At 47.7% G+C, this 41,507-nt stretch carries 28 protein-coding genes; 14 read left to right on the forward strand and 14 right to left on the reverse strand.

The features are described 5' to 3' along the window. Positions 1-195: 195 nt before the first annotated feature. Entirely contained in the window at positions 196-1,437 is a 1,242-nt protein-coding gene (locus QZ323_RS06400; protein WP_294633780.1) for a suppressor of fused domain protein, read from the reverse strand. A 226-nt stretch (positions 1,438-1,663) separates the two neighbouring features. Then, positions 1,664-2,863 (reverse strand): C1 family peptidase, encoded by a 1,200-nt coding sequence (locus tag QZ323_RS06405; protein ID WP_294633815.1) that lies wholly within the window; start codon positions 2,861-2,863, stop codon positions 1,664-1,666. Between the two features lie 723 nt (positions 2,864-3,586). Between QZ323_RS06405 and QZ323_RS06410 the strand changes: the two genes are divergently transcribed. The 8 genes from QZ323_RS06410 (at position 3,587) to QZ323_RS06445 (ending at position 12,388) form a co-directional block, all read left to right on the forward strand. Further along, entirely contained in the window at positions 3,587-3,979 is a 393-nt protein-coding gene (locus QZ323_RS06410) for a hypothetical protein (protein ID WP_294633781.1), read from the forward strand. Between the two features lie 49 nt (positions 3,980-4,028). Beyond that, positions 4,029-4,877 (forward strand): patatin family protein, encoded by an 849-nt coding sequence (locus QZ323_RS06415; protein WP_294633783.1) that lies wholly within the window; start codon positions 4,029-4,031, stop codon positions 4,875-4,877. A gap of 386 nt (positions 4,878-5,263) precedes the next feature. Continuing rightward, positions 5,264-7,561 carry a TonB-dependent receptor gene (locus tag QZ323_RS06420; protein WP_294633816.1) on the forward strand — a complete coding sequence of 766 codons (2,298 nt, stop codon included), beginning with the start codon at positions 5,264-5,266 and terminating at the stop codon, positions 7,559-7,561. A gap of 49 nt (positions 7,562-7,610) precedes the next feature. Further along, positions 7,611-9,479, forward strand: coding sequence for a DUF4980 domain-containing protein (locus QZ323_RS06425; RefSeq protein ID WP_294633785.1), 1,869 nt, complete (start codon positions 7,611-7,613; stop codon positions 9,477-9,479). Positions 9,480-9,491: 12 nt separating this feature from the next. Next, positions 9,492-10,664, forward strand: a complete 1,173-nt coding sequence (locus QZ323_RS06430; RefSeq protein ID WP_294633787.1) for an MFS transporter — start codon at positions 9,492-9,494, stop codon at positions 10,662-10,664. A gap of 55 nt (positions 10,665-10,719) precedes the next feature. Then, positions 10,720-11,607 carry a carbohydrate kinase gene (locus QZ323_RS06435; protein ID WP_294633789.1) on the forward strand — a complete coding sequence of 296 codons (888 nt, stop codon included), beginning with the start codon at positions 10,720-10,722 and terminating at the stop codon, positions 11,605-11,607. 212 nt (positions 11,608-11,819) lie between these two features. Then, entirely contained in the window at positions 11,820-12,233 is a 414-nt protein-coding gene (locus QZ323_RS06440) for a hypothetical protein (protein ID WP_294633791.1), read from the forward strand. Beyond that, positions 12,215-12,388: a hypothetical protein gene (locus QZ323_RS06445; protein ID WP_294633793.1), complete on the forward strand. Its 174-nt coding sequence runs from the start codon at positions 12,215-12,217 to the stop codon at positions 12,386-12,388. The genes QZ323_RS06440 and QZ323_RS06445 overlap by 19 nt, the downstream gene beginning before the upstream one ends. Positions 12,389-12,599: 211 nt before the next feature. On the opposite strand, the gene QZ323_RS06450 is transcribed toward QZ323_RS06445, so the two are convergent. Further along, positions 12,600-13,043: a tellurite resistance TerB family protein gene (locus QZ323_RS06450; RefSeq protein ID WP_294633794.1), complete on the reverse strand. Its 444-nt coding sequence runs from the start codon at positions 13,041-13,043 to the stop codon at positions 12,600-12,602. Positions 13,044-13,295: 252 nt separating this feature from the next. Between QZ323_RS06450 and QZ323_RS06455 the strand changes: the two genes are divergently transcribed. After that, positions 13,296-16,121, forward strand: coding sequence for a substrate-binding domain-containing protein (locus tag QZ323_RS06455; protein ID WP_294633795.1), 2,826 nt, complete (start codon positions 13,296-13,298; stop codon positions 16,119-16,121). A gap of 132 nt (positions 16,122-16,253) precedes the next feature. On the opposite strand, the gene QZ323_RS06460 is transcribed toward QZ323_RS06455, so the two are convergent. The 3 genes from QZ323_RS06460 to QZ323_RS06470 form a co-directional block, all read right to left on the reverse strand. Then, positions 16,254-16,442, reverse strand: a complete 189-nt coding sequence (locus tag QZ323_RS06460) for a hypothetical protein (RefSeq protein ID WP_294633797.1) — start codon at positions 16,440-16,442, stop codon at positions 16,254-16,256. Positions 16,443-16,540: 98 nt separating this feature from the next. After that, positions 16,541-20,098, reverse strand: a complete 3,558-nt coding sequence (gene nifJ / locus QZ323_RS06465; protein WP_294633799.1) for a pyruvate:ferredoxin (flavodoxin) oxidoreductase — start codon at positions 20,096-20,098, stop codon at positions 16,541-16,543. A 33-nt stretch (positions 20,099-20,131) separates the two neighbouring features. Beyond that, positions 20,132-21,310 carry an AAA family ATPase gene (locus QZ323_RS06470; RefSeq protein ID WP_294633800.1) on the reverse strand — a complete coding sequence of 393 codons (1,179 nt, stop codon included), beginning with the start codon at positions 21,308-21,310 and terminating at the stop codon, positions 20,132-20,134. A gap of 363 nt (positions 21,311-21,673) precedes the next feature. Here QZ323_RS06470 and QZ323_RS06475 point away from each other — a divergent pair, with 363 nt between their 5' ends. After that, positions 21,674-22,882, forward strand: a complete 1,209-nt coding sequence (locus QZ323_RS06475) for a hypothetical protein (protein WP_294633801.1) — start codon at positions 21,674-21,676, stop codon at positions 22,880-22,882. 5 nt (positions 22,883-22,887) lie between these two features. On the opposite strand, the gene QZ323_RS06480 is transcribed toward QZ323_RS06475, so the two are convergent. Then, complete coding sequence (locus tag QZ323_RS06480) at positions 22,888-24,363, reverse strand: family 10 glycosylhydrolase (protein ID WP_294633802.1); 1,476 nt, start codon at positions 24,361-24,363, stop codon at positions 22,888-22,890. A 163-nt stretch (positions 24,364-24,526) separates the two neighbouring features. Between QZ323_RS06480 and QZ323_RS06485 the strand changes: the two genes are divergently transcribed. Genes QZ323_RS06485 through QZ323_RS06495 form a run of 3 tightly spaced genes read left to right on the forward strand, consistent with a single transcriptional unit; the run spans position 24,527 to position 26,684 of the window. Beyond that, on the forward strand, positions 24,527-25,957 hold the full coding sequence (locus QZ323_RS06485; RefSeq protein WP_294633803.1) for a carbon starvation CstA family protein: 1,431 nt from the start codon (positions 24,527-24,529) through the stop codon (positions 25,955-25,957). After that, positions 25,957-26,196 (forward strand): hypothetical protein, encoded by a 240-nt coding sequence (locus QZ323_RS06490; RefSeq protein ID WP_294633804.1) that lies wholly within the window; start codon positions 25,957-25,959, stop codon positions 26,194-26,196. The genes QZ323_RS06485 and QZ323_RS06490 overlap by 1 nt, the downstream gene beginning before the upstream one ends. Positions 26,197-26,198: 2 nt before the next feature. Then, positions 26,199-26,684: an outer membrane beta-barrel protein gene (locus QZ323_RS06495; protein ID WP_294633805.1), complete on the forward strand. Its 486-nt coding sequence runs from the start codon at positions 26,199-26,201 to the stop codon at positions 26,682-26,684. A 175-nt stretch (positions 26,685-26,859) separates the two neighbouring features. On the opposite strand, the gene uvrA is transcribed toward QZ323_RS06495, so the two are convergent. Beyond that, entirely contained in the window at positions 26,860-29,646 is a 2,787-nt protein-coding gene (gene uvrA / locus QZ323_RS06500; protein ID WP_294633806.1) for an excinuclease ABC subunit UvrA, read from the reverse strand. Positions 29,647-30,017: 371 nt separating this feature from the next. Between uvrA and QZ323_RS06505 the strand changes: the two genes are divergently transcribed. Further along, positions 30,018-31,523, forward strand: coding sequence for a family 10 glycosylhydrolase (locus QZ323_RS06505; RefSeq protein WP_294633807.1), 1,506 nt, complete (start codon positions 30,018-30,020; stop codon positions 31,521-31,523). On the opposite strand, the gene QZ323_RS06510 is transcribed toward QZ323_RS06505, so the two are convergent. From QZ323_RS06510 to QZ323_RS06535, 6 genes are all read right to left on the reverse strand, one after another. Beyond that, complete coding sequence (locus tag QZ323_RS06510; protein ID WP_294633808.1) at positions 31,520-32,068, reverse strand: chromate transporter; 549 nt, start codon at positions 32,066-32,068, stop codon at positions 31,520-31,522. The genes QZ323_RS06505 and QZ323_RS06510 overlap by 4 nt on opposite strands. 67 nt (positions 32,069-32,135) lie before the next feature. Next, a complete protein-coding gene (locus QZ323_RS06515; protein WP_294633809.1) occupies positions 32,136-32,690 on the reverse strand; it encodes a chromate transporter in 555 nt (184 codons plus the stop codon). Positions 32,691-32,707: 17 nt separating this feature from the next. After that, positions 32,708-36,715 (reverse strand): response regulator, encoded by a 4,008-nt coding sequence (locus QZ323_RS06520; protein ID WP_294633810.1) that lies wholly within the window; start codon positions 36,713-36,715, stop codon positions 32,708-32,710. A 286-nt stretch (positions 36,716-37,001) separates the two neighbouring features. Beyond that, positions 37,002-40,742 carry a phosphoribosylformylglycinamidine synthase gene (gene purL / locus QZ323_RS06525; RefSeq protein WP_294633811.1) on the reverse strand — a complete coding sequence of 1,247 codons (3,741 nt, stop codon included), beginning with the start codon at positions 40,740-40,742 and terminating at the stop codon, positions 37,002-37,004. Positions 40,743-40,934: 192 nt separating this feature from the next. Next, complete coding sequence (locus QZ323_RS06530; protein ID WP_294633812.1) at positions 40,935-41,222, reverse strand: hypothetical protein; 288 nt, start codon at positions 41,220-41,222, stop codon at positions 40,935-40,937. Between the two features lie 76 nt (positions 41,223-41,298). Next, the coding region (locus QZ323_RS06535; protein ID WP_294633813.1) for a hypothetical protein at positions 41,299-41,507 on the reverse strand (209 nt) is incomplete at its 5' end.

Consider the following 41,507-nt stretch of genomic DNA (forward strand, 5'->3'; position numbering starts at 1 on the left):
CAAACTCATCTTATTAATGTTTAGTATTAGTATTTCTCAAAGTGTCAGTGCCGGAAATAAGAGTAGAAGGTTATGACTTCCAGCTACAGAAATTTTTCCGGTTAACTAATTATCAGTGTGCAAAATTAGTCAAACTGTTTGGTTTGGCAAGAAATGAGGGGAAAAAATGCACATTACGCCGCGCTTTGAGCAATTTTATGCATTCTTCCTGTAGTTGAAGCGGTTCATTACGTATTCTATCCAATGTTCACGGTCCATTTCGAAATGCTCCAACATGGCATCGGCCGGTGAATCTTCGCATTCTTCATCGTTTGCACAGCGAAGTTTATATTCCATCTCTTCGCTTGTGAGGGGGAATACTTGGAAGAAGTCCACGGACTTGCCCGTGGACAGGGGGAGGGATATTCTGTCGTAAATGTCGGGTTGCGGGCAGAGCAGCAAGGCTGAGTTGTAGGGAACGTTGTCTGCGAAAGGTTCGCTGTCGGGGTGGGACAACGAATGTCCCCACGCCACCCAACTATCAGTCCTGATGGGCATGCGGGCGAAATCTTTCAGCAGTCGGATAGGCCAATAATTTCGTTCATCGCTTAGGCTGTCTTCTGCCAACTCCCAGTCGGCGGGAAGATATATCAGTAGTTCGGCGCGTTCTGCCAACAGGTATTCATATCTATATTGGTCGGGCACGTTCATGCGGTGGGCACCGACGCCCATAGTACACAAGGTATAGTAGTTGCGGTTCTCGGCAGGAGGGATGATGGCAATGTCTATATGGATGTCAGGCGAGACAATTTCGTGAAAGACTTCAGCATACTCTCCGAACGTATCTTCAATGAAGTCCGATACTTCGGCTGTTTCGGTCTCTGAATAATATTCGGGTTGCGTGCCATTCTTGTCTTTGGGCTCTAAAGCCTTTCTCCACATGGAGAGTGCCGTCTGTTTGGCTTTTCCCATATCATTGGTCCACATGTAGAAGAATCCTGATTCCGACTCGTCTTTCATCTCTATGACCAGGAAGTCGGAATAGAAACTGATGCTTTCCACTTCTTGCCAGGGCGCCGACTCGATGCGGATGTACCGTTCTCCGTTGTTTATGTCCATGATATATTGCGGTCCTTCCGAGGTCAGTACGGGAAAGCAGTCGCTGCTATGCAGATTGGAATACAGCTTGTTGATGTTCCACAAGAATTTCCCGTAGGCCAACGTGAGCACTGCCAATAAGGTCAATGCCTTCCACGGCCGTCCGGCCACCAACATCACTATGATTCCTATAAGGACGAGTATCAGAGCGACCTTGCCGATTGTGGTAGCGTTTTGCAGGATGTTACTTTTTATTGCACACCAAAGAAATTCGATTCTGCTTGGGGCGGATGTACATCGCATGTCCTGGAAATCTTCTGTCGGGTTGACCGGCAAAGTGTTAATCGTGTAGCGTTCCATATCTGGAGTATGTTATTGTTTTTATTCTTTTCTGTTTTTATCTCTTCGCAAATATACTCTTTTTTGTAGAATCCACAACGATACTCCTTGAATAAAAACATAAGAGTTAAAACCGACACTTCTACTTTAGAGAAAGTGAAGCAGTCGGCTTTAACTCCTATGGCTTTCCTGACGATGAAAACAGTGTTCAAGTCAGGTGTTTCTTTTTTCTGAGAATATCGTTCGCTTATTTGATACCCAATTTCTTGGCGATATCTTTGGGCAGTGCATCTTTATGTACAATGATATTCATTGTTTTGTAGCGCACAAATGCCTTTGAAGCATACCACAGTCCCTCGTACTTACCGGCTTTGCCCCAAGAGTTCTTCACCATATAGTACTCGTTGCCTTCCTGGTCCTTAGCGATACCGTAGATCAGCATGCCATGGTCATCGGTTGTTTCCCAGTTGTCGTATGCCTCCTGGCGTTCTTCCTGAGTACACCACTTCTGCGGTTGCGGCTTGGTGTTCAGTTTCTTCTCCTCAGGTTTCATCTTCAGCCAGTGAGCCATGTCCGAACCGCTCAGTTCCTGCACTTTTTCCACGTCGGGCAATACGGCGATACCGTCGCGCGTGAAACCCTGTTCGCTTACATCGCTACCCCAAGCGATGGTGTACCCTTTGTTGATGGCGTTGTCGAACACCTGCATCAACTCGTCGATGGGCAAGTTGTAAGAAGAAGCCCAACGCCAGTTGTCCTGTATCTCGATGATGAACGGCTGATAGAAGGGGTGATGTGTGTAGGAAGTCAGCGAGATGTAGTCATCCGCATTCAGTCCGGTAGATTCGTAGAAGGATTTCGGAGTATATTCCTTGCCTTTGTAAGTGAACTTCTCGGGACGTTCGCCCAGATAGATGTCGTGGATAGCTGTGATTGCTTTCTTCCAAAGCGGGTTCTTGTCCTTGTCTGTCTGCAGGCTGCGCAGATTTCCTTTGGCAATGGCGTCTACTACGGCATTGGAAACGGCAGTCAGTTCGGTGTGGTTGCTCAGCGTGTCGCCGTACATCACTCCCGGACGCATCTCTTCTTCGGGTACCAGTCCGAAGGTCTTCATTCCGTAGATGACATCGTAGAACGAGCCGCCTTGTGAGAAGGAGACGTCACCATGCGTGCGTACTGCTCTGTCGGCACGATCCAAATAAGTGTTGTGTACGATGAACATTTCAGAAAAATCATACTCTCCCTTTCCCATGCGGAGCAGTTCCGATTCGATGAATGCCAGTCCGGAGTAGCACCAGCACGTACCGGCACGGTTTTGGTTCTTAATGGAAGTGATAGGATTTTCTTTTACGGTAGTAAAGATGAAACCTTCTTCTTTCGGAGTGTCTTGTGCCATTGCGCTTAAACTTAGCAAGCCCAATGTGGCCATCATTATTGATTTCTTCATCATAATTTAAATGTTATTGATTTATTACTTGCACTGCAAATATAGGTAGAATATCGTAAACAAAAGCTATTTTGAGGACGTTTTATGCAGATTTGGGCATGCAGATTGCTTTTTTCTTCCTGTTAGCTTGAATGGGAATCGGTAACCTTAGGTTCAGCATACTAAAGTTAAGGTCTGGCGGCGTAAACGTGAACTTTAGATGTTCCGAGTAACGGACGATTTTACCTCGTGTTAACTCAAAATTCCAAATTGTCGGATTGTCCCGGGCTTTGTGTCCGATTCCCCTGGGGTTTGTGTTCGATTCCCCTGGGGTTTTCCGGATAAATGCGGGGCAACGTTCCGGAAAACCCCAGGGGATGCGGCAGCAAATGCGGCGGGTTTTTATTCGTACTACGGCTTCTTCCAGCGTTGCAAGCGGTCGTTCCACAGTGAGTGGTCGTCGGGGACGTGGAGGGGCGGAGAAACGAACGGGATGTTCCGGCCGTTCATGGCATTTTACGCCTTTTCCTATTTTTCTTTTTCTTCTTTCAGACACATTTTGAATATAGATGTATGTTTGACACTATTTTATTGTAGATTTCTGTCCAATTATGCAAGTGGCTACAATTCTTTTCGTATTTTTGAGGTCGGAAATTGGACATTTCCCGAAGAGAAAAGTCCATCTGCATGATTACGACTTTGGGCAAAAGAGACTAAATATTAAAATCCATTCAGATAAACAGCATGGACAATTTATCGCATTTTCACTCGTTAGAAGAACTGATACGTGCCCTTGATAGGGAACGTAAACTGCTTCATGCACTTTTTCAAGACAGGAAGAAAATGTCTTTCCGATATGAACTTGCACGCGAGTTGGCAAGCAAGAAAGATGAAAGCCTGGAGTTCTTAAGGTTTGATCTTGCTGGCATCAATATCTTTTTAACGGAGTTTTATGTTCATTTGGGAATGCGTTCATCATTTCTTATTCCTGAAGATATTGAAATGAGGTTGTGTTACAATGGTTCAAAGGAAAGATATGACAGCCAATATCAACGTTTTCATAACCTGAGAACAGACATACCACTTCTGCAATCCTTAATTGACCTCATTAATAAGTATCATCGCTGCTATGATTAGGAAGGGTGTATAAATAATTAGTATTGAGTTAAATAGTACGTTTGTGCTTATGAAGAAAATGATACATATAGACGGTTACAGCGGCCTTGTGTTGGAAGGGGGAGGCATGCGTGGTGTTTTTACGTGCGGCGTGCTCGACAACTTTATGGACCGTGGTATCCGCTTTCCCTATACCATCGGGGTCAGTGCCGGGGCGTGCAACGGACTTTCGTACATGTCCGGTCAGCGAGGGCGTGCCAAGTTCAGTAACATCGACCTGTTGGAGAAGTACCATTACATCGGGCTGAAATACTTGCTGAAGAAACGTAATATCATGGACTTTGATTTGCTGTTCCGGGATTTTCCCGAACGTATCCTTCCTTACGACTATGAAACCTATTTCCACTGTTCCGAACGCTACGTGATGGTGACTACCAACTGCTTGACGGGTGAAGCGAACTATTTTGAGGAGAAGCGAAGCAAGGAGCGGGTGATTGACATCGTGCGGGCTTCGAGCAGTCTGCCGTTTGTTTGTCCCATTGCGTATGTAGACAAGATTCCGATGCTGGATGGCGGTATCGTGGATAGTATTCCGTTGCTGCATGCCCGTCGGGACGGGTTTACAAATAATGTAGTCGTACTGACACGTAATCGTGGATACCGGAAAAAGGTTCAGGGTACTAAGGTTCCTTCTTTCATCTACAGGAAGTATCCCGCCCTGCGTGCCGCCATCAATCGTCGCAGCGTGCTCTATAACGAGCAACTGGAGCTGGTGGAACGGTTGGAAGAGGCGGGAGAAATCACGGTCATCCGTCCGCAACGTCCGGTAGAGGTGAACCGTATCGAGCAGGATGTCAGGAAACTGACAGAGTTATACGAAGAAGGATATCGGTGTGCGGAGCAATTCGCGTTTGAATAATTCTCTGCACTGTATAAGTTCCGCTACATTTGTTGTGAGAAGCAGCTTCCACGCTTCCGCGGTCTTTAGCTTGGTGATGATGGCTTTAGCGGACAAATGCTCTACCTTGCGTTTGGCGATATGGTAATCCTTGTTACATTTATGTTCATCGCTTCGACACAGTTTCTTCCTGATAAGTATTAATACATGGGAACTATCCCATTTTCAGTGCTTGGCAATTCTGTTACATCTTCTATCACTTTTGTTACATGGTATCAAAATTACCACTTCTTGTAACATTTGTTTCAGTATTTTGTAGGTCGATTCCTTTCCTTTGCCAGTACAAACGAAAACAAAAGAATTCAAAAATTTAAATGTAACGTACCATGAAAGGAAAAGTATTTGTCATGCTTGCCATTGGTTTCATGTTGGCGGCAGAGACCTCCGCACAAGGGGCAAAGAATGATTCACTGCGTGTATCTCAATCTTCTAAAAAAGAAGAAGGTAACCGCAATGTCATGCTCAATGCGGCCAGTGCCAACGGACCTCGCGAAATCTCCATCGGGCTGCCGGGTGGCGATGTGAATGTGCTTGAAAACGGGCTTCCCGTAGTGTATAACTCCAATCCTCATAATGTGAATACGCATTGGCGTGGAGATAGCAGCCTGGGGCATGTGGGGTTGTTGAAAATATCCGAGACTGCCATTACTACCGGAAATATAGGTTATGCCATCAATTCGTTTACGCAGTTAGGTGAAGATGGCGGGGCTTTCAAGGGAACATTGAACTATAATACCAACCACTTTGGCAAGCAGCAGTTTGATCTGAACCTGAACGGAGACTTGGGAAACGGTTGGTATTATAGTGGAAGCGTTTACCAGAACTTTGACCCGGGAACATTCAAACTGCGTTTTGCCCAATATCAAGACCGTACACAGATTTATAAGGCGGCTCTTACCAAAAAGTATAACGAAGGCCGTGGACAGCTTTCCGTGATTTATCACTACAGCAACAGTCATTGGTTGAGCAATGCCACTACGGGGGCTCCTTTTATCTATGTAGGCGATGGCAGTGTGAAGGAAATTCCCGGATTCAGCTTGGGTACTTCCTCTTATTTGCCCAATGTAGGTACCATCCCGTATATGGATATCCGTACCGGAGAGGTGAAAGTGACCAATCTGTATGATGCCACTGCCAGTCGTGGCAATCAGTTGACTTTGCTCCACAAATACCGCTGGGATAACGGATTGGAATGGATAGTAAATATGAAGTATGACCATGCCTTGGGCTCTTACCTCTATCAGACACCGATGGACATGAAGAAGCAAGAGGCTTCTGCCGGTTATCAGTTGAAAAGAGAAAACGGAACATTGGAACCTTACAGCGGGTATGTGCAAAGTCGTATGTCTTGCTTTAATCGTGGCTATATTGACGAACTCCTTTTCACTACGGAGTTGTCCCGCCGGACTGCTACCCGTACTTGGCGTATCGGGTTGAACGAATGGTATTACGATGTGGACTATGCCTCCAACACCACCATGTATGACCATACCGTAGAGGCTTACCCGCAACTGTTGTATGGAACCCCTTCCGCTCAGGTGCATTATTATGGAGATACTCCTTATTATAACTTTAACCAGAATGCTTCGGAGTATTACAAAGGATACGAAAACAAGCTTGCCCTCTATGCTACCCATGATTGGGATATTACGAACCGATTGAATTCTTATCTCGGTGCCAGACTGGAGTACCAACGTTTGGCGGGGGAGAATCTGGCGGTATATAACAAGGAAGGAAAAGCTGTGGGACGTTTCCATGACTACCATATCGGTGCCACTGCCGCTGATGGCACCACGATTGCTCCATGCAATTTCGGTTACGATTGGCTGAATATGGCTTTCACCGCTGCGTTGACTTACAAGATAACCGACCGTTTTGGAATGACGGGCGATTTCACTTATATTACCCAACGTCCCAACCTGACCAATTTCGCTCCTGCCGAGATGCCGAATGTGGATAAGATAACCGTTCCTTTGGGACGTGCAGGCTTGTACTATAATACAGATTGGCTGAGTCTGACCTCTCTGTTCTCTTACATAGCCAAAACGAACAACAACTCTACGCTGAATCTGATTAACCCGAACGATCCGACTGGAAAGGACATCAAGGCTGCTCCGTTGAGCTATGACATCCAGACGGTAGGGTGGACGACGGATGCCGTCATCAAGCCTTTCAAGGGATTCGACTTTCATTTCCTGTTTACCTATCAGGTGCCCAAATACAAGAAATATGAGACCGGAGTCACTTTCCCCGATGGCAGTGAGGCAGGTATCAACGCTACGGGAAACATCGTGGCCGAAATACCGAAGGTACTGGTGGAACTTGATCCGAGCTACATGGTTACCAAAGACCTGAAGGTATGGGCGAGCTTCCGCTACTTCAGCAAAACGTACGCTAACATCAACGATGCCTATTATTTCAACGGCCGTTGGGAGACCTTCGGCGGGGTGAACTGGCAGGTGAACAAGCATCTTTCTTTGGGGGGTACCATCATCAACTTTTTGAACCAGACCGGTGCGAAAGGAACTATTGCCGGTGCCGAATTGGTGGAGAAAGAGAATGCGTCAGACTACAACGGTGCCTGGATGGCGGGCAGCTACATACGTCCGTTCACGGTGGAATTTTCTGCAAGCATTAAGTTCTAAGAACGAGTAAAAATCAATAACTTTGTATCATTCATTATATTTAATCATCATGAAAACATCTTTTTTGAAAATAGTACAATGTGCCTTTGCGGTAGCTTTGGGCTTCTCTTCATGCCAAACAACTCAAAGTGAAATGAAACTGGAGCAGCAGGGCGATAGCCTGACTGTGGTCCACATTACCCATCCAACCAAATACCTGTTACTTCCGATTGAGGAAAAAGCAGCCGAAAGTCAGGTGCGTCTTGATACCGGCGATGCGGCCGATACGGACATGGATGTTCGGTTGGCGCAAACTCAGGTCGATTACTTCGTGCCCTTTGAGCTCCCCGCAGGGGTAAGGACGACAACAGTGCGCATCAACCGCATTGCGAAGGAGGCCCTCTGCTGGAAGCAAATGAAACTATCCGATACTTTCGATACGACAAATACTGACAAGTTCCGCCCCGTCTATCATCATACTCCGCTTTACGGATGGATGAACGATGCCAACGGGCTGGTGTATAAGGATGGCGAGTACCATCTCTATTTTCAGTATAATCCTTACGGTTCTGTTTGGGGAAACATGCACTGGGGACATTCGGTTAGCAAGGACTTGATGCACTGGGAACACCGTGCGCCTGCCATTGCACGCGACACATTGGGGCACATCTTCTCCGGCAGTTCGGTGGTGGATGTGAATAACACTGCCGGTTACGGTGCCGGAACAATTGTGGCTTTTTATACTTCGGCAAGCGACAAGAACGGTCAAATCCAGTGCATGGCTTACAGTTGCGACAACGGGAATACCTATACTAAGTATGAGAAAAATCCGGTGCTGACGCCTTTTGATGGTCTGAAAGATTTTCGTGACCCGAAGGTGTTCTGGTATGCGCCGGAGGAGAAATGGGTGATGATTGTGTCGGCAGATAAGGAGATGCGTTTTTATGCTTCCAAAAACCTGAAGGAGTGGGAGTATCTGAGTGCTTGGGGCGAAGGATACGGTGTGCAGCCCCGTCAGTTTGAGTGTCCTGACATGGTTCAGTTGCCCGTCAATGGTGACAAGAGCCGGATGAAATGGGTGATGCTGGTCAACGTGAATCCCGGTTGCTACTTCGGAGGAAGTGCCACGCAATACTTTGTGGGCGACTTCGATGGTACCCATTTCATTTGTGACAGCCCGAAGGAGACCGTGAAATGGCTGGATTGGGGCAAAGACCATTATGCCACTGTTTGCTTCTCCAATACCGGAGACCGTGTCATCGGAGTGCCTTGGATGAGCAATTGGCAGTATGCCAACATTGTTCCCACCCGCCAGTACCGCAGTGCCAATGCCCTGCCGCGCGAATTGGGCCTTTATGAACAAGCTGGTGAACTCTATGTGTCTGCCGCTCCTGTCAAGGAGGTACAAGGCTTGCGCCGGGAGAACAAGGAGGTTCCGGCATTCACCATTGATGCCGAATATCGCATCGAATCCTTGCTGAACGACAATGAAGGGGCTTACGAACTGGAGTTGCACTTCACGAATGAGACGGCGAAGGTGATGGGCTTCAAGCTTTTCAATGAGGCGGAGGAAGAGGTGAATATCTATTTCGATTTGCCGGAAGGCAAGCTGGTGATGGACCGCACGAAGAGCGGCATCGTTGACTTTGGCCGTAACAGTACTCCCCATACCCTTGAAGCCCATGACAGACGTGTGTCCACCTCCATCAATTATAGAGATGACTTCGCCCTTGCCACTTGGGGACCTGTAGCCAAAGTTCCCACGCATACGCTGAACGTCTTTGTGGACAAATGTTCTGTCGAAATCTTTCTGGATGGTGGAAAAATTGCCATGACTAACCTTGTTTTCCCAAATGCCCCTTACAACCGCATGAGTTTCTACGGAAACGGCGGCAGCTACCGGGTGGATAAGTGTGCGATTTATAAATTGGAACTTTAATATAGGACACTCATGGAAAATACTAAAAAATCTCCCCTCGCAAAGCTCCTTCCCGTTCTGCTTTGTTTCTTCGTCATGGGCTTTGTCGATTTGGTGGGCATTGCCTCCAACTACGTGAAAGCCGACCTCGGCCTGACAGACGCTCAGGCTAACATCTTCCCCTCGCTGGTCTTCTTCTGGTTCCTCATCTTCTCCGTGCCCACGGGTATGTTGATGAACCGCATCGGCCGCCGGAAGACGGTGCTGTTGAGCCTTGTCGTCACCTTCGTGTCGCTGCTGTTGCCCGTTTTCGGTGACAGATATGGGCTGATGCTCGCCTCCTTCTCGTTGCTGGGCATCGGCAATGCGTTGATGCAGACGTCGCTCAATCCGCTACTTTCCAACATAATCAGCGGCGAGCGGCTGGCAAGTTCGCTCACCTTCGGGCAGTTCGTTAAAGCGATTGCCTCGTTTCTTGCTCCGTACATTGCCATGTGGGGAGCCACGCGATCCGTCCCTACGTTTGGCATAGGATGGCGTGTGCTGTTTCCCGTCTATATGCTGGTGGCGGTGGTGGCTATCCTTTGGCTAGGTGCCACTTCCATCCGAGAAGAGCGAGAAGAGGGACGTCCCTCCACTTTCGGCGAGTGCCTTGCCTTGCTGGGCAAGCCGTTCATCTTGCTCTGCTTCGTGGGCATCATGTGTCACGTGGGCATTGATGTGGGTACCAATACTACGGCTCCCAAGATTCTGATGGAACGGCTGGGCATGACATTGGCGGATGCCGGTTTTGCCACGAGCCTCTACTTCATCTTTCGTACGGCGGGCTGCTTTCTGGGTGCTTTCATCTTGCAGAAGATGGCATCGCGAACATTCTTTGCTATCAGCGTGTTGTGCATGTTGGCGGCTATGTCAGGACTCTTTATCAGCCACGACCGGGCAATGATTTACGTCTGTATCGCCTTGGTGGGTTTCGGCAATTCCAATATCTTCCCGATCGTCTTTTCACAGGCACTGCTGGCACTGCCGCAGAAGAAGAACGAGGTCAGCGGACTGATGATTATGGGACTCTTTGGCGGAACGGTCTTCCCGCTGGCAATGGGTGTGGCAAGCGATGCGATGGGACAGGGTGGTGCCGTGGTGGTGATGGCTGCGGGCGTGGTTTACCTGCTCTTCTATGCTACACGCATTAAAAGTGTGAAGTAGTGCAGGCTGTACTACGGGATTAATGGAACTAACAACTTATAAATCTAACAACATCATGAACAATGTAATCGTAGGAATGGGAGAGGCACTGTGGGATTGCCTTCCCGAAGGAAAGAAGATAGGCGGTGCTCCGGCCAACTTTGCCTATCATGTATCGCAATTTGGTTTCGACAGCCGAGTGGTCAGTGCCGTGGGGGCTGATGCTGACGGAGATGAGATATTGGATGTTTTTGCGCAAAAGAATTTGCGCACACAGATAGAGCGTGTGCCTTACCCCACCGGTACGGTACAGGTGACACTGGATGCCGTGGGTGTGCCTTGCTACGACATCCGCGAAGGTGTGGCGTGGGACAACATCCCGTTTACAGACGAGTTGCGTGATTTGGCGCTCCGCACGCGTGCCGTCTGCTTCGGTTCGTTAGCGCAGCGCAGTGCGGTGAGCCATGCCACCATCAACCGTTTTCTCGACATGATGCCAGATGTGGAGGGCCATCTGAAGATATTCGACATCAATCTCCGTCAGGGTTTTTATACGAAAGAGATTCTGTGCGAGTCCATGCGCCGCTGCAACATCCTCAAGATTAACGATGAAGAGCTGGTGACCGTCAGCCGCATCTTCGGCTATCCCGGCATAGACCTTCAGGACAAGTGCTGGATTCTGTTGGCGAAGTACAACCTGAAGATGCTTATCCTGACTTGCGGTACGAACGGAAGCTATGTCTTTACGCCAGGCGTGGTATCCTTCCAGAAGACGCCGAAGGTGAAGGTGGCGGATACTGTCGGTGCGGGCGATTCCTTTACGGCTACTTTCACCACTGCCATCCTTAGCGGAAAACCGGTGCCAGAGGCGCATAAACTGGCGGTGGAGGTATCAGCGTACGTCTGCACGCAGAGCGGAGCGATGCCGGAACTGCCGGAGGCGTTCAAGGAGAGGATGAAGTAAGCGGTAGTTTCTTTTTGACTGCTAACTTTCTCTTGAAAAATTGCTTTTTAGCGAAAACTTATCCGTTCGGATGTATGAAATAAGGTAGGTAAGTATTATTTCTGTCGTTCCTCCCTGAGTTGTTGAGTCGGGATGTTGGTACTGTCGGCAACTTATCGGAGGAATGATTGTAATAACAAACTAACAACTCATAATCATTTTTTTTTTAGGATATGTCAACTTTCAACGAGGCAAACATGATTGCTTGTATAGAGAGTAATCTTCCCAGTGGGCAGCATTTCAAAGCAGGTATTCATGCAGTAGTAAAGAAGGTGAAGCTACGTCGCTTCTTCTCCGGAGCCATCTACGACCCCTCCAGTAACCTTATCCAGCCTCTTCCCGATGCACCGTTGCTCTACATGACTAAGAACAAAGAGGCTGATTTTGATGCCTATATGGGATTTTCGGAAGACTATCTGGTGATAGTTCCTTGTGAAAAGAGCGGTGGTACTACGAGCATGTGGAGATTACCGATCCGGAACTTGCAGCTGACATCATGCCGGTGGCCACGGATGTGGAATCGCCCTTCAACGCCTCTGATATTCTGCCTGTTTATCAGCTTTCACAGGTGGAGGAGTGTAATATAAAGAAGAATTGGATAGGTGCGTATGTCTGCGAAATCACGTTCGGTAACGGCGATTATGTGAAAGTATTGCTTCCTCCTTTAGCGGGGCTCTTTGGCGGCATGCCCCGTCACAAGACTTATCGTGAGGCGATTGTGAAGCTACTTACAGAAAAGTAATAATGAGGTTGTACCTATTTAGGGGAATAGTTGACCTGGTGGAATGGTAAATATGTAAATGCTTTACATCATTATATCTTTCTAAATGCAACTTAAGCAGATTCTACGGATTATTTCTTGATTAATTCATAGAACCTGCTTAAGTTGTGTCTAAAAGATGGTGCTTAAGTTGTTTTGATACAACACCTTCTTTTTTTTAGAGGAAGTCCGCTTAAGCCTTATTCTTGATAATCATTACTTCAATGATAGAAATAGCGGTTTGATCGGGAATTTCAAGAACTTCTGCCAACTGGTTGATCTGTTCTTTTTCCTCTTCTTCCAGCACGCCGTCTGCCAATGCGATGTCTACTGCGCAGGCAAAAGCTGTAAGTTTCAGGTCATCGGAGAGGCTTTCTACAGAAGCGTTGACCAGTGCGCTGGGACCTTGGTTTTTCAGGATTCTGAACAGTTTGTCGAACAGTTTGTCGAAAGCCGGACCGGAGAAATTATCATATATTCTCAATCGGCGGATGTAGTTAACGATTCCTGCCCATTCTGATTCGGCGATACTTCCATCTGCACCGGCCATTGCAAGTGCGATTCCGGCAAAAGCTTCTTGTTGAGTCAGCTTAGTTTCTTCCGGTACATCTTTGAAAATCTTATCAAATATTCCCATGATAAAAAGTTTTTTTAGATAATTGATAATGTTACGGTCATTGAATAGCTCAATGGCTATGCAAAAATATATATTTGCCTTGATTTGGAAAAAGAATTTCCGAAAAAAGAAAGTAGATTTTAATAATCAGAAGCGAAGACGGCTTGATTGAAAAAGCTGTGCTCTTTTGACTTTCTCTGCATTTTGTTCGTCTATTTCTTGTATTTTTCTTTATATTTGCTTTCCTATAATCTTAAGTCAAAAAAAAGAAAGATGAAACAAGCCCATTCATGGATTTTATTTTTTTTGTGTTTGCTGTGTGCCGGATTGGCTTCCTGCATCCGCAACACTCCTCGTTACCATATAGGTATTTCTCAGTGTAGCGATGACGAATGGCGAAGGCAGATGAACAGCGAGATCATCCGCGAAGCCCGATTCTACGATGACGTACAAGTAGAGATACGTACCGCCAAAGATGATAATGTCCAGCAGGAAGCGGACATCCGTCATTTTATCAATGAAGGGGTGGATCTGCTGGTGGTAGCACCCAATGAAGCTCAGTCTATTACTCCGATAGTGGAGGAAGCCTACAACAAAGGTATTCCCGTGATATTGGTGGATCGCAAAATCTCTTCCGATCGTTATACCGCCTACATTGGAGCAGACAACCATGCCATAGGTCGCGAAGTGGCCGCTTACATCGGCAATCTCTTGCAGGGAAACGGTTCTGTGGTGGAGATTACCGGACTTGCTGGATCAACCCCAGCTATCGAGCGGCACGAAGGCTTTCTGAAAGGTATGGCTGCTTATCCTGGTATACGTCTGCTGGCAACCAGTGAAGGCGCATGGCTGCGCAGGCAGGCAAGCGAAAAGATGGAAGCATTACTCGACAGCTTTCCGCACATCGATGTCGTTTTTGCGCAGAACGATCGAATGGCGTCAGGTGCCTATGAGGCGGCACTCCGCAAGCAACGTGCCAGGCAAATGAGCTTTGTCGGCATCGATGCCTTGTCTGGCGAGCATTACGGCCTGGAAGATATATTGGCAGGCAGACTGACGGCATCTTTCATCTATCCTACGGGAGGCGATCGGGTGGTGCAGATTGCCATGGACATCTTGCAAGGGAAGACATTTCCGCGTGAGACGATACTGGGCACTTCGGTGGTAGACAGTACCAACGCACCTGTCATGAAGATGCAGACAGCACACATCAGTACCCTTGACGGAAAGATAGAACTGCTGAACGGAGAGATCAATCGCTCTCTGGTCCGCTATGCTACCCAGCAAACCATTTTGTATGGCAGTCTGGCGGCACTTCTCCTGTTGGTGGGGATGTTGGTGGCCGTATATCTCTCCTTGCGTGCCAAGAATAGGATGAACCGTGAACTTTCACTACAGAAGGAACAACTGATAGAACAGAAAGAACTGCTGATAGAGCAGAAAGATTTGCTGATAGAACAGAAGTCGCAACTGGAAACACAGAAATCGCAGTTAGAACAGCTTTCGCACGAACTGGAAGAGGCTACGCATGCCAAGCTTGTCTTCTTCACAAACATCTCCCATGATTTCCGTACGCCGCTGACCCTGATAGCCGATCCTATCGAACAGCTTCTTGCCAATCCCGTTTTCGACGGGCAGCCTCGCCAGCTTTTGTTACTGATGAAGAAGAATGTACACATTCTCCTCCGCTTAGTGAATCAGATACTTGACTTCCGAAAGGTGGAAAACGGGCGTATGGAACTCCGGTTAGAACCGTTTGATTTGCTCGACAGTTTCCGCAATTGGAATGATTCTTTTTGCATGGCATTACTGAAGAAGCACATTACTTTCAGCTTCGAGGCACCTTCTGATATGGACTTCCGGATGCAGGCGGATGCGGAAAAAATGGAATGTATCTATTTCAATCTTTTCTCCAATGCCCTGAAATATACGCCGGAAAATGGAAAGATAACTATCTGCTTGGCGGTTGTCGCGGAGAACTACGTGTTGTCGGTCTTCAATTCCGGCAGTTATATTTCATCGGCCGATGTGGAGGCTATTTTCCAGCGCTTTTATCAAGTCAGTGGCCATCAGGCTGGAACGGGTATCGGATTGGCACTGGTACATGCCTTCGTCGAGATGCATGGCGGAAGTATTACGGCTGGCAGCGATGAGAAAGGCACGACTTTTACGGTTGTCTTTCCGAAGTGTGAGACATCGTCCGTTTCCTTCGTGGCGGCAGTACGTCCGTTTGAGAAAAGCATGAAGTTGCAGGATGAAGAGCAAGAAGCGTCTTCCATGTTGGTGGATGCGGAGGTGACGGCAGATGAAGAGGAGGTGACAACAAGCGAAACGGAAGTGGCAGTAGACTGCCCTACGGTTCTTGTGATTGATGACAATGCCGACATACGCAATTATGTGAAGTCGCTTCTGGCAGGCGAATACCGCGTACTGGATGCGGCAGACGGGAGCGCGGGCATCCGTCTGGCGATGAAGAACGTGCCCGATGTGATCGTTTCGGACGTCATGATGCCCGGTATGGATGGCGTGGAGTGCTGTCGCCGCTTGAAGGGCGAATTGCAGACCTGTCATATTCCGGTGATTCTGCTGACGGCCTGTTCGTTGGACGAGCAGCGCATCCAAGGCTATGACGGGGGTGCCGATTCTTACATCTCCAAGCCGTTCAGTTCGCAGTTGCTTCTGTCTCGCGTCCGCAATCTCATTACAAACCGTCGCCAACTGAAGCAATTTTTCGGCGATAACCAGGGTATTGAAAAAGAGGTTATCAGTGATATGGATAAAGACTTTGTCTATCGTTTCAGGACGCTTGTTGAAGAGAAGATGAAGGATGCCGAACTCAATGTAGAAGACTTGGGGCGGGATATGGGAATGAGTCGTGTACAGCTCTATCGCAAGTTGAAATCACTCACTAACTACTCGCCTAATGAACTCTTGCGTCAGATCAGGTTGAAGAAAGCCGCTTCGTTACTTGCCTCTGCCGACATGACGGTTGCAGAGATTGCATACGAGGTGGGCTTCTCGTCACCTTCCTATTTCACGAAGTGCTATAAGGAACAGTTTGGCGAAAGTCCTACCGAGTTTCTAAAAAGAAGAGGATAGATGAAAACTGTGTAGGAAGAATATAGCCTTTGGGTTGAAGAATAATGAAAACAAATTGGGTGGGAAGCAGTTATTGTACTATTCCCACCCAATTTGTTTTTTGTCATACTGTCCTCCAGTTGATACAGGAACTTACTTCAGTATTTGAGGCAGATTTTCTCTTCCCCAGAAATAGTAGACGCAAATGCCGATCCAGCTGGTAAGCAACAGGACGATGGCAACCAACAGTTTCTTTACACCGTCCACCGGCCATTTCATGATTTCAAGTACGGCCTTGATGCACAATACCACACCAATAACCCAGATGATAAATCCTACCATAACTTTTGATATTAAAGGTTATTATTGAAAAAAAATAGAGACTGTCTCCAATTATAAAAGGGGGACAGTCTCTAAATCCTTTATTGCAATTCTCAGAATTACTCAGCTACTTCTGCACCCCAGTTTTCTTTGGAGAGGCGTTTGTAGCTGTTGTAACGCCATTTAGCATTCTCTTCTGCGGCTTTGAAGAGTTCTTCAGCCTCCTGCGGATATTGTTTCATTACGGAAGCATAACGAACTTCACCTTTCAGGAAGTCTTGGAATCCGCTCCAATCCGGTTCTTTGCTATCCAGCGTGAACGGGTTCTTGCCTTCAGCTTCCAAAGCCGGGTTGTAACGCCACAAGTGCCAGTAACCGCACTTAACAGCCTTTTCTTCTTCTGCCTGGCTCTTACCCATACCTGCCTTCAGACCGTGGTTGATACACGGAGCGTAAGCGATGATGAGTGACGGGCCGGGATATGCTTCTGCTTCGCGGATAGCTTTCAGCGTCTGAGCCTGGTCAGCACCCATAGCAATCTGAGCAACATATACATAACCGTAAGTAGTAGCCATCAGACCAAGGTCTTTCTTGCGTACGCGCTTACCGGCAGCAGCAAACTTAGCGATGGCGCCCACTGGAGTAGCCTTAGAAGACTGACCACCTGTGTTGGAGTAAACCTCCGTATCGAGTACGAGGATATTAACGTCCTTACCGCTGGCGATTACATGGTCGAGACCACCATAACCGATATCGTAAGAAGCACCGTCACCACCGATAATCCATTGGCTGCGCTTAACCAAGTACTGAGACAACTCTGCGATTTGCTTGCAGTGGTTGCACTTCTCCTTGCCTGCTTCAACCATCGGGATGATCTTTTCAGCCAGTTCTTTCGTCTTCTCGGCATCATACATGTTTTCAATCCATTCGCCGAACAATACCTTAGCCTCTGCCGGAGTGCAGTCTGCTGCGATGGCTTCCTGCATAACCTTCACGATGCGTGCACGCATCTTCTCGTTGGCAAGTTCCATACCCAGACCGAATTCGCAGAAGTCTTCGAACAATGAGTTTGCCCAAGCCGGACCTTGTCCCTTTTCGTTCTTCGTATAAGGGGTAGAAGGTACTGAACCTGAGTAGATAGAAGAACATCCTGTTGCGTTAGCTACCATCTCACGATCACCGAACAACTGAGAAATCAATTTCACATACGGAGTCTCACCGCAACCAGAGCAAGCACCAGAGAATTCGAACAACGGAGTAGCAAACTGAGAGTTCTTTACGTTAGCCTTCACGTCAACCAAATGTTGTTTGCTCTTTACGTTCTCTGTACAATATGTCCAGTTGGCTACTTCCGGCAACTGGCCTTCGAGGTGCTTCATGATCAGCGCCTTGCCACCCTTCTTCGGATTACCCGGACAAATATCGGCACAGTTACCGCAACCCAGACAGTCAAGAACGTCTACCTGCATACGGAAAGTCATGCCTTCGAATGCCTTACCTACAGCTTTCAGCTGAGTGAAGTTGGCACCCTTCTGCTCTTCGGCATCCAGTACGAACGGACGGATAGCAGCGTGAGGACAAACATAGGCACACTTGTTACATTGGATACAGTTTTCAGGATTCCATTCGGGAACGAATGCGGCAACACCACGCTTTTCGTATTTTGCGGTTCCCTGATGCCAAGTACCGTCTTCGATACCCTTGAATGTAGATACAGGCAGCAAGTCGCCGTCTTGTGCATTGATAGGACGAACTACTTCGTTGATGAATGCCGGGTCGTTGTTTTCAGCCTTAGCATCGTCTGCCAAGTTAGCCCAAGCCGGATCAACGGTCAGTTGCTTGTATTCGCCACCACGGTCAACGGCAGCATAGTTCTTGTTGACAACGTCTTCACCCTTCTTGCCATAAGACTTAACGATGAATTTCTTCATCTGCTCTACAGCCAAGTCAACAGGAATTACGCCTGTGATACGGAAGAATGCAGACTGCAGGATGGTGTTGGTGCGGTTGCCCAAACCGATTTCCTGTGCAATCTGAGTTGCGTTGATATAGTAAACAGTGATATTGTTCTGTGCAAAGTACTTCTTTACCTTGTTAGGCAGGTTCTTAGCCAGTTCTTCGCCTTCCCAGATCGTGTTCAGCAAGAAAGAACCGTTCTTACGCAGACCGCGGGTAACGTCGTACATGTGCAGATAAGCCTGAACATGGCAAGCTACGAAGTTCGGCGTATTTACCAAGTAAGTAGAACGGATAGGAGTATCGCCGAAACGCAGGTGAGAGCAAGTGAAACCGCCTGACTTTTTAGAGTCGTAAGAGAAGTAAGCCTGACAGTGCTTGTCTGTATTGTCACCGATGATCTTAACTGAGTTCTTGTTGGCACCTACTGTACCGTCGGCACCCAAACCGTAGAACTTAGCTTCGAACATGCCTTCGCCGCCCAATGCGATTTCTTCTTCTTGAGGCAGAGAAGTGAAGGTAACATCGTCCACGATACCGATAGTGAAGTGATTCTTCGGCATCGGCAGAGCCAAGTTCTTGAATACAGCGATGATCTGAGCAGGAGTAGTGTCCTTAGAACCCAAACCGTAGCGACCACCTACGATGACCGGAGCATTTTCCTGACCGTAGAAGCAATCTTTTACATCGAGGTATAACGGTTCGCCGTTAGCACCCGGTTCCTTCGTACGATCCAGAACAGCGATAGTCTTGGCAGTCTTGGGAACAGCAGCAAGGAAGTGCTTAGCAGAGAACGGACGATACAAGTGTACGGCAACCATACCTACCTTTTCGCCATTGGCAACGAGGTAGTCGATAGCCTCGCGGGCAGCTTCGGTTACGGAACCCATAGCAATGATGACACGTTCTGCATCTTCAGCACCATAGTAATCGAACAAACCGTATTTGCGACCGGTGATCTTGGAGATTTCGTTCATGTATTCTTCTACGATAGCAGGAACTGCTTCATAGTAGTTGTTGCAAGATTCGCGATGTTGGAAGAAGTGGTCGGGGTTTTCGGCCATACCACGGGCAACCGGATTCATGGGGTTCAACGCCCGAGCGCGGAACTCAGCCAGTGCTTCCTGGTCAACCAGCGGAGCGAGGTCTTCGTTTTCTAACATCTCGATCTTTTGGATTTCATGAGAAGTACGGAAACCGTCGAAGAAGTTAACGAACGGTACGCGGCTCTTGATGGTAGCTAGGTGGGCAACACCTGCCAGATCCATCACTTCTTGCACTGAGCCTTCTGCCAGCATGGCAAATCCCGTCTGACGAGTAGACATAACGTCTTGATGGTCGCCAAAGATACAGAGTGCGTGGCTTGCCAAAGTACGTGCAGATACGTGGAATACGCAAGGCAGGAATTCACCAGCGATCTTGTACATATTCGGGATCATCAGCAACAGACCCTGTGAAGCGGTGTAAGTAGTAGTCAGTGCACCAGCCTGCAAAGAACCGTGAACGGCACCTGCTGCACCTGCTTCCGACTGCATTTCCTGTACCAATACTGTTTCGCCGAAGATGTTCTTGCGACCTGCGGCAGCCCATTCATCTACATATTCAGCCATAGTAGAAGAAGGGGTGATGGGGTAGATGGCAGCTACTTCTGAGAACATATACGAGATATGTGCAGCAGCTTGGTTGCCATCACAAGTAATGAATTTCTTCTGTTTAGTCATAACTAACTTGAATTATAATTAAGTGAATAAATCTCAATATAAAAAGCCGAACATCCAAAGAGGTATCTGGTTACCCCGTCCTATCTCTGCTTTGTGCAGGGCGTAGGTGATGCCCGGGTTATTCTTTATCTTCGTGCCCTCCGTACAAATTTTGAAAGGCATTACGTTGTCCACCATAAACGATACGTTCTTGTCGCCTTTGTTCACTTTGTGGTCTTTCCACATTGTGTTGGCAAAGAAAGTGTCCAATACATCCTGTTCTTCCACCCTCACGGGATAGATAGAGTACATCAGATTGGAGTTATGCATCATAATTTTCGAAGGCTTCTTAGGGAACTCTTCATCCTTCGGATAGACCATGTTGATGAGACGTGCATCTGCCAAATATTTGATGTAGTTCATCACGGTGGCGCGGGATGTCTGTATCTCGTTGGCCAGCTGGCTGACGTTGGGAGCTTTCGGCCCGTCTACGGCAAGCATGTAGAGCAACTTCTTGATTTTCGGAAGATACTTCAGTTCTATCTGTTTGATGAGCAGGATATCCACCTCCACCATCATGTTCATGGTCTTGAGCAGGTTCTCCGAAAAGTTACGCTTTTCGAGAAAGAAGGGATAGAATCCATGGTGCAGATAATCTTGCAGGTAGTCCAACGGGCGTACTTTGGAGAGTATGCCTTTAGCTATCTGTTCGTGGTTGCTCAGGATCTCTTCCAGCGTATAAGCCCGGAATTTCATTCCCGTTTGTAGGTTCAGAAACTCGCGGAAAGAGAAGCCGCGCAGGTTGTAGCTCTTCACGATGTCGCGCAACTCCAGGTTTTCCTCTTTCAGGCGCATCACGGACGAACCCGTGAAGACGATCTTAAGATTGGGAAAACGGTCGTAGCACATGCGCAGTTCCCGGCTCCAGTCCGGATGCTTGAACACCTGGTCTATGAGCAATACTTTCCCTCCGCGTCGTTGAAATTCGTAGGCGAAGTCGACGATGCTGAACTTGGAAAAGTAGAAGTTGTTCATGTTGATGAAGAGGCAGGAACGATTGGTACCGAATTTCTCTTTGGCATATTGCAATAGAAATGTTGTCTTGCCAACGCCACGTGTTCCTTTTATGCCGATAAGACGATCGTTCCAGTTGATCTCGTCCATGAGGTCACGGCGTACGGGGGCATTGGTATGCTCTACAAGATAGGCGTGTGTGCGGTAGAATGCTTCCATGCAGTTAAATTCGGTTTATCAGGCGACAAATATACATCTTTTTTATAGAATTGCAAAGTAGAGATGGCAAATATTATGTAATTTTGCACTGTTGGAGTTCGATTAACGGCAATACTGTGTATATTTGCAGCATGAACCGGTGTCTATTCCTGATTGGACCTTTGGGGGCAATATGAGATTGAAGCCTTCTATCAGCTCTGTATCGAAGGTATTTCGTCTTTGTCGTATTTCCGTAGTTTGTCTGTATCATTTCCCTGTCATCTCCTTGTTTTCTTCGTGTCTATAGGTTTGGAGCAGGTACGGAGCGGGTAGGGCGGGGAGTGGCGTCCGGAGAATGTAATGATTTAGAAAATCTTTTTTGGTATGAAGATATATATATTCAATCCTGATACGGATATGGCGTTGGCGCATAACGAAGCCCACTACATGGCTCCGTCTTCCATTCGCGGCATGGAGCATGACCTTGCGTTGTTGCCCATCTGGTATGCCCGATGCGATACTGCGGTATTGGCACCGTCTGCCTACAATGCCCGCTATCTGCAAGCCATGCAACAGTTGTTCCGCCTGCCAGTGCGGTTGGTTACCGAGCCCGAGCTGGCAAGCCTGCCGGATGCGGAGCTTGAGCCTTGGGGCTGGAATCCGGCATTCCGCAAACGTATGTTGGCGGCGGGTGTAGGCGAAGAGAGGCTTTGGACACAAGAGAGGATAGCCCTCTATCGGGAGTGCTCCTCACGGGCGTATGCATTGGCTGTATCTGACGGGTTTGAAAAGAGAGTGGATTCGGTGCAGATTTGCGGGCGCCATATTCTGGTTGATGGAGCGAAGCTGAAGGGAGACCCTATTCCGAAGGAGATTGCAGACAGTCCGGATGGTTATTTGTTCAAGTCCGTATGGTCGAGCAGTGGGAAGGGATTGCGTTGGTGCCTCCACGGGTTTACGGAGGCTGACCGGGCGTGGTGTCTTCGGGAGGTGGAGGTGCATAAGTCCGTCATATTGGAGCCTATATATAAAAAGGTGGGAGATTTTGCGATGGAGTTCTTCATTGATGAGGCGGGAAAGGTGAGCTTTTGCGGTTACTCCCATTTCGTTACGGACTGGAAAGGTGCTTATCAGGGCAATCTGTTGGAGCCGGATGAAGAGGTGGAAAGATGGATTTTGCAGTATGTGCCGCAAGAAACGCTTGTCGCGGTTCGCCGCAATCTGCAATCGATGCTGGAGAAGCTGTATGGCGGAAAATATACCGGCCATTTGGGAGTAGACATGATGGTTTGTCCCGACCAGGGAGGTTATCCCTACGCCATACATCCGCATGTGGAGGTGAATCTGCGCATGACTATGGGGATGGTTGCTTGGGTGTTCTACAATCGTTTCGTTGCCTGCGGCAGTAAAGGGATTTTCAGGGTCGATGGTTTCCGCACTAACGAAGCCTTGCAGGAGCTGCACACGCAGAACTCGAAGGAGGGGCCTTTGGTGTTGGAAGCCGGAAAGATAGTTTCCGGCTATTTGCCTTTAGTGCCGGTGACGCCACAGAGCCGCTCGCTGGCTTACGTGAAGATAGAGAAAGTCGGATAATAACGCTACCGGCATGCTTCGCTCTCATTGCCGCAACGGTCTACGGCAGTGACGGCAAAATATTTCTTTTCCGTCCAGAAGCGGACGGGGGCGTACGTATATTCCGTTCCTTGCACACGCTGGGCAAGTATATTCTCCGGATTGGAAGTGTCCACGGGAGAGGTGTCCGAGCCATAGATGATGTAGGTCGGTGCGTTGCGTTGGTCGTTGTCCGTGGCGGGGTGCCAGCTCAGACGGGTGTAGCCGTCCACCTGACGGGTGACGGTAAGTTCGGTCGGAGCAGTAGGCGGCACGTTGTCTATCCACGGCATGGGCGGTTGCAGAGCAGGAGCGGTATAGAATTTCTCTTCCAAAGTCTCATACAGTCCTTGGGTGTTGTCCATCAGATACTTCACGCGATAGTGCGCTTGTCCTGCCAGTTTATGGGTACGGGTGAAGTTCATCTGGCGTTCCACCTCGTCCAGCGTCCAGTTGCCTTCGTTGGCATCCAGAAAGTAGATGCCCAGCCCCGGGATGACCTGCCGTCCGTTGTTCTGCTCCTGCCAGTCGAGGGCAAATGGATAGAAATGATTGCCTCGGAAATAGAGCATAGGGTAGATTTGGTCTTGTATTCCTTCGCCCAGCCATCCTTGCGCATCCTGGTAGACGGTGTGGAAGGCATTCCATCCGCGGGAGGGATAGCGGGAGGTGTCGCGGTATTTGCCTACGGGGCAGCTGCTCACTTTTACCCACGGCTTCAGCGCCTTCACACCTTTATACAGGTGGCGGACGATTTCGGTGATGTTGTCCCTGCGCCATTGCGCTAAACTGCGCCCCTTGCCATACTTGCGAAAGTCGTATGCATCGGGGAAGCGGGGCGCATTTTCCGGATAACGTAGGTAGTCGAGGTGTACTCCATCTATATCATAATTTTCCACTACTTCGTGCACGAGGCTCATCAGATATTCCTTGGTTTGCGGATGTCCGGGGTTGAGGAAGTATTCCCGCTTGTAGGGCACACAAATGTCGGCTTTCTTCCGGGTGACGGATGCTTTGCCAAGGGAAGCTACATGTTTGCGGTTGCCCAGCGGGATAGCCACCATCCAGGCGTGGCATTCCATGCCTCGTTTGTGGCACTCTTCTATGGCGAAAGCCAACGGGTCGTATCCGGGGTCCGTATCCACTTTTCCAGTCAGGATGGAGTTGAATGGTTCTATCTTCGAGCGGTAGAGCACATCGCCACGTGTGCGTGTCTGGAACAGCACGGTATTGAAGTTCGCGGCTTTCAGGTGGTCCAGTATTTCGATGAGTTCCGCCTTCTGCTTCCTGATGCCTTCGGGGCTGACGGCACGCGAGCGGGGCCAGTCCAGACCGTAGACGGCGGTTACCCAAGCAGCACGCACTTCATACTTGGGCTGATAGATGCCATTCTTGCCGAAGGACTGTGCGGCGAGTTGTAATGTATAGGCTATGAATAGTAGGATCAGAATAGACTGTTTCATAATGTAACGCTTTCTAAAATCGGCACATAATGCCAAAATCTCATATACTTCTTTTTTTCTGTTATTTTTAGCGGCGAAGATAAGTAAAACCCTTGAGAAAGTTGTGCGGTTTCCTTAGAAACTGTTACTTTTGCAGCTATTAAAATAAATCAATTGATAAGCTATGATTACATTTACGCTTTGCCTGTTGGCATTGATAGCAGGCTATTTTCTTTACGGGCGTTTTGTCGGACGGATTTTCGGTCCGGACGACCGGAAGACGCCTGCCGTGACGAAAGCTGACGGGGTGGATTATATTCCCTTGCCTACTTGGAAGATTTTCATGATACAGTTTCTTAATATTGCCGGACTGGGACCGATCTTCGGTGCCATTATGGGAGCTAAATTTGGAACAGCTTCTTATCTGTGGATTGTGCTTGGAAGTGTGTTTGCCGGTGCGGTGCACGACTATTTGGCGGGTATGCTCTCTTTGCGCAATGGCGGCGAGAGTTTGCCGGAAATCATCGGACGCTATCTAGGTGTGACCACCAAGCAGGTGATGCGTGGCTTCACCGTGTTGTTGATGGTGTTGGTGGGTGCTGTGTTTGTGGCAGGTCCTGCCGGGCTCCTGGCAAATTTGACGCCGGATTACATGGATGCCACGTTCTGGATTGTGGTGGTGTTTGTCTATTACATCTTTGCTACATTGCTTCCGGTCGATAAGATAATCGGTAAGATCTATCCGTTGTTTGCCATCGCATTGCTGTTTATGGCGGTAGGCATATTGGTCATGCTTTATGTGAAGCATCCTGCGTTGCCTGAATTTTGGGACGGATTGCAGAACACGCATCCCAATGCAGCCGTGCTACCCATCTTCCCCATCATGTTTGTCAGTATCGCCTGTGGAGCTATCAGTGGTTTCCATGCTACACAAAGTCCGTTAATGGCGCGTTGCATGACGAGCGAACGTCATGGGCGACCGATATTCTATGGTGCTATGATCACCGAAGGCATCGTAGCCCTGATATGGGCTGCTGCTGCCACTTATTTTTTCCATGAAAACGGGATGGGAGAGAATAATGCTGCCGTAGTGGTCGAGGCTATCACTAAAGACTGGCTTGGGACGGTGGGTGGTGTGCTCGCCGTATTGGGAGTGATTGCTGCACCCATCACCAGTGGTGATACAGCTTTCCGCTCTGCCCGCCTTATCGTAGCCGATTTTTTAGGTATGGAACAGAAGAGCATGCGTCGCCGTTTGTATATTTGCATTCCGATGTTTCTTGCAGCTATTGGTTTGTTGCTTTACAGTTTACAGGACAAGGAAGGGTTTGACATGATTTGGCGTTATTTTGCATGGACCAATCAGACGTTGTCTGTTTTTACGCTTTGGGCAATAACTGTTTATTTAGTACGCGAGAAGGAAGGACACTATTATCATGTCACTTCTTTGCCCGCTACATTCATGACGGCAGTCTGCGTCACCTACATTTGCATAGCTCCCGAAGGATTCGGACTGGGAGAAGGATATACTGCGGGCATTGCCGTTATTACGGCGCTGATTGCCGCCATTTGGTTTTATGTATGGCGTTATAAAACAATTAAAAAACTTAGATAATGAGAAAGTTAAAGAAATCAACGGGGCTTACGCTGGCTTTGCTTATCTACGTAAGCGTTACGGCAGCTTATTTCCTGCCGCGTAACACGGTCATCAGCCATACGGAAAAGTATATCACGGTTGTGGCATCTTATGTCATTGTACTTGTTCTTTGGCTTGTATTACGTAAGAAGGAAGCCTTGCAGCGAAAGTACCACGAAGAGAGTGAAAAGTATGATAATACTAAAAACAGTAAGTAATAATGAGAAAATTAGCATTGTTTGTATGCCTGCTTGTAGCCACAGTGGCTGCTCGGGCACAGTTTGAAAAGGGAAAATGGATTGTAAATCCTTCTATTTCAGGTTTGGAACTGTCGCATAATACCGGTACGGACAAGACTTCATTCGGTATTGAAGCCAAAGGAGGGGCTTTTCTGCTGGATAATGTGGCGTTGCTGGTGCATGCTGGAGCCAACTGGAATGCGGAAAAGAGTAATGCAGATATTTATACCCTCGGTGTGGGAGGCAGATATTATTTCAGCAAAGTTGGTATCTATCTGGGGGCCGATGTCAATGTAGACCGCTGGGATTGGGGCGAAATCGATGATACGAAGTTCTCCTTTGGCGCAGAAGCAGGCTATGCTTTCTTTCTGTCGAGAACAGTGACGATTGAGCCGGCTGTGTTTTGGAATGTGAATAGTGACCGTTCTAAATTCGGATTGAAGGTAGGCTTTGGTTTCTATTTCTAATGCCTCTTTCTCAGGGAAATAAGCTATATTATGTGGCTTTTTCTGTTGCGCCGAACCCAAAGAGACAAGGCTGTGTCGGATTTTTATTCGGCACAGCCTTGTCTCTTTGGGTTTGATTGGTTTCAGGCTCGGTAGTAGACAGATGATATCTGCTGATATTTATGTTAATAAAGGATCAGAGCGGCTTCTGCTTGGATAATTTCTCTTGCAGGAATTGCCCTGTATAACTTGCCGCGCATTGCGCCACCTCCTCAGGTGTGCCTGTTGCGATCAGGTTTCCTCCTTTGTTTCCTCCTTCCGGACCAAGGTCTATCACATAGTCGGCACACTTGATGACATCTACATTGTGTTCGATGATGACGATGGAGTGCCCGCGAAGTATCAGCGCATCAAAGGCTTCCAGCAGTTTGCGTATGTCGTGGAAGTGTAGTCCTGTTGTTGGTTCGTCGAAGATGAAAAGGGTAGGGTCGGCCTTCTCTTGGCTGAGGTAGTAAGCCAGTTTCACGCGTTGATTCTCCCCGCCGGAAAGGGTGGAAGAGGATTGTCCCAGTTTGATATAACCCAATCCCACATCTTGCAGTGGTGTGAGCTTCTTGACTATCTTCTTCTGACCGTGTTGGGTGAAGAACTCTACAGCCTGATCGACGGTCATCTCCAGCACATCATAGATGTTGACATCGTGGAACTTTACCTCCAGTGTGTCTGATTTGAAGCGTTTGCCGTGGCAGGTCTCACATTCCAACACGAGGTCTGCCATGAATTGCATTTCCACAGTGATGGTTCCGTCGCCTTTACACTCTTCGCAACGTCCTCCCTCGCTGTTGAAGGAGAAGTGGCCGGCACTGTAGCCCATCTGTTTGGCAAGGGGCTGTTCCGACCATAGTTTCCGGATTTCATCGTAGGCTTTGATATACGTGACCGGATTCGAACGACTGGACTTTCCGATAGGATTCTGGTCTACGAATTCCACATTGCGCAGGTTATGCAGGTCGCCGCTGATGGAGGCAAATTCTCCGGGGCGTTCGCTGCACTCGTCCAACTCGCGTTTCAGGGCACGGTAGAAAATGTCGCGTACCAAAGTACTCTTACCCGAACCACTGACGCCGGTGACTACGGTCATTACGTTCAGTGGGAAACGCACGTTGATTCCTTTCAGGTTGTTTTCACGAGCTCCAGTCAGTTCGATGTAGTTGTTCCACGGACGACGGTGCATGGGAACAGGAATTTCTTCCTCCCCCAATAAGTAACGTACTGTGTAACTTTTGCTGCCTGCCTGCAAATTTTTCATATCTCCTTGATAAACAATCTGTCCGCCTAAACGTCCGGCATTCGGACCGATGTCTATGATGTAGTCTGCTGCCCGGATAATGTCCTCGTCGTGCTCTACGATGACAACCGTATTGCCCAACTGTTGCAACTGGCGCAGCACATGTATCAGTTTGTCGGTATCCCGGCTGTGCAGTCCTATGCTCGGTTCGTCAAGGATGTAGAGTGACCCTACCAAGCTGCTTCCCAGCGACGTGGCAAGATTGATGCGCTGGCTCTCACCGCCGGAAAGTGAGTTGCTGAGGCGGTTTAATGTCAGATATCCCAGTCCTACATCGAGCAAGAAGCGGATTCGACTATTGATTTCCGCAAGAATGCGTCCTGCCACGTCGGTGTCATGCTTGTCCAGTTTCAGATGGTCAAAGAAGGTTTTCAGTTCCGTGATTGGCAGGTCTACCAGCTCGGAGATGTTGCGGCCGCCTACCCGGACATAACCGGCTTCGGGCTTCAGTCGCGTACCTTGACATTTGGGGCAGAGCGTCTTGCCGCGATAACGTGCCAACATGACCCGGTATTGTATTTTATACTGATTCTCCTGCACCATCTTGAAGAAGTCATTGATACCTTGAAAGTAGGGGGTACCCTCCCACAGCATCCGACGTTGTTCGTCGGTCAGTTCGAAGTAGGGAGTGAATATCGGGAATCCGGCTTTCTCTGCACCACGTATCACCATATCTTTCCATTCTCCCATCACCTCTCCGCGCCAGCATACGATAGCGCCGTCGTAGACGGAAAGTGAGCGGTTGGGGACTACCAAATGCTCGTCAATGCCGATCACTTTACCGAATCCTTCACATTCCGGACAGGCACCGATTGGAGAGTTGAAAGAGAACATCTGGTCGCTTGGCTCTTCGAAAGTAATTCCGTCTGCCTCGAATTTTGTACTGAAACGATGTATTTTGGTCGTTCCGTCAGGCTGGTAGAAACGCAGCAGGCAAGCTCCGTCCCCTTCATACATGGCAGTTTCGGCAGAGTCTGTGAGACGGCTTATCGCATCTTTTTCTTTGGATACAGCCATACGGTCAATCAGTAGATAAACTGTGTCTTCTTTCTGGTACTGATATTCATCGATGCGAACCATCTCTCCGTTCACTTCCAGGCGGTTGAAGCCTTGTTTCATGTAGATGTCCAGTTGCTGTTGCATGGTCCGGTCTTCCCGCAGCAATATTGGCGCCAATACAGTGTATCTTGTTCCCTCCGGGTAGCTCAGCATACAACTTACAAGGTCTTCCGTAGAATGTTTTTTTACCTCTTCTCCGCTTATCGGGCTGAATGTACGTCCGATGCGTGCATACAGCAGGCGCAAGTATTCGTATATTTCCGTTGATGTGCCGACGGTAGAACGCGGGTTACGGCTGCTAACCTTCTGTTCGATAGCAATGGCGGGCGGTATTCCTTTTATAAAATCACATTCCGGTTTACTCATGCGCCCTAGGAACTGGCGGGCATAGCTGCTCAGGCTTTCTACGTAGCGGCGTTGCCCTTCGGCATACAGTGTGTCGAATGCCAAGGATGATTTACCCGAACCGGACAGCCCGGTGATGACAACCAGCCTATTACGTGGAATCTCAATGTCTATGTTTTTTAGATTGTTGACGCGTGCGCCTTTGATAACTATAGAGTCGTTTTTTGTCATAATCAGAGTCACTAAAGTGAATTTCAAGGTACAAAGATACGGACACTCTTTTGAATATTTGTAATGGTTGGCAGGTTAAGATTTGTTATACTTTTAAATATTTACCGGCATACGAGCAATAAAAGCGTTATTTTTAGGCGTTTTTTTCAGATGAAAAATTGATGTGCAATGCTTCCGAAGGTGTAGTTATGCAATTACGGAACGTTTGCCATGTTGTTTTGAAACGGTCGCCAGTCGAGAAAATTTGGGTAGGATAGCTATTGTCGGCAGCGTGTGGAAAACTTCTCCGGATGCTTTTATTGCAGTGGGTAGCTCTCTTGTCATCGGATGACTGGCGGATAAAATAAACTCTTAACCCGATTTATAAAAGAATGAAAGTAAGAAGCCTTTTATGCGTATGTGCCTTGTTCTTTTCCCTGACAGTGGCAGCGCAGTTCCAAATGGAAAAATATCCTAAGAGGGAATTTCGTGCAGCCTGGATACAGGCTGTCAACGGACAATTCCGTGAAGTTCCCACAGAAAAGTTGAAGCAAACTTTGATCAGTCAGCTGAATTCCCTGCAAGAGGCGGGCATTAATGCCATCATTTTCCAGGTGCGACCTGAGGCCGATGCTCTTTATGCCTCTCAATTGGAACCGTGGAGCCGTTTCTTGACCGGCATACAGGGACAAGCCCCCGATCCTTATTGGGATCCTATGCAGTTCATGATCGAAGAGTGTCACAAACGCGCCATGGAGTTTCATGCGTGGATAAATCCTTATCGTGTGAAAACCTCACAGAAGAGCCAACTGGCTCCCGGTCACGTCTTCAACATTCATCCGGAATGGTTTGTTACTTACGGTGACCAGTTGTTTTTTGATCCGGCGTTGCCGGAAAGCCGCCGTCACATCTGTATGGTGATAACGGATATTGTGTCCCGATATGACGTAGATGCTATCCACATGGACGATTATTTCTATCCTTATCCTCTGAAGGGAGTAGATTTTCCGGATGATGCCAGCTTTGCCCGCTATGGAAGTGGTTTTTCCGACAAGGCGGATTGGCGGAGAAACAATGTCAATACGCTTATCAAGCAGATACACGAGACGGTGCGTGGTTTGAAACCGTGGGTTAAATTCGGAATTTCTCCTTTTGGCATCTATCGTAACGAACGTACCGACCCATTGGGCAGCAAGACTAATGGGTTGCAGAATTACGATGACCTCTATGCCGATGTACTTCTTTGGGCACGTGAGGGATGGATAGATTATAATATCCCACAGATATATTGGCAGATAGGCCATCCCGTTGCCGACTATGAGACACTGGTGAAATGGTGGGCCAAGAATACGGAGAACCGCCCTCTGTTCATTGGACAATCCGTGATGAATACCGTGCAGAATGCCGATCCGCAGAATCCTTCGATGCATCAGTTACCCCGAAAAATGGCATTGCAACGGGCTTATCAGACTATTGGGGGGAGTTGCCAATGGCCGGCAAGTGCCGTCATAGAGAATGTAGGGAAATATCGCGATGCTTTGATTGCCGAGTATCACAAATATCCAGCTCTTCCTCCTGTGTTTGAATTTATGGATAAGGAGGCACCGGCAAAGGTGCGCAAGGTGAAACCTGTATGGACTGCCGACGGTTATATCTTATTCTGGACAGCACCTAAATATAAGGATGAGATGAATCGCGCCGTGCAGTATGTGGTTTACCGTTTTGAGGCTACGGAGAAAGTAGATATAAGTAATCCTGCCCATATCGTAGCCATCACACGTAATAATTTCTATAAGTTGCCATACGAGAACGGTAAGACCAAATATCGTTATGTAGTAACCGCGCTTGACCGGTTACACAATGAGTCGAAGGCTGTGAAGAAGAACGTGAAACTTTAATACAGCACCAGCCCCGCTATTCCGCATGCCACGATCATTAATATCGGGCTGACCTTATACTTCCTGGTGCCGATAAAGGCTACCAGGAAGATTATACAACTCATCGTGAATGAATATATATCCTCCTGAGGTGAACCAAAGTTCTCTTTATTCATCAGTACTAGTGCTGCCGAAGCCAGAAGCCCTACTACAGCCGGACGCAATCCGCTAAAAACAGCTTCTACAGCCGGATGTTTCTGGTATTTCAGGAAGAATTTGCTAATAGCCAGCATCAATATAAACGAAGGAAATACTACGGCAAATGTGGCAATCACGGATCCCCATACGTTACCTGTAGCAGTGAATCCTACATAGGTAGCTGTGTTAATACCTATAGGTCCAGGGGTCATTTGGCTGATGGCTACAATGTCTGTAAACTCCTGGGAAGTCAGCCAGCCATAGCGGGTGACTACTTCTCCTTGTATCATCGAAAGCATGGCATATCCGCCACCAAATCCAAACATTCCAATTTTAAAGAACGTATAAAATAGTTGTAAGTAAAGCATTGAAGTATTAGGTTTATAATTTGTGACTTATGATTTGATTTATACTTTATGATGCATTATGTACTTTTCATTTGCAATGATTAGTTTCCGGATGATGGAATCGCCCGTATAAATATCCTCCTATTCCGGCAATAATAATGATCCAGATAGGAGAGAATCCAAGTAACCAGATGATAAGGGCAGATACGACCGGTATCCAGATATTATAACGGTTGATTTTTGCCGATTTAGCCATACTGAATGTAGGAGCGGCAATTAGTGCTACTACTGCTGGACGGATACCTTTGAAGATCCGTTCTACGACGACATTATCTTTAAAATTGTGGAAGAACATGGCTATGGCAAGTATAATAAGGAAAGATGGCAATACCGTTCCCATAGTGGTGACTATGCTTCCGCGTATTCCCCTCAGTTTATAACCAATGAAAATAGATATATTGACAGCCAGAATGCCGGGTGTGGATTGGGAGATGGCAAGCAAATCAATAAAGTCTTCTTTGGCAATCCACTTTCGCTTGTCTACGATTTCCTTTTCTATCAGGGGAACCATTGCATAACCGCCTCCGATGGTAAAAACTCCTATTTTAGAAAAAATTCCGAACGCTTCTAAATATATATTCATGTTTATAAATGTTTTTATTATCCTTCTTTTTGCTTTCCATATTGGCTGGGACTGACATTAAAATGCTTCTTGAATACTTCTCTAAAGTATTTTGCATCGTTGAATCCTGTCATTTCAGCCACTTCGGTAATGCTGTATTTCTGTTCTCTCAGTAGCAGTGCTGCATGTTTCAGGCGAATCAAACGAATGTAATCGGCCGGTGCTTGGTCTGTCAGGGCTTTTATTTTGTTATAGAAACTGGTACGGCTCATATTCAACAGAGCACATATCATATCTACATTAAGGGCAGGATTGCTAATGTTTTCCTCCACATGCTTCTTGACAGTAGCAATAAATTTCTGATCAAGTTCGTTTAAGCCGTTAGTATTCGCAGTAGTGTTTTCTTCTTTGTTCTCTTCATCACTCAGTTCCAGATTGGCATATTTACGTTGCAGCAAGGTGCGATTAGTGAGGATGTTGGCAACCGTAGCGCGTAAAATGCCTACATTGAAAGGTTTCACTATGTATTCGTCAGCTCCGGCGTTCAAACCTTCAATGATGTTCCGATCCGTATTCAATGCTGTTAACAGGATGATGGGAATATGTGAAGTCTCTATGTCATGCTTCAAGATATGGCACATTTCGTCTCCCCGCATTTCAGGCATCATGATATCCGAGATAATCATCTCAGGCATGTATTCCTTGACTATACCAAGGGCTGCTTTACCATTATTGCATACCTGTACGTTATAATTGTCCGACAGTGTATTGCGCAGATACTCCCTTAACTCATCATTGTCTTCTACTACGAGGATTTTCGGGAAAGCTTTGTTCTGTGGTTTCGGTTCTGTCTTCTCGTAAATACTGCTTGGTGGGAGTTCCATACCCATTTCCGATTCGGTATACAATCCTTTTCCTTTTTCCGGTTTGGAGTTGTGTATGGCTCTGCGGTAATGCTTTTCTCCTTTAGGGAATGTAACTTTAACACAGGAGCCTACTCCTTCCGTGCTGTTAAAACTGATTTTTCCTTTGTGCAGATGCACAAGTTTTCCTACCAGCAATAAGCCGATGCCACTGCCTGTGACTTTCGAGTTGATGGCATTGCTGCCTCGGAAATGCATTTTGAAAAGTTTCTTTTGTTCGGAAGCTGGAATACCTATTCCCGTATCTTTAATCTCTACATTCCAGTTGTCTTCTGTTCCGGAAGTGAAGATATGTACATTACCTCCTTCGGGTGTATATTTCAAGGCATTGGATATAAGATTCTTCAGGATAGAATCCATTTTATCTTTATCAAGCCATACATTCATATAGCGGAAATTACTTTCATAAGTCAGGCTGATACGTTTCACTTCGGCATAGGTGCGGAAGATATTTATCAGTTCCTCCATATACGTGTTTAGCTCATATTCCGAGACATATAACGTTCCGGAATAGGTGTCTGCCCGTTCGAAGTTGATCAGGTTGGTTGTCAGTCGAAGCAGGACATTGACGTTTCTGATGGCAGTATTCATGCTGTTGTGCCCGTCGGGAGTCAGGTTCTCCTTCTTGCTGAGTTCTTCTAAAGGAGCTTTTATCAACGTTAATGGTGTACGGATATCATGTGCCGTATTGATGAAAAAGCGTATTTTTTCATCTGAAATCTTTCGCTGCTTGCGCATGAGAAGAATGCGAAAGACGATGGCTGCTATTACTGCAATAATGGCGGCATAGATCAACATAGCCCACGGGCTGAGCCAGAAAGGCTGTTCTATCACGATGTTTATGCTTCGCTCCTCCAGAACGATACGTTGGTCTTCGCTGGAAATGATGCGTGCGCGTAGTGTATATTTTCCGGGATGCAGGTTTGTGAAGCGAATCCGACACTCCTTTTCCGGGCGGCTCCATTCGTCATAGAAACCTTCCAATTTCCATGAGTACAGAAGTAGTGAGGGATAATCGTAATTGATGGATGACACTCTTAGCGAGAAGATGTTCTGGGTGTATTTCAATCTCAGCGTCTTGGTTTCATCGATATCTACTTCCAAGGGGGAACTTTTGTCTCCGGGATAAACTGTTTGGTAGAATACGCGTAAGTCACTGAATACCATACGGTATTTGTAGTCGCGTGAGATGATCATATCTTTGTCGAATTCTATTGCTCCGTCTGTGCTGCCGAAAATGAAATTTCCGTTCTTGCGGAACGTGCCGGAAGTCGGGTTGAAATGGTCGCTACTCAATCCTTGATCTTTGGTCCAGTTGTGGAATATCTTGCTATCCGGATAGTAACTCGCCAAGCTGTTTTCCGTACTCAGCAGGAGGCTTTTGTTTTCATTCGGGAGGATGGTGTATATGTTGTTGGAGATAAGGGCGCAATTGTTCTTATGGAAATGTTCGAATGATTTGTCTTTGTGATTGTAGACCAACAGGCCGGAATTGCAGGTTCCTATATATAATAGGCCTTCTTCGTTTTGATAGAGTGCATTGATGTAGGACGACTCGATCGGCATTGTTATATATTGGTAGTTTCCGGTTTTTTTATTCAGCAGATACAATCCTGTGGAGGTACCTATCCACATGTATCGTTCATCCTTTTCAATGATATCCGTGATACCGCTTAGGTTGGGGTATAGCTGTACGCTTTTGGTTTGGAAATTGATCCGTTTCAGATTATAATATCCTCCCGACCAAATGCTTCCGTCAGATGTTTTTGTGATGGAACGGATATATTTATCTGGACGTATGCTTCCACCTTCGGAAGCAGAGGGGATAAAGAAATCGGCTTTCATCTGCTTTTTGTCTATTTGGTAGATGCCGGAACTGTATCCACCTGCCCAAATAATGTTGGGAGCCACTTCGCATAAGGAGATGAATACATGATTTTTGGTCAGGTTACTTTTGTTGAAGACGCTGAGAAACGAGTGCCATTGTTTGTCTTTGGTAGTATAGAGGCTGATGCCGTTGTTGGTAGCAAACCATAGGTCGCCGTCATGGTCTTCGACGATGGCGTTCACTTGATCGTTGATGATTGACTGTTGGTTGCCGATAGAGTGTTTGATCCATTGGTAACTATTGTATTGGTTGTTGCGCACGGTGATTCCGATGGGATAGTTTGCCATCCAGATACGGTTTCCGTCAACCAACAAGTCGTAGATGCTGTTTCCGTTCATAGCGTTGTAGCTACTATAATCTGCCGTTATGTAGGGTTCACATTCGTATGTCTCAGTATTCATTTTGTAGACTCCGACACCGTCTGTGGCAATCAGTATTTCATTATCGTTGAAAGCCTTGATGCAGGTGATACTGACATCCTCCAGATTGGTGTTGAGTTTGAGAACCTGACTGCTGTTCATATCGTACAGATAGATGCCTTTCTGAAATGTTCCAATGAAGAGTTTTTGGCTTTGGGGGTGAAGATACAATTCGGTTACTTGTATTTTCAGGCTGTCGAGCTGTTCGCAAGGGGAGAGGACGAGCTTGTCTTCCTTCAGTTCGGCATAGTGTATGCCAACATCAGTTCCTATGATATATTGTTTGGAACCTATTTCCTTGATTCCTGAAATGATCTCTCCGATCTGATTCTTTATAACGGTGCTTTTTTGGCTTTGGGTGTCATACAGATATAAATCCTCTTCATTGCACAGCCATATCACATTGTTCGTGTCGATGAAACTGTAGCTGACCGGATACGGATTTCCATTCACCACCTCTTCCGGCAATTTATATATAAATTGGAAACGGTCGTGCTTGACATCATAGCGGAATATTCTTCCTTTTCGACCTATCTCCCAAAGTGTGTCATCTGCTCCGACGTACAACCAACTCAGATTCAGCATAGAGTTCACTTCCATGCCACTTTCTATCAGTTGATATTGCTTGAAGTCCTTTCCGTCATAACGGTCTATGCCATTATGCGTAAGAAACCACATATAGCCTTTCGGACCTTTCTGAATGGCATATACCCTACGATTACTCAGACCATCTTCTACGCCGATATATTTATAAGTCTGTGCGGTGCAAAGATGAGAGATGAATATGAGTAAAAGAAAAAAGATAACTTTCTTCATGATAGTTATGGTCGTTTTATTGTTAGAGCATTTGTGAAATGAACGCAAAAATAAGATGTTTATGTGATAATAACAAGATAAAAAACATCCAGTGATGTTAGAATCTGTTTAAATTTTCTTCAAAAAGAACTCTCAAGAGAAGGCAGAACAAAATTTAAACAGGCGCTTAATGCTTGGGATTACTGCTGTCATTAGACTGCTGCAATAGGTTGCATGCTGTTTCGATACGTATAAAGAAGAGGATATCCTTGCGGATATCCTCTCTTTGCGGGTGAATCCGTAGAGGTTATTTAATCTTTTCTTCTATCCATTTGCGGGCATTGACGAAAGCCTCTATCCAAGGTGTGACTTGGTCGCTATGCAGGCGTTCTGCCGGATAGCATCCATTCTGCCACGGGAAGATGGCACGTTCCAAGTGGGGCATGATTGCCAGATGGCGGCCGTCGGCGCTGGCAATGCCGGCTGTTGAGAAATCCGAACCGTTAGGGTTGGCAGGATATTCATCGTAGCTGTATTTAGCCACAATGTTATACTTATCCTCATCATACGGCAGGGAGAACTTACCCTCACCATGAGCCACCCAGATTCCGAGCTTGCTGCCACTCAACGAACCGAACATGACGCTGCGGTTGGTCGGAATGGTCACGCCGAGGAATCGGGACTCGAACTTGTGCGAATCGTTGTGGAGCATCTTGCCTCTCTTCTTGTGTTCCGGAGTGATCAGGTTGAGTTCCATCATCAGCTGACAGCCGTTGCAGACACCCAGCGAAAGGGTATCTTCACGTGCATAATACTTGTCGAGAGCCTCTTTGGCTTTCGGGTTGAAGAGGAAGGCGCCTGCCCAGCCTTTAGCGGAACCCAATACGTCAGAGTTGGAGAATCCACCGCAGTAGACGATCATGTTCACGTCTTCCAGGGTTTCTCTTCCGCTGATAAGGTCGGTCATTGTCACATCCTTCACATCGAAGCCGGCCAGGTAGAGAGAGTAGGCCATTTCGCGTTCGCCGTTTGTTCCCTTCTCTCTGATGATAGCGGCGCGGATGCCTGATGGAGTGCGACGGTCGGGGTCGATGCCATATTGTGAGAACTTGCCTTTGAATTCCGGCATGAAAGCAAATTCCATAGGCTGCATCTTGTAGTTTTCAAAGCGCTTCTTGGCACAGCCGTTCATAGATTGCTTGCAGTCGAGCAGGTAAGAGGTAGAATACCATACGTCGCGCATGTGGTCGATACCGAACTGGTAGGTAGCTCCGTCTTTGGTGAGGAGGATGTGGCGTTCGTCGGTCGGCTTACCGATCTTCACGAAGCCTACGCCCGCGTCTTCCAGTATCCGCTTGACCTCTTCTTTACGTTTGTCGCTCACTTGGATCACGATACCCGGATTCTCGGCAAACAGAAGTTTCACGAGGTCGTGCTCCTTCATCTTGTCGAGAGAGATTTCCATACCGCCTTCCATGTTGGAGAAACACATCTCCAGCAAGGTAGTGATGAGACCACCGGCGGATATATCGTGTCCGGCCAGAATCAGGCCTTTGTTTACCAACTCTTGTACAGCCAGGAAAGCGTCGCGGAAATATTCGGCATCCTTTACGGTCGGAACTTCGTCGCCCACCTTGCCCAGTGATTGTGCAAAAGCCGAACCGCCCAACTTCAATTCGTCGAAGCTAAAGTCAATATGATAAAGCGTGCTCTTTTCATCGTTCACGAGGACGGGAGATACCACTTTCTTCACATCGGACACTTCGCCGCCTGCGGAGACGATGACGGTTCCCGGAGAGATTACTTTGCCGCCGTCGGGATATTTCTGCGTCATGGACAACGAGTCTTTTCCGGTCGGCACATTGATTTGCAGTGAGCAACAGAAGTCGCTCAAAGCCTTTACGGCAGTGTAGAGACGCGCGTCTTCACCCTCCTGCGAGCGGCAAGGCCACATCCAGTTGGCAGAGAGTGATACGCTGTCAAGGCCTTCGGCAAGCGGTGCCCAGATGATGTTGGTCAATGCTTCGCTGACAGAAAGCACGGAACCGGCTGCCGGATCGGCAAGCGCAGCCTGCGGGGCATGTCCCAGTGAGGTGGCGATACCTTTCTCGCCGCGGTAGTCGAGGGCTACTACACCGCAGTCGCTCAACGGCAACTGCAATTCGCCCTGGCATTGCTGGCGGGCAATCTTTCCGGTTACAGAACGGTCTACCTTGTTGGTCAACCAGTCCTTACATGCTACAGCTTCCAGTTGCAATACGTTGGTCAGATATTCGTGCAGTTTGGACTGCTCGTATTTCGGCATCTCGTAGTGATGTTCTACGGTCTTGTCTATCATGTAAGTCTTGGGAGACGAACCGAACATCTGTTCCACAGCAAGGTCGAACGGGCGTACGCCGTCAGCCTGTTGGAAAGCGAACCGGTGGTCGCCGGTGGTTTCGCCTACCACGTACATCGGGGCGCGTTCGCGCTCAGCCACCTTGCGTACGTGTTCGATTGCCTCTTCTTGGATGAGGAGACCCATGCGCTCCTGGCTTTCGTTGGCAATGATTTCCTTGGCGGAGAGCGTCTTGTCGCCGATGGGCAACTTGCTCATATCGATCATACCGCCGCACTCTTCCACTAACTCGGAGAGGCAGTTTACATGTCCTGCCGAACCGTGGTCGTGGATAGACACGACGGGATTGGTATCTTCTTCGCAGAGGGCACGCACTACGTTGTAGGCACGCTTCTGCATCTCGGCGTTGGCACGCTGTACGGCATTCAGCTCAATGCCGCTGCTGTAGCGTCCGGTGTCTACAGAAGAGACGGAACCACCGCCCAGGCCGATACGGTAGTTATCACCGCCGATGACTACCACCTTGTTGCCCGCTTCGGGCGTACCTTTCAGGCAGTCGCGCTTCGTGCCGTAACCTACACCGCCGGCAAGCATGATCACTTTGTCGTAACCGTACGTTACGGAAGCCTCGTCTGCAAGCGGTTGTGCATTACCGTCTGCCCCTTCGCGATGTTCGAAGGTGAGCACGGAACCGCAGATCAGCGGTTGTCCGAATTTGTTTCCGAAGTCGCTGGCTCCGTTGGAGGCTTTGATCAATATCTGTTCCGGAGTCTGATACAACCATTTGCGTACAGGAAGGAGCTCTTCCCAAGGACGTCCTTCGTCGGTACGCGGATAAGAAGTCATATAGACTGCTGTTCCGGCTATTGGCCACGAACCCTTTCCACCGCCCATACGGTCGCGGATTTCACCGCCGGTACCCGTCGATGCACCGTTGAACGGTTCTACGGTAGTCGGGAAGTTGTGAGTCTCTGCTTTCAGGGAAATGACACTTTCGATGTCTTTCACCTGGAAGTAATCGGGTTTGGAGTGGTCGGCAGGTGCAAACTGTTCGATGACCGGACCTTCTGCAAAAGCTACGTTGTCCTTGTATGCAGAGATGATCTTGTTCGGGTTCTCCTGTGTTGTTTTCTTGATCATCTGGAAAAGTGAAGACTCCTGTTCCACGCCATCGATGATGAACGTACCGCCGAAGATTTTGTGACGGCAGTGTTCGGAGTTGATTTGCGCGAAACCGAAAACTTCGGAGTCCGTCAGTTTTCGTCCAAGATCTTTCTCCACCTTTTTGAGGTAGTCCATTTCTTCTTTGGATAAAGCCAGACCTTCCTGTTCGTTGTAGGCTTCCAGGTCTTCGATGTGAATGATGGCTTCCGGCTTCCGGTTGGTGGTGAACACTTCTTGGTCAAGCCCCTGATACATGCGTTGCAGCATAGGGTCGTAGTCGGCATTTTCATCTTTCACGGGGAAATACTCTTCAATGCGCACGATACCGTTCAACCCCATGTTCTGGGTAATCTCTACGGCGTTCGTACTCCAAGGAGTAATCATCTCGCGGCGTGGACCTACGAAATGTCCTTTCAGGTTATCTTCACTTTCGGTAGCGGCTTCTCCAAAGAGCCAGCAGAGTTTGTCGATGTCTGCTTGAGGTAGCGCGTGTTCGCATTCTACGGCTATCACGCTTTGGGATGAGGTTCTGAAAAAAAGAATCATACGGATATTTATGATTTTAGTTTATGATTTATACTTGGGGCACTCCGGAAAATGCCGGGAAGCAATTAACGGGAGATGCAGGCTTTTTTTCTTGGGTGCAAAGATACTAAAAAACGTTGGTGGAGAGAAAGAAAAGAACTAAAAAATCCTTAGTCAGTCGTTGTAAAGGTAGTTTTCTGGCGATTTTGAGGGTTACGGGAGGGAACCGGACTTTTCGATGGATTTTGCGGCATTGCCGTAGCTTGAATGTCGGATTGCCCTGGGCTTTGTGTCTGATTCCCGTGGGGTTTTCCGTACAAATGCGGGGCAACGTTCCGGCAAACCCCAGGGGATGCGGCGGCAAATGCGACGGCTTTTTATCCGTACTGCGGCTCCCGGCGTTGCAAGCGGTCGTTCCACACGTTCCACAGGGAGTGACCGGTCGGGACGTGGAGGGACGAAGGAGCGGACGGGATGTTCCGGTCGTTCACGGCAGTTCATGGCATTTTCAGTCTTTTCTTTTTCTTCTTCTTTTTCTGTAGAAGAAATATATTTCTTTCTTTTTCTTTTTCTCTTTTTATATATATATGGATGTGTTTGTGTTGCTTATTTCAAAGGGTTTGTGTGCAAATATCTGTTCTTCAGTATGTTTTGGTCGCTTTTGTGACGTTTTTCTCACTTGTTTTTGGTTGTTTTTGGCTGTTTTTTGCTCGTTTTTTGCTCGTTTTCCATCAAAAAACGCTTGTTTTTCATTAAAAATCGCTTGTTTTTCGTCATTTTTCGTTC

Origin of the sequence: uncultured Bacteroides sp., assembly GCF_910585845.1 — a bacterium.
In the GTDB taxonomy this organism is placed as follows: Bacteria; Bacteroidota; Bacteroidia; order Bacteroidales; family Bacteroidaceae; genus Bacteroides.

Coding starts and splice junctions, on each gene's coding strand:
- QZ323_RS06440 (WP_294633791.1), top strand. CDS start 11,820: ATGTCAACTTTCAACGAGGCAAACATGATTGCTTGTATAGAGAGTAAT.
- QZ323_RS06515 (WP_294633809.1), bottom strand. CDS start 32,690: ATGAATATATATTTAGAAGCGTTCGGAATTTTTTCTAAAATAGGAGTT.
- QZ323_RS06480 (WP_294633802.1), bottom strand. CDS start 24,363: ATGAAACAGTCTATTCTGATCCTACTATTCATAGCCTATACATTACAA.
- QZ323_RS06510 (WP_294633808.1), bottom strand. CDS start 32,068: ATGCTTTACTTACAACTATTTTATACGTTCTTTAAAATTGGAATGTTT.
- QZ323_RS06430 (WP_294633787.1), top strand. CDS start 9,492: ATGGAAAATACTAAAAAATCTCCCCTCGCAAAGCTCCTTCCCGTTCTG.
- nifJ (WP_294633799.1), bottom strand. CDS start 20,098: ATGACTAAACAGAAGAAATTCATTACTTGTGATGGCAACCAAGCTGCT.
- uvrA (WP_294633806.1), bottom strand. CDS start 29,646: ATGACAAAAAACGACTCTATAGTTATCAAAGGCGCACGCGTCAACAAT.
- purL (WP_294633811.1), bottom strand. CDS start 40,742: ATGATTCTTTTTTTCAGAACCTCATCCCAAAGCGTGATAGCCGTAGAA.
- QZ323_RS06490 (WP_294633804.1), top strand. CDS start 25,957: ATGAGAAAGTTAAAGAAATCAACGGGGCTTACGCTGGCTTTGCTTATC.
- QZ323_RS06530 (WP_294633812.1), bottom strand. CDS start 41,222: ATGAACTGCCGTGAACGACCGGAACATCCCGTCCGCTCCTTCGTCCCT.
- QZ323_RS06410 (WP_294633781.1), top strand. CDS start 3,587: ATGGACAATTTATCGCATTTTCACTCGTTAGAAGAACTGATACGTGCC.
- QZ323_RS06435 (WP_294633789.1), top strand. CDS start 10,720: ATGAACAATGTAATCGTAGGAATGGGAGAGGCACTGTGGGATTGCCTT.
- QZ323_RS06460 (WP_294633797.1), bottom strand. CDS start 16,442: ATGGTAGGATTTATCATCTGGGTTATTGGTGTGGTATTGTGCATCAAG.
- QZ323_RS06495 (WP_294633805.1), top strand. CDS start 26,199: ATGAGAAAATTAGCATTGTTTGTATGCCTGCTTGTAGCCACAGTGGCT.
- QZ323_RS06475 (WP_294633801.1), top strand. CDS start 21,674: ATGAAGATATATATATTCAATCCTGATACGGATATGGCGTTGGCGCAT.
- QZ323_RS06455 (WP_294633795.1), top strand. CDS start 13,296: ATGAAACAAGCCCATTCATGGATTTTATTTTTTTTGTGTTTGCTGTGT.
- QZ323_RS06415 (WP_294633783.1), top strand. CDS start 4,029: ATGAAGAAAATGATACATATAGACGGTTACAGCGGCCTTGTGTTGGAA.
- QZ323_RS06450 (WP_294633794.1), bottom strand. CDS start 13,043: ATGGGAATATTTGATAAGATTTTCAAAGATGTACCGGAAGAAACTAAG.
- QZ323_RS06505 (WP_294633807.1), top strand. CDS start 30,018: ATGAAAGTAAGAAGCCTTTTATGCGTATGTGCCTTGTTCTTTTCCCTG.
- QZ323_RS06425 (WP_294633785.1), top strand. CDS start 7,611: ATGAAAACATCTTTTTTGAAAATAGTACAATGTGCCTTTGCGGTAGCT.
- QZ323_RS06420 (WP_294633816.1), top strand. CDS start 5,264: ATGCTTGCCATTGGTTTCATGTTGGCGGCAGAGACCTCCGCACAAGGG.
- QZ323_RS06470 (WP_294633800.1), bottom strand. CDS start 21,310: ATGGAAGCATTCTACCGCACACACGCCTATCTTGTAGAGCATACCAAT.
- QZ323_RS06405 (WP_294633815.1), bottom strand. CDS start 2,863: ATGAAGAAATCAATAATGATGGCCACATTGGGCTTGCTAAGTTTAAGC.
- QZ323_RS06400 (WP_294633780.1), bottom strand. CDS start 1,437: ATGGAACGCTACACGATTAACACTTTGCCGGTCAACCCGACAGAAGAT.
- QZ323_RS06485 (WP_294633803.1), top strand. CDS start 24,527: ATGATTACATTTACGCTTTGCCTGTTGGCATTGATAGCAGGCTATTTT.
- QZ323_RS06520 (WP_294633810.1), bottom strand. CDS start 36,715: ATGAAGAAAGTTATCTTTTTTCTTTTACTCATATTCATCTCTCATCTT.